Source organism: Microbulbifer maximicatervae (SeqCode) (assembly GCF_052467225.1).
In genome coordinates, this window is the sequence record NZ_CP174303.1 from 827,501 (window position 1) to 885,171 (window position 57,671).

Here is a 57,671-nt window from a genome sequence, read left to right on the forward strand (position 1 = left end):
AATCAACCGAGATTCCCTGAGTAGCGGCGAGCGAAAGGGGATTAGCCCTTAAGCTCTTTATGTTTTAGTGGAAGGTTCTGGAAAGTACCGCGATACAGGGTGATAGCCCCGTACACGAAAAGGCATTTAGAGTGAAATCGAGTAGGTCGGGACACGTGTTATCTTGACTGAATATGGGGGGACCATCCTCCAAGGCTAAATACTCCCAGCTGACCGATAGTGAACCAGTACCGTGAGGGAAAGGCGAAAAGAACCCCGGAGAGGGGAGTGAAATAGAACCTGAAACCGTATACGTACAAGCAGTAGGAGCCCTTCGGGGTGACTGCGTACCTTTTGTATAATGGGTCAGCGACTTATTGTCTGTAGCAAGGTTAACCGCTTAGGGGAGCCGTAGAGAAATCGAGTCTTAATAGGGCGTTTAGTTGCAGGCAATAGACCCGAAACCCGGCGATCTATCCATGGGCAGGTTGAAGGTTGAGTAACATCAACTGGAGGACCGAACCCACTAATGTTGAAAAATTAGGGGATGACCTGTGGATCGGAGTGAAAGGCTAATCAAGCCGGGAGATAGCTGGTTCTCCTCGAAAGCTATTTAGGTAGCGCCTCGCGTCTCACCCTCGGGGGTAGAGCACTGTTTGGGCTAGGGGGTCATCCCGACTTACCAACCCCATGCAAACTCCGAATACCGAGGAGTGCAATCGCGGGAGACACACGGCGGGTGCTAACGTCCGTCGTGGAAAGGGAAACAACCCAGACCGCCAGCTAAGGTCCCAAATATCAGTTAAGTGGGAAACGATGTGGGAAGGCCCAGACAGCTAGGAGGTTGGCTTAGAAGCAGCCATCCTTTAAAGAAAGCGTAATAGCTCACTAGTCGAGTCGGCCTGCGCGGAAGATATACCGGGGCTCAAACTGATAACCGAAGCTGCGGATGCTCTTAGGAGCATGGTAGAGGAGCGTTGTGTAAGCCGTTGAAGGTGGATCGGGAGGTCTGCTGGAGGTATCACAAGTGCGAATGCTGACATGAGTAACGATAAGGGAGGTGAAAAACCTCCCCGCCGGAAGACCAAGGGTTCCTGTCCAACGCTAATCGGGACAGGGTTAGTCGACCCCTAAGGCGAGGGCGAAAGCCGTAGTCGATGGGAAACAGGTTAATATTCCTGTACTCGCTATTACTGCGACGGAGTGACGGAGAAGGCTAGGCCAGCATGGCGATTGGTTGTCCATGTTTAAGGTTGTAGGCTGGGGACTTAGGCAAATCCGGGTCCCTAAGGCTGAGAACTGATGACGAAGCCCACTTAGTGGGTGAAGTGGTTGATGCCCTGCTTCCAGGAAAAACTTCTAAGCTTCAGGTAATAGTGAATCGTACTCTAAACCGACACAGGTGGTCAGGTAGAGAATACCAAGGCGCTTGAGAGAACTCTGGTGAAGGAACTAGGCAAAATGGTACCGTAACTTCGGGAGAAGGTACGCCGGTTTTGGTGATGGGACTTGCTCCCTAAGCTGAGGCCGGTCGAAGTGACCAGGTGGCTGCGACTGTTTATTAAAAACATAGCACTCTGCAAACTCGTAAGAGGACGTATAGGGTGTGACGCCTGCCCGGTGCCGGAAGGTTAATTGATGGGGTTAGCTTCGGCGAAGCTCTTGATCGAAGCCCCGGTAAACGGCGGCCGTAACTATAACGGTCCTAAGGTAGCGAAATTCCTTGTCGGGTAAGTTCCGACCTGCACGAATGGCGTAACGATGGCCACGCTGTCTCCACCAGAGACTCAGTGAAATTGAAATCGCTGTTAAGATGCAGTGTACCCGCGGCTAGACGGAAAGACCCCGTGAACCTTTACTACAGCTTTGCACTGAACTTTGAGCCTATTTGTGTAGGATAGGTGGGAGGCTTTGAAGCAGCGACGCTAGTTGTTGTGGAGCCGTCCTTGAAATACCACCCTGGTATGTTTGAGGTTCTAACTCTGGTCCGTTATCCGGATCGAGGACAGTGTATGGTGGGTAGTTTGACTGGGGCGGTCTCCTCCCAAAGAGTAACGGAGGAGTACGAAGGTGCACTCAGCATGGTCGGAAATCATGCAATGAGCATAATGGTATAAGTGCGCTTGACTGCGAGACAGACATGTCGAGCAGGTACGAAAGTAGGTCATAGTGATCCGGTGGTTCTGTATGGAAGGGCCATCGCTCAACGGATAAAAGGTACTCCGGGGATAACAGGCTGATACCGCCCAAGAGTTCACATCGACGGCGGTGTTTGGCACCTCGATGTCGGCTCATCACATCCTGGGGCTGAAGCCGGTCCCAAGGGTATGGCTGTTCGCCATTTAAAGTGGTACGCGAGCTGGGTTTAGAACGTCGTGAGACAGTTCGGTCCCTATCTGCCGTGGGCGTTGGAGATTTGAGAAGAGTTGCTCCTAGTACGAGAGGACCGGAGTGAACGAACCTCTGGTGTTCCGGTTGTCACGCCAGTGGCATTGCCGGGTAGCTATGTTCGGACGGGATAACCGCTGAAAGCATCTAAGCGGGAAGCCTCCTTCAAGATAAGATCTCCCTGAGGCCTTGAGCCTCCTGAAGGGCCGTGGAAGACTACCACGTTGATAGGCTGGGTGTGGAAGCGTTGTGAGGCGTTGAGCTAACCAGTACTAATTGCCCGTGCGGCTTGACCATACAACAGAGATGGTTACTAACGACTAGCTAAGCTAGCGGATTGTGAGTTAGAGACATACGATCGCTTGCGGTGTATTACTACAGATTGTTTTGCCGACTTATTTGGGGTTATCGCCGGTCAATAACATGACCGAGGCAAACAGCGATAACGCGGCAGGCCAAGCACTTTGCTTATAAGACCAACGCCAACCCAAGCCAGTTTGCCTGACGACAATAGAGTTGTGGAACCACCTGATCCCTTGCCGAACTCAGAAGTGAAACGCAACATCGCCGATGGTAGTGTGGGGCTTCCCCATGTGAGAGTAGGTCATCGTCAGGCTTCTAATCCGAAAAGGGCCACCCAATAGGGTGGCCCTTTTTTTATGACTGAAAAATATTTTAAAGAAGCAAAAAACAAAAAAACTAAGAAAGGGAAGGAAGAAAGGGGAAGCAGAAAGTACTTAGTAGAAATTAAAAATCACTTGAAAACTTTAGTGCTCAGCTTCTATTTAAAAAGTCAGTTAGTAAATAAAAAATAAAACCTAAGATTACCTGAGCACCTTAAAAGGCCTATAAAAATAGGCCTTTACCTACCTCCGTAGCAAACGCCTTTGCACTCACACAAAAAAAATAATCCAACAAAAATAACCCTCGTAAAAACTAGAAAAGTACCCATACCACTCCCGCCAAAAATTAAAATTAGCCGGTAAAAATATCGGTGATTTTTTAGTCTCTGCAGTAATCCCCTGTAACCACGGGGCCTGTAGCCCGTTTATTAAAGTTATGCACAACTCTATCCAGACTTTCTGTTAGTAACGTTCTGGTCTTACTTTTAGTGGATAACCTGACACTTTTTTCGTTGGTTTTTTAATCGAATTATTTCATTGCACGAAATTAAAGGCTTCCAGACCTCTATCCAAAAGTTATGCACAGCACTATCCAAGAATTCTGTTAGTAACATCCCTGTAATGAAGAAAATATCTAAAGAGTTCTATTTTTACGATCTATTATCCAGTGTTGCAGTGGATAACCAGGACTGACTTTTCAGTTCTAAAAAGCTCGCTGGGGTGTGCTGTTAAGGAAGCATTCTATTAGCGACAAATTCCTCCGAGAGGCTTCCTAATGAGAGTTCTACTTTTAATTTCCATGTCATTAGTACTTTTAGCTACTGGATCGCTAGGAGCGCAGACGTTGGTAGTAGGAAATAAATATGAAGGCACGGTGAGTTTTATTGACCTGGCTTCCGGCCAAGAGGTTAAGAAGCCCGAAACTGGAGGTTCGCCCCATGAATTAATAGTGTCGCCGGATAAATCTAAAGTAGTGGTAGTTTCTTACCTTGAAGATGGGTACGTGGGAGAAGAGCTGAATGTATTCGATATCGCGAGCGGTAAGCGCCTGAAAAGAATTGATATCAGTCCACACAAAGGCCCTCACGGCATCGCTTGGCTGGGCGACAGCAATAATGTGATTGTTACGACAGAAGAAACCAGCGATGTGATAAAGGTGGATGTGACTGAAGGAAAAGTACTGGGCGTTGCCCGTACTGATCAGGTAGGTAGCCATATGCTTGCACTATCACCTGATCTGAAGACCGCCTACGTTACTAGCCGGGGGTCGGATACGTTCAGTGTAATTGATACAGAAACTATGGAGTTGAAATCTACAATACCGGCTGGGGATGGGCCGGAGGCGGTGTGGGTAAGCCCCGATAATAGCGAGCTATGGATAGGAAATAATCAGTCAGAAAATATCTTTATTTTCGATACTGAAACGTTAAAGCAAAAAGAAACGATAGATGTTGGTTTTCTGCCTATCCGAATCAGGTTTCACCCTGATGGCGAAGTGGTAGCTGTAGCAGACTTAAATGGTAATCGTATACTCGTGTATGACGCCAAGACCCGTAAACAGTTACATGAGATTGATGTCGGCAGCGCAGGGGCCAGACAGCCAGCATCGCTATTTTTCTCTCCGGACGGAAAGTTTTTGTTTGCCGGTTCTCAGAGAGACGGAAAAGTTGTTGAAATAGATACCGCAACTTGGAAAGTTAAGCGTATATTTAATGCGGGACAAGGGTCAGATGGTATTGAGTGGAGCCCAGTAAGTATTCAGCAATAAATATTCCTGTACTCCACAGTTAAAATAATGAATCAGGTAGGAACTGTGTAGATTTTTAAGTCCTGAAATATTCCATCAATCGAATAATAATTTGGAATAGTTTCACTATGCACTCCACCTACGCGTTCTGCTACGGCTATGCTGGCACTGTTTTCAGATAAGCAGTGAATTTTCAACGCTTGAATATCGTGCAGATCTTTCAAGTAGCTAGATATTTTATTTATGATTCGAGTCACGATTCCATTGCCATGGCAGCTTTTACATAACCAATATCCTATTTCTGCATTTTGCTTTTTAAGGTTAACTTCCTTGATACCAAAGATTCCGACTACCTTGTCTGAATAGTGGATCTTGTACCAGGATGCTCCGAAACTATTGCTGAATACTCTGTCGGCAATATATTTTTTTGTGGTTGGGAGGTCGACAACAAGCTTTGCCCAATAGAGATATTTCTCTAGCAGTGGTCTGTTATTTTCAATTAAGGTAAAGATGATTTCTGTGTCACTATCCAAAAGTGGATCGAGTTTGATATCATTGTTTACTACAATAGGCTTTTTAGTCATCCTTTTGCCTCTCCATTTTTAGCGATATTTTTTAGTCGTTAGCAACCTAACCAACTGGTAGAGTTTTCCTGATTAGGTGAAATAACAGAAAGAGCCTGTGGAAGGTCTCTAGGTTTCCAGCATAAAAGTTACCGGGCCGTCATTGACTAGTGAAACCTGCATATCCGCTGCAAATATTCCAGTGGCCACTGGCGTAAATTGGGCTTTGGAACTTTTAACGAAATAGTTGTAGAGCTCCTCCGCGTATTCTGGTGATGCGCCGCGACTAAAGCTCGGGCGTAAACCTCTATCAGTTTCGGCAACTAGTGTGAACTGACTGACAATCAGGAGCCCACCTCCCGCCTTTTGGAGGTTGAGATTCATACGCCCTTTATCATCGGGAAAAATACGGTAATTCAGGACTTTGTGCAGCAGCTTATCTGCACTATTAATAGTGTCCTGGGCTTCGATACCTAGCAGCAGGAGGATACCTTTATCTATGGCCCCAACGGCCTCTCCCGCTACATTAACCTGGGCATGGCTTACTCTTTGGATCAATCCTTTCATCTCACTTCTCTCTGCTGCTCTGGAACCGATCGTCTAAATCGCCTAGATTAGCGGACTGTTCCCAGTAGAGAAACCGAGAATAACGGTATGAAGAGACAGCTAGTGGCACTGGTTGCCGGTGCACTTGCTGCGGTGAGTGTTCACGCAGCTGATAGCTATCCGGATAGTAAGCCGGGTACTCAAATTGATGAATATTTTGGTCAAAAGGTGGCTGACCCCTATCGCTGGATGGAAAAAATGTCCAGTGATGAGGTAAAGAGTTGGGTGGCCAAACAGAATGACCATTCATTACCGCGTTTGAAAGGCCTCCCCGGGTGGCAGAAAATCAATGACCGGCTTGCAGAACTATGGCGCTACGAGCGCTACGGTGTTCCGTACAAGAAGGGCGATAGCTATTACTACAGCTACAACACCGGTGATTGGGATCAGAATGTTTTCTATAAGGCCTCTAGCCTGTCTGCTGACGGCGATACGGCCTTAGACCCACGTACCCTAAGTGAAGATGGCACTATTGCTGCCAAGCGCCTCAAAGTCAGTCCAAAGGGCCGCTATCTGGCTTACGGTATCTCGGATGGTGGGACCGACTGGACCGACTATCGTATTCGCGATCTAAAGACAGGCAAGGACCTGAAGGAGCAACTGACCGGTATCAAGTTTAGTGATGCCAGTTGGGCGCCGGATGAGTCTGGTTTTTACTATAGCCGCTACCCGTTTAACAGAGATGGCACGGCGGATGATAGCAAACAGGTAGCCGTCTATTTTCACCGACTGGGAGATGCCCAGGAGAGTGATCAGCTGATTTATGAAATTACTGACCATCCCACTCGCAACCCCGGAGCGATAGTGAGTAACGATGGTAACTATCTAATCTTTGATATTTTTGATGGATATGACTCGAACGGCTTTTACTATCGCGATTTACGCGATGAAAGCGGTAAGGTAATTAAGCTTCTGGATGACTGGGATGGCCTGTACCAGTATCTCGGTAATAAAGGGAGCACCTTATACTTTAAGGCTAATGTGGGGGCGCCGTTGGGCCGTGTAATCGCTATTGATCTGGATAAGCCACAACGCAAACACTGGCGCGATCTGGTACCGGAGACGACTAGTGCCCTGCAGAGTGCCAGTTATATCGGCGATCGCTTTGTGCTTCACTATCTGGAGGATGCGAAATCGCGAGTGCTGGTGACCGATACTAATGGTAAGAAACAGTACGAGCTGAAGCTGCCGGGAGTGGGTTCAGTGAAGGGGTTTTATGGTGAGCCGAATGAAGTCGAGACCTTCTACGCTTTCTCTAATTTTATTACCCCGCCGAGTATCTACCACCTGAATGTACAGACTGGTGAAACCAAGCTGTTCAAGCAGCCAAAATATGCAGCAGACTTTTCCGATCTGACTGTGAGTCAGCATTTCTATAAGAGTAAGGATGGTACCCGGGTGCCCCTATTTCTCGTGTATAAGAAGGGAATGAAGCGAGATGGCTCCAACCCCACGCTGCTTTATGGATATGGTGGTTTTAACTCAGCTCAGTTACCGCGCTTCTACAACCGCTTTGTCGGTTGGTTGGATATGGGCGGCACCCTGGCACTGGCCAACTTGCGCGGTGGTAGCGAGTACGGCAATGCTTGGCACCAGGCGGGTACAAAGAAGCAAAAGCAAAATGTCTTCGATGATTTTATCGCTGCAGCTGAGTGGCTGATCGAGGAGAAAGTGACTTCTCCTGAAAAGCTTGCTATCAGTGGTCGCTCCAATGGTGGGCTATTGGCGGGGGCAACGCTGGTACAACGACCGGATTTGTTTGCGGCGGCATTACCGGTAGTCGGTGTCCTGGATATGCTGCGATATCATACCGCTTCCGCTAATGCCCGGCAGTGGTCGAGCGATTATGGGCTTAGTGAAAATCGCGATGAGTTCAAAGCGCTGCATGCCTATTCTCCGGTCCACAACACTCGTGAGGGCACCTGCTATCCGGCCACGCTGATCACCACTGCCGATCACGATGATCGAGTGGTTCCCTGGCACAGCTACAAATTTGCGGCAGCCCTACAAAAAGATCAGGGCTGTGACAAACCAGTCTGGCTTGCCGTGGAGACTCGGGCTGGGCACGGTGCAGGCAAGCCGGTATGGATGCAGGTGGAAGACTTCGCCAATCAGTGGAGCTTCCTTGCCTACCAGCTGGGCATGAAAATCGAGTAGCCTTTCCAACTAACCCAATAAAAGTAATAGCGGGATTAATCAATAAAACTCCCGGTAGGACGATTGCAAAGGGGTTTAGTTTTGGGGCGGTGTCACTAATGACGTTAGTGTGCCGCCCACTCTGTCGGAGTGGTCGTATCACCAACCGGTCTGCCCTTCCGGGAGGAGGTGGCTTCGATAGAGCTAATCACTGGGTATGAATAACGATAACAACTCATCCGGTGGATTTATGAAACATGCATTTGTAACCGGGGGAACCGGTTTTCTCGGCGCTAATTTGGTAGAGCAATTGGTTGGTGATGGATGGAAAGTTACCGCTATGCATCGGCGCACCTCCAATACCGATATGTTACGCTCTTTGGGCGTCAACCTGGTTGAAGCCTCTCTGAATGATCCTCAGTCCCTTCAAGCTGCAATCCCAGATAACGTCGATGCGCTTTTCCATATGGCGGCTAATACCAGTATGTGGCGCGGCGGTAATGCCCAGCAATGGAAAGATAATGTTGAGGGGGCAGCGAATATTGCCAAAGTTGCCAGGGAGAAAAATGTAGGGCGTATGGTGGTGACCAGCTCAATTTCTGCTTATGGCTACCATAAGGAAAGAATTACTGAAGAAAGTGATAAGCTGGCAGATGATCCTCACCATCACTATCTTTACACGAAAAAAAGAGAGGAAATTGCCGTTCGCAAAGAAATTGAGCAGGGCCTGGATGCGGTATTTCTTAACCCTTGCGCAATTGTGGGTAAATACGATACCACCAGTTGGGCGCAGACCTTTTTTCTGATTGATAAAAATCAATTACCAGGTGTTCCACCGGGCTGGGGTTCTTTTTGCCATGCCGGTGCAGTAGCACGAGCCCATATCGATGCGGTTGAAAAGGGGCGGTGTGGTGAAAATTATATCTTGGCCGGAACGGATGCCAGTTTTTTAGAATTCTTTGGAAAGATCGCTGAGTTATTGCATAAACCTGTACCAAAACGCACCACACCGGCATTCCTAATTCAATCTATCGCCTGGTTTTCCGATCTCTGGTCTCGTGTGAGTGGGCAAGAGCCGGTTATTACTCCTGAAAAGGCCACGTTGGTAACGCGGAGAGTCGTTGCTAGTAGTGCTAAGGCTGAACGTGAACTCGGTTATCAATCGGGGGTGGCTTTGGATACTATGTTATGCGAATGTCGCGATTGGTTAGTACAGAACAATTTGTTGGAGTCGAAGTGAATCGTAATAATATTATTTTTGGGTTAGTTGCCTTGCTTTTGGTTTTACAGCTTATTCAGTATTACTTTTTCTCTGGCGCAAGCTAGTCATAAAAAGGAAGTAATGATGGCGGAAAAGCGCTGTGACTGGTGCCTGTCTACACCACTTTATCAAAGTTACCACGATGAGGAGTGGGGTAGGCCGGTTACCGATGATCAAACCCTGTTTGAGTTTTTGTTGCTGGAGGGGGCCCAGGCGGGCTTATCCTGGATTACAGTGCTCAATAAGCGGGAGAATTACCGTAAACTATTTAATAATTTTGATGCTGAAAAAATTGCTCGCTACACGCCTAAAAAGGTAGAGAAATTACTTCTCAACCCGGGAATTATTCGCAACCGGCTCAAGGTTGAATCGGCCATCAAGAATGCACGGGCAACCCTCGAGTTGCGCGATCGCGGTATATCCTTAAAGGATTTTCTCTGGCAGTTCACCGGTGGAAGAGTGATTGTTAATCGCCCCCGCTCCATGAAGCAGGTGCCGGCCACAACAGCAGAATCTGATGCGATGAGTAAGGCGTTAAAGAAAGCGGGTTTTAGTTTTGTGGGATCAACCATTATGTATGCACATATGCAGGCAACTGGAATGGTCAATGATCACTTGGAAACGTGTCCGGCTCATCAGCGTTGTGTCGATGAGGCGCAGAATTTAGGTTTGGCTTGAATTTAAAATAGGGATTTATTTTCGGGGATCGATGAATATTAATAGCTTGCTCAACGAGTACTGGCCCCAAGTAACAGCATTATCCCTAAAGCTGGCGGCCGCACTACTGGTAGTTTTGGTGACGCTGTTTGTGGCCCATCTTGCTCGCCGAGCGGTTGATCGTCTGCCGGACCGGTTTGATATTACCTTGCGCCCGGTACTGCGCAGTATTTCGAGCTGGGCGGTTTATATTGTTGGCGCACTGCTGGTATTGGATGTCTTTGGTATTAACACTACCAGCTTAATTGCTCTACTCGGCGCTACTGGTGTGGCAGTAGCCTTAGCGTTGAAAGATACCCTGCAAAATATTGCTTCGGGGTTCCTATTGCTGGGATTGCGGCCGTTTCGCGTTGGGGATGTGATTCAGTTCGGTGCCATATTGGGCACTGTTCGCGAGGTAGGGCTGTTTACTACGGAGCTGGATACCACGGATGGGCTGCGTATTACCGCACCCAACAGTGCTATCTGGGGGCAAGTGCTCACCAATTTCAGTCGCAATAAGACTCGCCGTATCGAGATTGTGGCGAGTATTGCCTATGGCGATGACATTGATCGCGGTCTAACAGTATTACGTCGCTTGGTAGAACAGGAACCCCGTATTCTCGCTGAGCCAGAGCCAAGTTTCGCTGTTAAGGCGCTTGCTGACAGCGCGGTCAATTTACAGTTGCGGGCCTGGGCTGCCAATGATCAGTACTGGGATGTTTACTGGTCCCTGATGCAAAAGCTTAAGCCTGCAATGGAGGCAGAAGGCTTGACGGTACCCTTTCCCCAACGAGAGCTTCATATCGTGGATCGGGCTGCCACTATGCGTTAGCCCATTACTGCAGGGTCATTCGTGACAATATCCTGCTCCAGGTATTGGGTCCACCTAGTCCAAAATCTCCGATTTGTCTCAACTCAACGCAAACATATAGCGTTCTGAGGGGCATTAATCGACACCTCACCGAATTCGTGTCAAAGTTAGCGGCGTTTTTTTGTACAACTTTTGATCGAGATAGGAAGATGCCGATAAAGCTGAACAACCCACTGATCCCCAGTCTGCTGGCTGTCGCTATCCTTGCGGGCTGTCAGGGTGACAAGAGTGCCCAGACTGGAGCAAATGCAGATAAGCCCCAAAATGCGGTTGCCGAGGCCTCAGTTACTGTAGATGCGGTTGCGGAAACCAAGCGCCTGACTGAGTGGCTGGATGAGCGTTATGAGGAACAGCTGCAGTTCAGCCCGATTCAGCTGTCCTACCTGGGTCGCAAAGACCACTACGACCAAATTGACGATATGAGTGAGGCCGCAGAGGCTCGCCGCCTGGTTTGGCAAGAGAAAAGTGTTGAAGATCTCAAGAAGAATTTCGACTACAGCAAGCTGACCCAGGAAGGAAAAACGTCCTACGATATCTGGATTTATCAGTTTGAACAGGCCAAGGCCGCTGCGCCGTTTATCCGTCACGGCTACATCTTTGAGCAGATGGGAGGTGCACAATCGCAGTTGCCCAACTTCCTGCTGAACTTCCACAAGGTCGACAACGTTGAAGATATGCAGGCGTATATCACCCGTATCGGTGGTATCTCCCGCGCGATCAACCAGCTGCTTGACCGCGCCAAGCTGTCGTCCAAAGAAGGTATCCGCCCCCCGCGCTTTGCCTATGAAGGTGCGATTGATCAGTCCAGTAAATTGATTGAAGGCGCGCCGTTTACCGATGGTGAAGACGCACCTCTGTGGGCCGGTGCCAAAGGAAAGATCGCTGAGCTGCTCGAAGCCGGTACTATTGATCAGAAGCAGGCAGACAAGCTGACCGCGGAAGCGCGCAAGGCATTAGAGACTGAGTTCTTCCCCGCATATCAAGGGCTGGTTACCTGGCTCAAAGCGGATATGCAGAAGGCCTCAGCAGAGCCTCAAGGTGCTAGTAGCTTGCCCAATGGTATGGCTTACTACAATCAACGCCTGGCCAACACCACAACTACGGATCTGACTGCCGACCAGATCCACAATATCGGCCTGGAAGAAGTGGCGCGTATCCGTGGTGAGATGGAAACTATCAAGAAGCAGGTTGGTTTCGAAGGTAGCCTGCAGGACTTCTTCAAGTTTATTCGCGAAGATGGCCAATTCTACTACCCGAATACCGATGAAGGTCGCCAGGGCTACCTGGATGACTCAACTGCCTTCCTGGACAACATTACCAAGAAATTGCCGGAATACTTTGGCCTTCTGCCGAAAGCTGAGTTGGTAGTAAAGCGGGTTGAGTCTTTCCGCGAACAGGATGGCGGTGCCCAGCATTACTACCCCGGCACTCCCGACGGTTCCCGCCCGGGTATTTACTATGCGCACCTGTCCGATATGAGTGCCTATTCCACGACTGATATGGAAACTGTGGCCTACCACGAAGGCAACCCCGGTCACCATATGCAGATCTCAATTGCTCAGGAATTGGAAGGTATCCCGCAGTTCCGCACTCAAGCTCACTTTACTGTCTATGTAGAGGGCTGGGCGCTGTACTCTGAGAAGCTTGCTAAAGAAATGGGGGCCTTCGAAGATCCCTATAACCTGTTTGGCCACCTGACGGCTGAAATGTGGCGAGCCATTCGCCTTGTTGTTGATACCGGCCTGCATGCCAAAGGCTGGAGTGAAGAGCAAGCGGTGGAGTACTTCCTGCAAAACTCCGCAATCCCCGAGACTGCAGTTCGTTCCGAAGTACGTCGTTACCTGGCGTGGCCGGGCCAGGCGACCGCTTACAAGATCGGTATGCTGAAGATTCAGGAGCTGCGCAAGCAGGCTGAAGATCAGTTGGGTGATAAATTCGATATTCGCGGATTCCACGATACCGTGCTGGGTGGCGGTGCTTTGCCAGTGCCCGTATTGGAGAGCCGCGTAGCCTCTTGGGTGGAATCAGTGAAGCAATCATAAGCTTCTTAGCTGACTCTTTTAAAAAGCCGGGCATAGCCCGGCTTTTTTATTGGGCGTATTTCTGTGAATATCGTCTGTGTATAGAGGAAAGCTGGTTTTCCCTAAAATTCTTATTTATGGAAAAGTCCCAATGGATTCAAATATTTACTCTGCCCCAGAGGCTGAATTAGATACTGTTTCAGAGGATGAAGCGCAGTTTTATATAGTTTCACCAACCAAGTTCTGGGTAATGAGCTTAGGTACAGTGGGTATCTATTCAGTTTATTGGTTTTACCGTCATTGGGCAGAATATCAGCATGCTAGTGGAGAGAATATGTGGCCGGTTATGCGGGCAATATTCTCTATCTTTTTTACTCATTCCCTTTTTTCCAGGATTCAAAGCCGTATCGAGATTGATAAGGTGGATTACCGCTGGGTGCCGGCACTTTGGGCTACGTTATATGTAGTTTTTGCGATTGCCGGGGCTATTGTCGACAGGATTTCCTATTACTCCGATGTAATTTCATTGATCGATATAGTAAGCATACTTCTCTTACCCTTTACATTGTGGCCACTTTATGAGGGACAGAAAGCTGCCAATATGGTTAATGGAGATATTTCAGGACAGGCTAACTCGAGATTTACTCCCTGGAATTTTGTTTGGTTGGCTGTAGGGGCTGTATTTTGGGGAGTGGGTATTTTTGGGGCTTATTATCTGCTAGGCAATGTATAAGAGAGGAGTATCTATGAGACGTTCAGGATTTATTATCGTCGCTCTGCTATTACAACTGTTTCCTTCCGCTTTATGGGCGGAGCCAACACCCACTGAAATTACTGTGCGCGCCAAGGCCATGGATGCCAAGTTTATTGGCTCCTCCATCGGTGGTGCCATGGTTATTATTCGCGATGCAGATTCTGGGGCGATTCTTGCCAAGGGGCTTACCCAAGGGAGCACCGGTGACACCACCAGAATTATGAAAACGCCCCGAGAGCGGTTCCAATCTATCGCCGATGGCGCTGCGCATTTTACCGCTACACTGAATATCAGTGAGCCGGTGTTTCTGACGGTGGAAGTTCTTGCGCCGTATATCAAAAAGCAGGCCCGAGTGGTGGCGCAGACACAGACTTGGTTGGTTCCGGGCAAGTCTATTTCTGGTGATGGGCTGATTGTGGAAATTCCGGGAATGTTGGTAGATTTACTCAGCCCACAGACCCATCTCTATACAGGTGTGGACCAGAGTCCCTTTAAGATTCGCGCTAATGTGGTAATGATGTGCGGATGTTCACTTACTGATGGTGGGCTTTGGGACGGCAGTAAGATAGAAGTTGTGGCATTGGTTAAAAGAGATGGCAAATCATTTGCTCGAGTGCCGCTAGAGATACAGGAGACTATGAACACCTTTAGTGCGCCCTTTGCGACAGACTTGCCAGGTGTTTATGAAATTGTGCTATATGCCTATGATCCCAAGACTGGAAATACCGGTGTGGATCGGGGGAGCTTCATTGTGCGCTAGGCAAGTGCGGCAAGCCGTCTGAGATATGGATTCCTATGGATATTCGGCAGGCTATAAAGAGTGACCTCGAAGGCATGTGGAGCCTCTTTAGTGTTGTGCGAAACAGAGGGGATCTGCCTTTCTCGCATAAGATCAGTCGAGAAGTGTTTTCTGCTCAATGGCTTAATGACGACTTACAGACTTATGTTACCGAAGAGTTACCTCACCTGCTGGGGGTGTATAAATTAGGGGTTAATTTCCCTGGTATTCATAGCCATGTCGCGACAGCCAACTTTCTCGTGCACACGGATGTGCGCGATCGCGGTGTAGATCGTGCACTGGTCCAGCATGCAATCGCCAGGGCCCAGGACGCCGGCTATTTGGAAATGCAGTTCAACTACGTTCCCAGCGATAATGAGCCCGCAATTACCCTTTATACAGAGCTGGGCTTCACTATTATCAAAACGCTAGATAGAGCATTTACCGATCCTTTGGGAAGGTTGCAAGATGCTTATGTTATGCAGCGGTTTTTACAGTAGTTCGCTTGGTTATGGACCGGCAAAACCCAAAACACCAACAGGAAAGCCGGGAAGCGCTAATTGAGGAGCATCGACCGGAGCGTATTGAGGCGCGCTTGCGAAGTCGTCCACAGTCACAGTGGCTCTCTGATTTTGTTTTGGGAGCGATAGATGGCTGCGTAACTACCTTTGCCATTGTTGCGGGCGCTTTTGGTGCAGGCTTCTCCGAAGCGGTTGTGCTTGTGATGGGCTTTGCCAATCTTATCGCTGATGGTTTCAGCATGGCGGTAAGCAATTATGAAGCTGCCAGTGTGGAGCGTGAGCAACGAGCCGCGGCTATGCGTACAGAGCGTCAGCATATTGCTTTAATTCCCGAGGGAGAGCGGGAAGAGATCAGGCAGATTTTCTATCGAAAGGGATTTCGAGGTGAAGTTCTCAATAATATTATTGCCACTATCACCGCGAATCAAAAGCTGTGGATAGAGACAATGCTGGCGGAAGAGTACGGTATAAGCCGCTTAGAGCATAAGCCTCTGGGGGCGGCACTGATAACCTTCGCCGCTTTTTTGTGTGTAGGTGCTATTCCCCTGCTGCCCTACCTTTTCCACAGCCTTAATCCCGCCGAACAATTTTATGCGAGCGCCGTTCTGTCGGTCTGCGCTTTTTTTGCTATTGGCTTGTGCAAAGGACTGGTGTTTTCCCACCACCTGCTGGTGGCGGGCTTAAAAACTCTGTTTTTTGGCAGTAGTGCAGCGGCTCTGGCACTCTCCGTTGGCTATCTACTGCGCCACTTGGTGACTTAATATTTATGCGGCTACCACTTTGTTGCGCCCGCCATTCTTGGCTCGATACATACGTTTATCTGCTTCGGCCAATAGCTGATTGAGTGGCTTGCCATTGGTACTGCCTTCGACGACTCCGAGACTGATTGAGATTTTTACCGGGCGTGTATAGCGGCGACTGAGGGTGGATACTCTACGACGAAGTTTTTCTGCAAGGACACTGCCGCCTTTCAAGTCAGTATTCGGCAATAGCAATAAAAATTCTTCGCCGCCCCAGCGCGCCACAATATCCTCAGATCGGGTGTTACTTTTCAATATCTTGGCAACATCTTGTAATACGCGGTCGCCAAAGGAGTGCCCGTAGGTATCGTTGATCGTCTTGAAGTTATCTAAGTCTCCGATAAGGATGACATATTGATCTTTCAGCTCATCATTCCGGCGCTCTAATTCATGAATGGCGCGAAATGCTTCTCTGCGATTGGCTAATCCGGTCAATGTGTCCGTGGCAGCATAAGTCTCCAATTCACTTGTTAATCTTTGAAGGAGCTGCTGAGTTTGGTGGCGGCTACTGTCAAGTAATGCAGTTAAAGCAGTAAGCGCGCCAAATACTGCAATAAAACGCGCGCGATAGGCCGTATCATATTTGGCCGTGAGACCGGGGAAATCTGGGTAAAACAGGATTGTTGCCGTAGCAAGACCTATTCCGAGCAGTGCAGTGGTACCGGTTTTATAGCCGTAAAGGTTGATAAATCCGGGGACCAGCATAACTGCCCACATCAATCCGGTATTGTTTACACCACCAGTCATTAGTAAGTAGAAATACAGCGCCAATAAAAGAATTCCCACTAATAAGGGTGTTTTCTCGGTAGGACCGATGATATTGACAGTGATATACGCAAATAAAATAACCACCGCGACGATAAAAAGCGTCGATGCCTGCAGGATATTGGTTGCAGTAAGAGCGATGATCGCCATGGCCCCGGTGATAGCCATAGCGAATATCAGCATATAAGAGGAGGCCAATATCCGTCTGCGCAGATCTATGCGCTGCACTTCATCAATAGAGGTGGATATCGCGGGGTTTTGATTGTTATACCCTGAGCTCATAGTCATTCCCGTTGCTATACCGACTGCAACCTTCCGCTTGCTCGGGACCGCCCTGCATCATACAACTATGCTGGTAGCCACTGCCGGAGTGAAGCAATGCTGAGTATAGGGGGAATCTGTCACCGACCAAAGTAGCAAGCTACAGTATCAGTAACTCAAACTTTAGAACTGAGAAATCGTGACACAAATTCAACTGACTTCTGGCGATATTTTGACGATGCGTGGAGATGCGTTGGTGTGTCCGGCACACAAACACCTTATTCGGGGGCGGGGGCTTTCAGCGCAGATTTATGCCCATTGCGGGACTCAATTAACTCCCCAGTGTACCAAGCAAAGAGCCTGCCCAGTCGGTGAAGCTCGCTTGACTCGAGCCTATGATTTACCGGTCGAGTACTTATTGCATACTGTTACGCCCCAGTGGAGCAGTGGCGATCAATGGGGGAGCCAGGCCATAGTGCTGTTGAGGCACTGCTATGAAAGCGTTTTGGAGTTGGCGATAGAGCGCGGTTGCAAAACGATACTGTTTCCGGCACTGGGAGCTGGCACTAACCGCTTCCCTCACGAGATTGCAGCACATCAGGGATTGGCCGTTTTACGCGCTTATGCCTCAAGGTTCGAGAGACTCACAGTTTGTTTGCACTCACAAACTGCATTGGCGCAGTGGCAGAAAGTTGAGCAGCGCTTTTATGGCCATCATTGATGTGTCAGGGGTAATTGGATGGGATACAATCTACTTGTACTAATTATTTAGTAAAGCACTATTGATTCCATACAGTTACTGGTTACTTCAATAACCTAATATGACGTATATAAAGTAGTTCTGCTGTGCAGGCATATCGAGCCATGGAATGTCAGTCTAACAAGCAACAACTTACTAGGTTATCTTTTGATCTCATTAATTGAGAGTTATTCGGGTGCTATACAGCCTTTTCTAACTTTTCGCTGATTATTAAGTGCTATGCCTACATTTAATTATTTGGTTCTATCGTGCTAAATGTTGCTTTCGTTGGTCTTAACGAGACATCTATTCGATAAAGTTAGTTATTAATGATTTAATAAATACGTCCGGCTTCTATGCGTATTTTTTAAATCTAATAAATTTTTAGTAGCTATGAATTATTGTAAAGTCTGCATACAGGAACAAGAAATCTATGAAGATGTAGGACATAGATGTGCTTTGTGTCTAGGGTGGGAGTCTCCTAAAGTAAAAAAGAGATCCTCTTTTTTACAGTTCCCAATGCCGCTGCTGAATCGAAAGCGCGTTATTATTCGCTGCAACTGGGACTGGTTTGTCATCGTGCTTTCTCTTTTATTGGTGGCTATTATAGTTGTTTCTTACTTTAAGCTTTTAGTATATCGGCGAGTAGAGTCTTTAGCTGAGGGCGCCATCTTGGCAGACCTTACTAATGAGGGATATATTTTATTAATGCTGCCAGTAATGTTTATTTCTATAATATTATTTGCGACCTTCTCGAAGCTGATTTCATACTTAATCCCTACGGCAAGAGCAGAACTTGATAAGGAGCTCAGTCTAAGATATTTTGAGGGCTATGGGTTAAAGCAGTCAATTCGTAACAATTTTAGAATTCTCTCGTTTTTTTCGGCTTGTTTTATACCTTTGATGGTCTTGGGGCTAAATAGTTATTTTGTTGTCAGCTCCAATGGAGTGAAATTTAATTCATTATTTTCCCTTTTTCCTAAAGAGTATAATTGGAGCCAAATTCAGACGGTTGAAACAGCTACTGGTACTGGCGCGGCACGCAGCCGTTGGGTTCCAAAATACATTTTAAGAATGGATGATAATAATAAATTTAATTTAATTGATTATAAGTTACAGAGATTTATTGCCTCTTACCCCAGGCTCAGAATTTATCTGCGAGATCAAAAGCACATTAAGTACGAGCAAAATTTGACAGATAATGGTATTCGCTGGCTGAGATATAATTTGTCAAAGGATGACTTTGGTGAGGTGATGCATATTTTACAAGATACGCCGTAATAATTATTTTAAACGCGGACTAAATAATAAATAGAAAGGACCCGATAAGGGCCCTTTTATTAGAAGATACATTGAGCCGCCTTCCTTGAGAAGGCGGCCAAAGTGTATCCAGGTTACTGGCAGGAACTCGCTTCCCAGTACTGGGGGGCGTTAGCCGGGGACCACCAGTTGGGTCCAAAGGTAGACACGTAAACCTGGCCTTCAAAGGTTACTAGGTCGCCAACTTGATAGCCTTCGTCACCAGCATATGGCTGCTGGAATTCGGGGCAGGAAGTGGTTTCACCTGAACCTTGATTGCTGTCGGTGTTGTCATCGGAACCGTTATCGGCGTTGTCGTCAGAACCGCTATCGGAGCCATTGTCGTTGCTATCGCCAGAGCCGCTGTCGGAACCATTGTCAGAGCCTTCGCCCTCAGTTTGACAGGTGGTTTCGGTCCACAGCGATGGCGCGGAACCTGGAGACCACCAGTTTGGCTCGTGGGTGGACTCGTAGGCGACTCCTTCAAAGACAACAACGTCACCGACTGAATAACCTGGGTCGCCGGCATAGGGCTGCTCAAACGCGACGCAGGTGCTGCTTCCGCCATTATTATTGCCACCGCCACTTCCGGTGTCGCCAGTATCTCCGGTGTCTCCGGTGTCTCCGGTGTCTCCGGTGTCTCCGGTGTCTCCGGTGTCTCCGGTGTCGCTGGTGTCGCCAGTGTCGCCAGTGTCGCCAGTGTCGCCAGTGTCTCCGGTATCGCTATCACTGGAGCCACCCTGTCCGAAAACTTCGAGTGCGGCATCGAGTAGTGGATACTGGTATTCATTGTTCTCCAATAGCATTCCACCGCGTAGCTGCCAGATCATCACGCCACCAAGGCCCTGGTCGAGCACATATTGGGCGCGTGCGGCGATAGAAGTCGTATCTTCGAAAGAGATAAAACCGCCATCCTCAAACCAACCATAGTGGGTGACGGCCTCGGGATCGTAAGCCGTCTGGAATGAAGAGTCGCTCTGCATTTTCTCGACGATCTGGTAGTAGCGCGTCTCGGTGTCAGAGCCCCAGTGAGCGACGTCTTGTCCGGAGGCGGCTTCACCGATTGCGGTGGCGCCAGCCACGCTGCGGCCGTAGTGGGACATACCCAGGGTGATCTTCTCAGCAGGAATATTGCCCTCAGTCATCCACATATTGCGGCAGCTGTCTGCGTCGAAGCCTTCGTTGACCTGGCCTTCATAGGGGTACAGCGGCGAGGTATGCTGGGCTACGGTATCCCAGTCGCCACCAAAGTCATAAGTCATCAGGTTGACATAGTCGAGGACTTCGCCCACAGCAGCAAAATCATAACCCTCTTCTGCAATCGAGGGGCCACAGGCCACGGCAGCGGTCAGTTCCAGATTTTTGCCGGTCTCCGCTTCAACCTCATCGAAGCGCGCGCGCAGCTCTTGCAGCAGGGTGGTGAAGTTTTCTTTGTCGATCGAGCGTCCGCCGTTCGGTGCATAGCCGGGGTATTCGAAATCGAGATCGAGACCATCGAAATCCCAGTCAGTAAGCAGTGTCACTGCATTTTCGATAAAGGCTGCACGTGCGGTGTCGCTCTCCATCATCTCAGAGACTTTGTGGGAGAGGGTCCAGCCGCCCATAGACAGGATCGCCTTGGCACCGTCGTCATGTACCGATTTTACAAAACCTGATTCGTGGTCATTCCAGCCCTGGCAGACCGCGGGCTGAATACTGGAATCGTATTGGCTGTAGGGGTGCCAGAATTGCGGCGAGCATTTTACGGGACCATCACCGGCGCCGCCGGAAAATGATTGGGCGCCCAGGCCGTAGAAAACGTAGGGGTCTGTAAAGTAGATGTTGCCGTCTTCGTCATTCCAGGCAAAGGCGTACTGAACGTGAGTGAGCTTGGAGAAATCCACGTTGTCATGGGTGAAGGATGAGTCGGCCCAGTATTCCCAATCGGCCCAATAGGCAGATACACGTTTAGAGGTTTCTTGTGCGCTGACGTTTCCGCTGATGGCGATTGCTGCTGCGAGTGCCGCCGCAGCTTTTAATTTAAACCCAAATTTAGATCCGCGTTCACTGCGGCTGCCCACCAACATCCTTGTTCGATCCTGAGATTGCAGGAAAGAAAACATTAGATTGACCTCCCATAGGTCTTAATTATGTATAAAGAAATTTGTCGTTATATGTGGAAAAATTTGAATAAATGGAGAGGTAAAAGTTCCGCGAGGAAATGTGGAATAAATGTGCAAGCCACGGAGAGTAGTGGCTGAGTGGCTATATTTATTTCCGCTGTAGTTTTGTGATGGGGACAATAAAAAGTGCGTACATAAATTTAATTGCACCTTCCAGGAATAAATATTTGAGCAGGTCAACGATAAAAATGGTCGATTATTTAATATCAAAAGAAGATAAATTTTCTTTTTGGGGTAAGAGATCGGAAAAAAATACCGGATTCTGGCGAGCGATATTTACGGCCTCTTGCAGGCAGCCTCCCTGCAGTTTAGTGCAGCACGGCTTCTGTCGAGTTAATCAATCACCTCTTTACTATGAAATGTTGCTACGGAGAAGTTTTTGATTGTCCCTCTTCAGGGATTGAAGATGTCATGATATGGCAAAAACAAAAAAGGGCCCAGAGGGCCCTTTTTAAAGTTGAAGAAAATACTAATTATTTCTTCGCGCGCTTGCGCATATTTTCCTGCAAAATTTTCTTGCGCAGGCGGATAAAGTTAGGAGTCACTTCTACCAATTCATCGTCTTCGATAAATTCCAGAGCCTGCTCAAGGGTATGACGAATGGGTGGTGACAGAGTGAGTGCATCGTCGGTACCTGACGCGCGCACATTAGTGAGCTGTTTAGCCTTGGTGGGGTTTACCACCAGGTCGTTGCCACGGGAGTGAATACCGACGATTTGGCCTTCGTAGACCTCTTCGCCGTGGCCCAGGAACAGGCGACCACGATCTTGCAGTGCGAACAGACCATAGGCGAGGGTTTTGCCTTTGACCATGGAAACCAGTACACCGTTGATGCGCTTGGCCACTTCACCTTGCTTCACCGGACCGTAGTGGTCGAAGATACTGGTCATAATGCCAGAACCACTGGTGATGGTAAGGAATTGGGAGCGGAAGCCGATCATGCCGCGCGAGGGCACGATAAAGGTTAGGCGCACGCGACCTTTGCCATCGGGCTCCATATTGGTGAGATCGGCCTTGCGCAGGCCCAGCTCTTCCATAATGGGCCCCTGATGAGGTTCCTCAACATCGATAACCACTTCTTCATAAGGCTCGTGGATCTCTCCGTCGACCTCTCTCTGCACCACTTCGGGGCGGGAAACGCCCAGCTCGAAACCTTCTCGGCGCATGGATTCGATCAGGACAGACAAGTGCAATTCGCCACGGCCGGAAACCTTGAACTTATCAGGAGAGTCGCCTTGCTCTACACGCAGGGCCACGTTGTGAATCAGCTCCTGGTCAAGACGCTCTTTGATGTTGCGCGAGGTAACGAACTTGCCGTCCTGGCCAGCAAAGGGGGAGTCGTTGACCTGGAAGGTCATGCTTACGGTGGGCTCGTCCACGCTCAGGGCGGGCAGGGCTTCTGGAGTATCCAGATCGCACAGGGTATCGGAGATATTTAGCTCACCCACACCGGTGATACACACGATATCGCCAGCACTGGCTTGCTCCACTTCTACACGCTCCAGGCCGAGGTAACCCATAACCTGCAGGACCTTGGCTTTGCGCGAGTTGCCCTCGCGATCGAGAACTACCACTTGCTGGTTCGGCTTCAGGGTACCGCGAGTGATACGGCCAACGCCGATTACGCCTACGTAGCTGGAGTAGTCCAGAGCGGAAACCTGCATCTGGAAGGCGCCGGTGGGGTCAACCTTCGGGGGCTCAACCTTGTCCACAATCATCTGGAACAGCGGCGTCATATCGTCGGCCAGGTCGGTGTCGTCGAGACCGGCGATGCCGTTCAGGGCGGAGGCGTAGACAACCGGGAAGTCCAACTGCTCGTCGGTGGCGCCGAGGCTGTCGAACAGGTCGAATACCTGGTCCATCACCCAGTCGGGGCGAGCGCCGGGGCGGTCGATCTTGTTAATCACCACGATCGGGTTGAGGCCCTGCTCAAACGCCTTCTGGGTTACGAAGCGGGTCTGCGGCATGGGGCCATCTACTGCGTCTACGAGCAGCAGAACTGAATCCACCATGGACAGTACGCGCTCCACCTCGCCGCCGAAGTCGGCGTGCCCTGGGGTGTCGACAATATTGATGCGGTAGTCATTCCAGCGGATAGCGGTGTTTTTCGCCAGGATGGTGATGCCACGCTCACGCTCTTGATCGTTGGAGTCCATGACGCGCTCGGCGCCTTCGTCGCGGCGGTCGAGAGTGCCGGACTGGGACAACAGCTTGTCCACAAGGGTGGTTTTGCCATGGTCTACGTGGGCGATAATCGCAATATTGCGCAGATTCTCTATCACTGGGGGCCTCTGGGCGTTAAATCTTGGTAAGTCGGGGCGGGGGCCTGCGGGGTTTCTACAGCAGCATTCCGGCCAAAGGCGGCGATTATAGGGGGGCCGCATGACAATTGGGAGTGATTTTGAGTAAAAAATCACCGCCCCGGGGGGGTGATTGCATTAAAACCCGCGCGGGCGGTGGTTGCCCGCGCCTTGAGCAGAAGTTACTTCTTAATGGTTTCCGGTCTGTGGGGAATCAGCGGGCGCAGCACGCCCACATTGCGAAAACCTTCATCCAACAGGTGTGAGGCGTGCAGGCGGCTCATAACGCCTTTGGAGCAATACAGGAGGTACTCACGCTCCTGGTCCAGGTGGGCAAAGCTGTTGTTGAGACGGTAGAAAGGAATAGTCTGCACCTCACAGCCTAGCTCCAACGGGTCCAGCTCCTCTTCATCCGGGTGGCGGATATCGATAACCACTGCGCTGCCCGGCTCCTCGCGGATCTCCACATCCGGTGCTTCGCCATCGACTTCTTCGATCACCTGATCAATATTTTGCATCACCCGATTGCTGATAGCGCGATCGAGGACGGTGAAATCGAAGCGGTTTTCCTCGGACTCCACCTTTTCAATTTTGGCGCGGGTGGTGGGTTTAACCGAGATAACGCCGCAGTACTCCGGCATATTGGCGGCAAACTCTTCGGTGCCGATGGCCCGGGAGGTGCGGATAATATCGGTCTTGTCGGTGGTGATCAGTGGGCGCAAAACCAGGGTGTTGGTAACACTGTCGATCACCGACAGATTTTTCAGGGTCTGGCTAGAAACCTGGGCGATGGCTTCACCGGTGACTACGGCGTCCACCTCCAGCTCCTTGGCGATTACATCGGCAGCGCGCAGCATCATGCGTTTCAAAATAACGCCCATATGGGAATCGTCGACCCGCTCGAGAATCTCTGCCACTACTTCGTCAAACGGCACGGTGATAAAGCGCACCCGGTGGGAAGCGCCGTATTTGTTCCACAGATAGTAGGCGACTTCTTTCACGCCCAGCTCGTGCTGGCGTCCGCCCAGGTTGAAGAACAGGAAGTGGGTGCGGATACCGCGCTTCATGGTCATGTAACTGGCCACGGTAGAGTCGAAGCCACCGGAGACCAGTGACAAAACCGGGTCTTGCGTGCCCAGGGGGAAGCCGCCCAGGCCGGGATGCTGCTCTTCGATCACGTTGAGCTTGTCGTGGCGGATCTCCAGCTTAACGGTGATGTCGGGGTTTTTCAGTTTGACTCCGGATGCCTCGGTATTCTTGTTGAGGCCGCCACCCACATACTGTTCCACATCCAGAGACTGGAAGTCGTGTTTGCCGGTGCGTTTAACCCGTACACAGAAAGTCTTGTCTTTCAGGGCTGCGCCCCAAACCGACAGGGTTTTCTCGTACATGTCGTGCAGGTCACCCAGGGGGAACTGGCGCACGCGGGAGAAGTTGGCGATGCCGGGGGTGTGAGAGAGCACCTCTTCGATACGTCCACCCAGGTGGGACACAGCATCGGGCGCGATCACATCGATCTTTTCCCAATCCTTTCGCACCTGGATACGGTCGTCCAGCTGGCGCAGCAGGCGCTGCAGGTTGTCCTTGAGCTGGCGCGACATGCGCTTGCGCACAGGGTTGCTCTTGATGGTGATCTCTGGAAAAAACTTGACGACAAAGTGCATGGGAATCCGTGGGGTACCGCATGTTGATAGAAGGTGCGGCATTATAAACTAGCCAGAGCCAAGTTGGTTGTGCACTGTTTGCGGGCGAAGCGAGAACAAATATGTTCTATTTTGGTGCGTATTTATGTGGCTGCTCGGCCACAATACATCTATCCTGGCTGCGTCAGCACTTTGCTGGGGCTCGCACCGGCGCCAACCGGGACTATGAGGCGATTGCCCTAATTTGGCACACTCCTTGCTTTATTTCACGCCAGGTAGAGAGTGAATGCCGGCAGCGACAGCAAGGCATAGCGACCAATTACTTTTCAAGACCTGGAGGACTGCAATGTCAGCGAAAACGCTCGGTTTGATTAATGAAAGTGAAGCGAAATGGATAGACCTGCGCTTTACCGATACCAAGGGTAAAGAACAACACGTTTCCATCCCTGCGTCGGAAGTTGACGGTGAGTTCTTTGAAGAAGGCAAAATGTTCGATGGTTCTTCCATCGCCGGTTGGAAGGGCATCAACGAATCCGACATGATCCTGATGCCGGACGACGAGACCGCTTTCCTCGACCCCTTCACCGATGAGAGCACTGTTATCATTCGCTGTAACATCGTTGACCCAATTACCGGTCAGGGTTACGAGCGAGATCCTCGCTCCATCGCATTGCGCGCTGAGGAATACCTGAAGTCCACTGGTCTGGGTGACACCGCTCTGTTCGGTCCCGAGCCCGAGTTCTTCGTATTCGACGATATTACCTGGGGTGCTGAAATGGGCGGCGCCTTCTACAAGATCAACTCCGAAGAAGCAGCCTGGTCCTCTGGTCACAACTTTGCCGAAGGCAATATTGGTCACCGCCCCGGCGTTAAAGGCGGTTACTTCCCGGTTCCTCCGGTGGATTCCCTGCACGACGTTCGCGCCGCAATGTGTTCTGCGATGGAACAGATGGGCCTGCGCGTAGAAGTGCATCACCACGAAGTAGGTACTGCCGGCCAGTGTGAGATCGGCGTTGCCGCCAACACTCTGACCAAGAAAGCGGACGAAGTACAGATCCTCAAGTACGCTGTACACAACGTTGCCCACGCCTACGGCAAGACCGCGACCTTTATGCCCAAGCCGCTGGTTGGCGATAACGGTTCCGGTATGCACGTTCACCAGTCCTTTAGCAAGGATGGCGTAAACCAGTTTGCCGGTGACGCCTACGCTGGTCTGTCCGAAGCTGCTCTGTACTACATCGGCGGTATCGTTAAGCACGCTCGCGCCCTGAACGCGCTGTGTAACGCTTCCACCAACTCTTACAAGCGTCTGGTACCTGGCTTCGAAGCGCCGGTAATCCTGGCTTACTCTGCGCGCAACCGCTCTGCGTCTATCCGTATTCCTTTCGTGCCCTCCCCGAAAGGCAAGCGCATCGAGACTCGCTTCCCGGACCCGACCGCCAACCCATACCTGTCTTTCGCCGCACTGCTGATGGCGGGTCTCGATGGTATCAAGAACAAGATCCACCCTGGCGATGCTGCGGACAAGGATCTGTACGATCTGCCGCCGGAAGAGCTGGCTGAGTACCCGACTGTCGCTTCCAGCCTGGAAGGCGCCCTGGATGCTCTGGACCAGGATCGTGAGTTCCTGACAGCCGGTGGTGTATTCACTAACGATGCTATCGATGCCTACATCGAGCTGAAGCGTGAAGAAGTAGAGCGTCTGAACATGACCACTCACCCGGTCGAGTTCGATATGTACTACTCCGTGTAATGGCGACCGGCATCACGATGATGCCGTCGAACCGTTCTCGAAAAGCCCGCGCCACTCTGGTGCGGGCTTTTTTATTGCGGGTACACTGTCAGTGGAAGTGAATTGAGTGCCGCTGTGCGGAGGCTCAGGAATATCACATTGGCCCGATCTGGGAAGAAAGGAGCGTCCGCCCTGCGGTCGAAAACACTATGGCAAGGTTTTGGCAATTAAAGGCCCTGTTACTCGCAATGCCTCTGGCGGCAGTTGCGGCTTCTCAAGAGAATGAAGAGGCTGGCGCGATCTACAAAGTGGTTGGGCCCGATGGCCAGGTCAGTTTTAGCGATACACCACCGGCAAATGGCAACTCAGAGAAAGTGGATTTAGCCCCAATCAATATCCAGCCAATTGCGCTGCCCCGCCAGCTGCCCACAAGAAAGCTGTCTCCCAAAAGTGATGATCAAGAGTTGGGGCCGGTATCGATTCGAATTGTGAGTCCAATTAATGAGGCGACTATACCGCCAGGGCAGACGTTGATAGCGCTTCAGGTGGATGTGGCTCCCAAATATCCAGAGGGCGCTAGCTTTTATGCGGTTATCGATGGGCAGCGCTGGCAGGGAAGTTCGGCTGGTAACTCCCTGGATATCTCTGCCCTGGTCCGCGGTACCCATACGCTCAAGGCGGTTCTGCTAGGGCCCAAAGGGCAAGTATTGGCCCAGTCGCAAACGGTCACAATTCATGTAAAGCGCACCATAGCCCGGGGGTGAATGTTTGAGGGAGTGCAAAGCTCCCGAAACCCTTTGCTTCGCCCTAAATTCAGGCTGCCTGTTTTTTGACCTGTGCACCTTTATGGTGCATTCTCTCTGTGTTTGGCGGCATCCCATTTCTGAGACCGAAAACTCGCAATGCAGCTATTGCTAACTGCGCACTGATTGTGTCCGGTTGAAGCTGCTCCCGCCTACAAATGCCAGCTTATGCGCCATTTTGGTTTGCTTTTTGCACTGACTAGATACAGCGCTAGTTTGCTGGGGGTGACCAAAAGGAGTTTGGTCAGAGCCTCGGAATGAATCGGAAATTTTGTGAATGCTGAATGATCGCCAGTTGCGCCAATTACTCGATAGCCTGACTTCCGCAGTGTTGGTGCTGGATGAAAACTTATCGCTTTGCTATTTGAACAATGCTGCTGAGGACTTGTTTGCCGCCTCCAGTACCCGGGTTAAAGGCTCGAAGTTGGAGGAGGTGGTGCGAGAATCTCCCACTGCCTATGAGGCTATGCGGGAAGCATTGCGCAAAAATGAGAAGTATACAGTGCGCCGGGCCAGTTGGAGGTTGAACAATCTTGAAACCCGGACCGTGGATTACTCAGTCAGCCCGGTCCCCGAGTTTTCTGTGCTACTTGTGGAAGTGCAGCCGATGGATCGCCTGTTGCGAATTGCCAGGGAAGATGCGCTGCTCAGTGCCCAGGAAACGACACGAAACCTGGTTCGCGGTATGGCCCATGAGGTCAAGAACCCCCTCGGTGGTATCCGCGGGGCGGCACAACTATTGCAGCGCGAGTTGCCGGACCGGGAGTTAGACGAATATACACAGATTATCATCGAGGAAGTGGATCGCCTGCGCAATCTGGTTGACCGTTTATTGGGACCACGCCAGCCGGTAGTACTGGAGCCGGTTAATGTGCACGAGGTTCTGGAGCGGGTTGCCCAATTACTGGATGCAGAGTGTATCGGTGAGCTTCAAATTCGCAGGGACTACGATCCGTCTATTCCCGATGTTCCCGCCGATAGCGAACAATTGATTCAGGCGCTGCTTAATATTGCCCGCAACGCCATGCAAGCCATCGATGAAAGTATTGGCCTCAGTAGTGGGGAGATGGTATTGCGTACGCGTATCCAGCGCCAATTCACCATTGGCCGCCGCAACTGCCCATTGGTCTGCCGTATAGAAATTGAAGATAACGGCCCGGGCATACCGGAGGAAATTCGCGAGCGGATATTCTTCCCGATGATATCCGGCCGCGCCGAGGGTTCAGGTCTTGGACTTTCAATTTCCCAGAACATTATTAATCAGCACAAGGGGCTGATTAAGTGTGACAGCCAACCCGGCCGTAGCATTTTCCAAATTTATCTGCCCCTGACTACCGAATTAGCTAATACAGGAACCTAGAGAATGAGTAATCGCGTTTGGATTATTGACGACGACAGATCAATCCGCTGGGTGCTGGAGAGAGCGCTATCGCGTGAGGGAATTGATACCCAGTGTTACGAGAGTGGCGACCGCGCCCTGGATGATTTCTATAGCGATTCACCGGATGTAGTAATCAGTGATATCCGCATGCCGGGCTCCGATGGCTTTAAATTGTTGCAGCGTTTCCAGGCTGAACGACCGAGTCTGCCGATAATTATTATGACTGCGCACTCGGACCTGGATAGCGCGGTAGCTGCTTACCAAGGGGGAGCCTTTGAATACCTGCCTAAGCCATTTGATATTGATGAGGCCGTAGCGGTAACCCGGCGCGCATTGATGCACGCCAGTGAACAGAGTGCTGAAGAACGGGTTGAGCCGGAAAATGGTCAGGGTAATAAAGAAATTATTGGAGAAGCGCCGGCGATGCAGGAGGTCTTCCGTGCGATTGGCCGTTTGTCTCACTCCAATATCACCGTTTTAATCAACGGTGAATCCGGCACCGGTAAGGAGTTAGTGGCGCAGGCTCTGCACAATCACAGTCCGCGCAGGGATAAGCCATTTATTGCATTGAATATGGCGGCTATACCCAAGGACCTGATGGAGTCTGAATTATTTGGCCATGAAAAAGGGGCCTTTACCGGTGCCAGCTCCCAGCGTGCCGGACGTTTTGAACAGGCCAATGGTGGCACCCTGTTTCTAGATGAAATTGGTGATATGCCCGCAGATACGCAAACCCGGTTATTGCGCGTGTTGGCTGATGGTGAATTTTACCGTGTCGGTGGCCACACCCCGGTCAAAGTGGATGTGCGTATTATTGCGGCGACTCACCAGGATCTGGAAGAGTTGGTATGTCAGCATAAATTTCGCGAGGACCTGTTTCACCGCCTGAATGTTATTCGCATCCATATTCCAAGACTCGCGGATCGCCGTGAGGATATTCCGCGATTGGTGAGGCATTTCTTTAATGCTGCGGCAAAAGATCTGGGGGTGGAGTCAAAGATCCTAACCAAGGAAACTGAGGAGTACCTCTCTGGGCTGGATTGGCCTGGTAATGTACGACAACTGGAAAATACCTGCCGCTGGATTACCGTGATGGCCTCTGGGCGCGAGGTGCATATTGAAGATTTGCCACAGGAGTTGCATCAGCAGGGCGCGACGACAGAAACACCGGCAGACTGGCAAAAAGCACTGCGCTTGTGGGCTGACCAGGCCCTATCCTCTGGGCAGCGCGAAATTTTAAATGAGGCTGTTCCCGCATTTGAAAAAGCGTTAATAGAAATTGCGCTTAAGCATACTGCTGGGCGTAAACGCGATGCAGCTGATCTATTGGGATGGGGTAGAAATACCTTGACACGGAAGCTAAAAGAATTGGAGATCGGTGGGGAATAAAGAGAATTTGTGCTTGGGGAAAATTTTTCTCCAAGCACATTTTTCAATTAAAATAGATTGCAGCTGGTTTTAGATATCTACTTTTTTAAAGCGGCCAATGAAGCCGTTTTTATAATCTGTCTGGCCTTCTTCTAGTCTTGAAGAGAAGATTTCAAGGTAAGATTCAAGATAGTAGATATCCTCATCGGTATTGATAAGTCGTAATCGCCTTTTTTTCCATAGTATGCAGTCTTCAGATTGTCCCTCGCAAGATGGCAGGTAAGCAGCAGTGGAATTCTCCTCCGTTTCCAGATTTGGATCATAGTAGTGGTTCGAAACTATTGAGCCGTCTGCTGCTATCTCCCACGAGCCTTTGCGTTCATCCGTCATCCAGTCATAGTCAGAAAATGGATTGAATGGATCGAGAGGGTAGGTAAATTCTTGTTGAATAGTTCCATTATCGGAATAAACGACTGCCCAAATATTGGGAGTTGGAAATGAAGTGTGAGTCTCCACTCTTAATGGAGGAGCCTCAAGTGGTGTGTCATCTTCTTCAACCAAAAAACTAGAAAATATATCTGTTGTGCCATCGCTACCTGTGCTAACGGCAATGACCCTGGTCGCATTTCCGAATGTACTCGTGGGAATGTAACGTGTTTGTTGGCCACTTTCGTAGTTTATGACTAATTCATTAGTTAGAACTGCTGAAAATGTTTCTTCTTCTTTTAGGTCCGGCCCAAATTTCTCTTTACCAGTATTCTCAGAGTCCATGCTGAACTTTCCAGAGAAGTATTTGCAGTTGCAGTTTTGGTAGAAATTTGGATGGTAAGTTTTAGTTGAAAAGTGACTGGGAATTGATTCCCAGGAGGCGGAATAACTTGTATTTATGGTGTTTAAGTATCTTTTTTCGCTGTATTCATATTGCTCCCCGCTCTGGCTTGTACAAGTGCTATTGAGGTTGATCTCCAGTACCTGGCTATATGGCGTCGAATAAATATGCCTTGTATTAAAGTTGCTGTTTCGAATATCTATACAGTTATGAAGGCTGAACCTGCCCCAGCTTACTCCGTCAGCTATTTGTCCATTAATGTCACCGTCCTCATCCAGTGACAGAGTGAACTCTCCAATTCCAATAAAATTAGCTGTGCCGGAATTTTGTAATTCTTCCTTGAGTTGTATGACCCCGGGTATTAAATTGTCGCTGCCTGAGCTTCCAGTCAAAAAGATTGTTTCTAAGGATTCATTCAGCCTGTAATTCTGTTGGTGAGAGTAATTATTGTCTAGGATTTTCAGTAGAAGCTCATCTGCATACTCTTGATTTGATTGAATTATGTCTTCTACATAGGCTTTTGAGAATGAATAATCTCTGATGAAGTCTGTCGTATTTGAATATCTATCTTCGAGAAAGAAAAAGTTCGTGTTGTCTGAGAACTCTTCATTAATTGCACCTTTTAGGAATATAGCTAAATTAATAGCATCCTCCATAGGCACTTCGAAAATATGTTTTTTTAGGTCTTCAGTGGTTGTGATTTCACTGTTGTTGTTTGATATCTCTGCAAGGTTGGAGATCGACGCTGATAAGCTGTTTAACACTAAACCCGGGTTATTGTTGAGGTAGCTTACTTCATTATTTATTGCTTGGCTCGAAAGTTCACTAAATGACCCAGCATAGGATTTAAAACTATAACTCCAGTCATCTGAGACCGCACCCTGCGCAATTATGGTTACTAGCTCGTCGCTATGTCCGCCTTCTATTTCAACCGTGAATTCATTGTTGTTTGTTTGCTCGGCAGTATAATGGCTTTCGCCAATGCTGACTGTTATTTCTGGAAACTCAGAGAAGCTTTCGTCAAAGACTCCATGTAGGGTAATTGATGGTACTTCTGGTGTCGGCTCTGGGCTAGATGAATTGCTTCCACCTCCGCTACATGCACTAACAAGAATCAATGATGCTGCCAGTATTGTTAGGTGTCTGGTCAGTTCCTTCATAACCTCTCTCTATATTCAATATTAATTATTGGCCGTATGATACCTTTGTGAAGTTAAATTGCACGGCATAATAGTGGTACGCATGCATTAAGTTATATAGCGAAGTTTTCCTTTTATTTTTTTATGAGCTTATGGGGTCGATTAACTCAGCTATTATTATTTTTATTAAATGCTTTATGTGAGCAATCCACAGGTGTTATATGACTCGAGATGAATTGAAAGTCGTTGATGACGTTCCATTCTTGTTTTGGGTAAAAGATAAAAGTGAGAAATATATTTGGGGTAACCAAAGGATATGCGAATTGGCTGGAGAGGATGTGGTTGGTAAAACTGATGTCCAATTGGCCTGGGCAGAGAATGCCAAAGCGTTACGTGAGGCTGATCAGCGTGTATTTTCCTCAGGGGAGCCCGATTACCTTCTCGAACATGTCGTTCAATCTAGCCTGGGTGAAGTTAACCTAAGTGTGTGTAAGTGGCTGGCAGATTTTGAAGGAGAGCAATGTTGTTTTGGAATTTCTTTTTCTATTAAAAAGTGATTTTGCAATACAAATAGCCCAAAATTTGAGCTATTTGATATTTATAGTAATTGATCTGGATTACCCTTCAGGTTGAAACTTTTTTAGTTCCCAATTCACCAAGCGTTCGCGCTATATCCTCTGCGCTGGTTGCCGGTTTAATATCCTTGTCAATTTTTTTAATTCGTCCATCTTTACCAATATAAATGGTAACGCGACGGGCGATATTCATTACAGGAATAAGTACATCGTACGCTTTAGCCGTTTCACCGGTGGGGTCACTGAGTAACGGGAAGTCCGCTTCGCTCTCTTCAGCAAATCGGGTGTTATCGTCAAGATCATCTGTACTGGCCATAAAGTAGGTGACTTCATAATCTTTGATCAAGTGACCGTTTTGGGCGAGCGATTTACACTCTATGGTACAGCCACGGGTGAATGCCTTGGGAAACCAGGCGATCACAACAGCGCTTTTGCCCTGGAGGTCCGCCAATGTGTGGGTTTGGCCATCAGACCCCTGTAGAGTGAAATTTGGCGCCATTTCACCAACTTCCAGAGCGAGGGTGGGAAGGCTGATAAACGCCGTAATTAAGAAAGTCAGCAGATATTTCACGAATATTTCCCTTGTAGTTTACCGATACGCCTATGCTACTGCCCTAAGGTCTAACTGGCCAATAGCTCAGCTATAACTGCTATGCTTTATGCGCCAAAGTAAGAATATTGGTGCGTCAATGCACCGTTATGGACTTGCCGTTTTGCAGGGGCTTAAATGCGCTTTGACAGCCTTTTCTATACTCTGCCACTTTGGGCCTAGTCGCATTCGTTTTGGCATTTACCTAAGGAACCTCTGAATAACTCCGTAATGCCTCTGCGGGTCTTGAAGGCTGCAGATGTTAGGCGCAGCTCGCCGCGAATGGCTCAGTCCTTTGCAAGAGCTGCAACGCAGCAGCTGTGGCCTTCAAGGCCCGCCTTCGGGGCTTGCAGAGCGATTCACACTCCGCGTTGCGACTTCTTGAAAGGTCTGGACATTCCTGCGAAGCCGCGCCTTGATTGAGAACCGCTCTGCATGCCAGAGGTATCACGGAGTTATTCAGAGATTCCTTGATATGACAGCCGACCGATTTAATGAGCGCAAGGCATTGCTGTTGCAGGAGGTCAATACCATCCAGGCCGCATATTTAAATGCGAGCTTTTTGCAATTTGATAAGCAGGATAAGGCGCGAGACCTAATAGCTGAATATGCAAATCTCAGGGATATTGACCCATCAATCGCCGTCACTCCGGAAGATGTAGCTCGCAGTGAGGAAATTCACCAGGCTCTTTGGCGTTTGATCGAGGCGCATATCGCACAGGATTACAATGCCGATTATTTACGCCAGTTTGCCGAGCAGGTTAACGGGATGGTAGATCTGCACCGTGCCAGGGTTGTGGTTGGGCTGCAATACCGTATACCGGGTCCACTCTGGCTCTCCCAGTACTTTATGACCATTTTGGCGATGCTGGCAATTGGATACCAGTTGGGGATAAGTCGCGGGGGATCTGCCCAGGTAGTTATAGCTTTGGCCCTGACTTTCTCAACAGTGATTTTACTGGTGGCGGATTTGGATCGGGCAAATGAGGGAGCACTGTTGGTTGATCAGTCGCCGATGAGCGATCTCAATTTGCAGCTGAAAGAGCTACAGGAGGCTGCCCACTGAGCTGTTGTGCGAGCTGACTTTGCATATTAATTGGGTGGGGCGGAATTAAGGCTTTTCCGCCCCGGGGAACAGGTTAAAGATCTTCAGGTTTTTGTGGCATTAAGACATCTTCGGGATGCACAAACTCACGCATAAAAATTTCCCAGAAGGCGAGGAATAGTGCAGCGAGAAGAGGGCCTATCGCAAAGCCACTGATTCCAAACATAAACAGACCGCCGACAGTGGAGAAAAGCACTAAATAGTCGGGGAGTTTTGTGTCTCGACCCACCAATATTGGGCGCAACAGGTTATCTACCAGGCTGATCACGGTGAAACCATAGGCGAGTAAAATCGTTGCCTTCATGGGTTCGCCAATAGCATAGAGGTAAATAGAAGCGGGGAACCAGATCAATGCGGCACCGACGGCGGGCAATAATGACAACAGGGTCATTAATACACCCCAAAGGACCGGTGCCGGTAGGCCCAGCACCCAGAAAATAATTCCGCCCAAGCCGCCCTGGGTAATAGCGACTACCAGATTTCCTTTGATGGTTGCGCGAGTGACTTCAGCAAACTTTGCCAGCAAAAGGTGCTCGCGCTCATCACCCAGTGGTAGGGCATGGATAATCAGGTTTACCAGCCTTTCGCCATCGCGAATCAGGAAGAAGGTGAGGTAAAGCATTAAACCCAACATAACGAAAAAGTTAACAGTATTCTGTCCGACCTCAATCGCATTTTTTGCGACGAAGCTACCGGCATTCATCACTCCACCCATCAGGCGCTGCTTGGCCTCCTCGACATCCACGCCAATACTTTCGAGCGTGCTGTTAACCCTGGGGAAAGCACTGCGAATCTGCTCAAAGGATTTAGAAACATCAATTTGTCCTTCCTGGATCCGGTGATACAGAGTTACCGCTTCATTAATAAAAGAGGTGGCCACTACCAATACGGGTATCACCAATAGAACGATACACATAAACAGGGTTAGCAGAGCCATTAAATTAGGCGAATTGGGAAAGCGCTGCATCAGCAGACGGTACACGGGGTAGAAAATCAGTGCGGTGGCACAAGCCCAAAAAATAGGGGTAAAGAAGGGTTTTATTAGGAGTAAAAAAGCTACGCTGACCAATAATAAGGTCAATATAAATGAGCGCCTTTCCAGTTTTTCTTGCACTGCGACTTCCTCTGCTTCTCTTTCGGCAGCCCAGTGGTAGGGCGCCTAATTTTTGCTCTATCTAAGCAGATGCAGTGGGGTTTTACCAGCGCCTATATCCGCACGTATCCACGTGAAATCGAATGCCCCGATAGATTCCGAGGCCCATTTGCCACTCGCGGCCGTTGCGCTTGTGGATATCCCTCAGTACGGGCACCAATTGCTCTCGGGAGAACTTCTTTTTCGGAACTATATCCAGCCCGCAGAAATGCAGATGTTTACTTCCCTTGGAACCCCCGGCCTTACGGTTGTAATCCACTGTGCGCCACCCGGAGACCACTGTTACCGGGCCGACGCGGGGCACTATTTCCCGCTCGATTACCCGCAGAGTATTTACGATGCCCCACCAGAGCTCCTTGGGAGGGATGGCGAATGCGGGTTCGTCCAAATCCTGCCAGTCACTGCCCTGACGCAATAGCTCATAGGGTTGCACAACCTGTTCAACCCGGTTGGAGCGCAGGAATTTTTTGAGTTGAGTAAAGCGTGCATGGTTATTGCCTTTGCTCAGGAAGCGGCTGAATGCCCTCTCGGAAGCTGCCGGATAGCCCTGGATATCGTAAACCTCCGGGATCATTAGCAGCGGGAGGATATCGATAGGGGATTTCACCCGGTCATCAGCCTCGCGCGCTCGTTCGTAAGTAAAAACAAATAGACCGGTGAGAATCGCCAGTGCGATTGCCCCAATGATGATGATCCGCCGGCGCAGTTGACGCTGGCCGATTTCTACGCATTCTTTGTTACTTTGCATAACCATCGGGCAGCTCCCTCAATTACCAGGTGCGATAGCCACAGGTATCGACATGAAACAGGACATCGTCAATCAGGCCCATCCCGACATTGCTATCGGGACCGAGGCGTGCGTGCAGTGTGCTTAGCTCTTCAGCGAGTTCGTTTTTACCGATATTGGAATTCGGAATTAAGTCCAGCCCGCAAAAGTCACGGTGGCGGGGCTGGTCTTCGGTCGCAAGTTTTCGGTTGTAGGCATCAGTGCGGTAAGCGGAAACCACAGTGACAGGGCCAATTAGCGGTATTACCTGGTCTCGTACCAGGGTGAGGGTTTTCACAATATTGGACCACTGGTCCCTGGGTGGTATGGCGAATGGGGGTTCCCCCAGTTCCAGCCAGTCCCCCCCCTGTCGCAGAAGATCACGAATAGGAAAAACCTCGGCGACACCCCGGTCCCGAAGCAATTGATTGAGTGCTTGTACGCTGGAGCGGTTACTGCCCTCTCGCAGGAATTTGTTAAAGGTCTCCTCGTTGGCGAGGCGATAGCCACGCTGTTCGACATAGGACTTCTCTTGCGAGGAGAGGAATAGATAGAGCCAGAGGGTAAACAGGATGGCACTGAGTATTAAAGTGAGGGCACTGACGACCACCCGATTGACTCTTTGCCCGGGCGGCTTGTGTGGGAACAGAGTTTCGAAGCGAGTAAACGAGTTACCTGCGGACATAGTGCTCGCGATTGCTGCTGAGAGAGTTTTTCCTCCGACGCTAAAATCGTCGGCGCCTGTTTACTCACTATAGCCGCAAAAATCGACGGGCTGCGGGCTTGGGATCAGCCACAAAAAAAGCCGCTGCTCCTGGGGGAGCAGCGGCTTTTGGGTCACGGACAGCGCACTGTGCCCGACAACCTCTACTTAGGCTTTAGGGCCTGCATTTTTAACGTCTTCGCCGACATTGAACTTCTCAATGTTCTCGGCGAACAGCTTGGCCAGCTTGCCTGCCTGATCGTCGTAAGCAGCTTTGTCAGCCCAGGCTTCACGAGGGTTCAGGTAAGACTTGTCCACGCCGGGCACTTCCATCGGGATATCCAGGTTCAGGGCATCCAGGTGCTCAGTGGCAACGCCTTCCAGGGCGCCGCTCTGGATAGCGGCAACGACCGCGCGGGTGACCGGGATCGGGAAGCGCTTGCCGTTGTCGCCGGAGCCGCCGGTCCAGCCAGTATTTACCAGATAGACCTTGGAGCCGAACTCTTCGATGCGCTTCATCAGCAGGTCTGCGTATTCGCGCGGTGCACGCGGCATAAACGGCGCGCCAAAGCAGGTGGAGAAAGTCGGGTGGATACCGGCCTCTGCGCCCAGTTCGGTGGAGCCTACGCGGGCGGTGTAGCCAGACAGGAAGTGGTAAGCCGCAGCCTCTTTGGAGAGGATGGATACCGGTGGCAGTACGCCGGATACATCGCAAGTCAGGAAGATAACGTTCTTCGGCTCGCCAGCGCGGTTTTCCAGCTGACGCATTTCGACGTGTTCCAGCGGGTAGGAGCAGCGGCCGTTTTCAGTCAGGCTGGTGTCGCAGTAGTCAGCAGTGCCGTGATCGTTGGTTACCACGTTTTCAACGATGGCACCGAAACGGATGGCATCCCAGATTACCGGCTCATTTTTCTGGCTCAGGTCGATGGTTTTCGCGTAGCAGCCACCTTCCATATTGAAGACGGCACCCTTGGTCCAGCCGTGCTCATCGTCACCGATCAGGTAGCGCTCGGGATCCGCGGACAGGGTGGTCTTGCCGGTACCGGACAGGCCGAAGAACAGGCAGGTATCGCCATCTTCGCCGACGTTAGCCGCGCAGTGCATTGGCATTACGTCTTTTTCTGGCAGCAGGAAGTTCTGTACGGAGAACATGGCCTTCTTCATTTCGCCGGCGTAACGCATGCCGGCCAGCAGTACTTTGCGCTGGCCGAAGTTGATAATTACGCAGCCTTCGGAGTTGGTGCCATCGCGCTCGGGCTCACAGACAAAGTGAGGAGCGTGGAGGATTTGCCACTCTTCCTTGGACTTGGGGTTGTACTTTTCGGCGCGGATAAACATGTTGCGGCCGAACAGGTTGTGCCATGCAGTTTGGGTGGTCACTACCACTGGCAAGTAGTGGTCTTCATCCTGGCCCACATGCAGGTGCTGAACAAAAGTATCGTGACCAGCAACAAAAGCCTCTACACGATCCCACAGGGCGTCAAACTTATCCTGCGGGAAAGGACGGTTGACGTTGCCCCAGGCGATGCTGTCGGCAGTGGAGGGCTCTTCTACAACAAAGCGGTCAGCCGGGGAGCGACCGGTGCGTGCGCCGGTTTCAGTCACCAGAGCGCCTGTATCTGACAGCTTGCCCTCGCCGCGCGTCAGAGCCTGCTCTACCAATTGTGCCGGTGATAGGTTCTTGAAGACCATCGCGGAGTCGTCGATCTGTGCCATTCGTGGAATACCCGTGAAAGTTGGACAGTAAATAAAATGGGGCTGCCCAAGGTTTAGGCAGCCGTAGAAAATTTTGGGGGCGCATTATTGCAAAATTCAAAATATGCGGATACCAACTATGGCTATTTTGTAGTCAATGACAGCGCTGTCATGGAAAATAATGTCGACCTAAATTCACACCATTTATGGCTACACCCCTAATTATTCTTTTTTTTGAATTTAATGGAGGGGTTAGGGGTGTCAGGTGGTAGGGCTGCGCTGAGGATTCGGCGGTTGCGCAGCCCTTCGAGGATCAGTGAAGAGTGTGGGGGGGAGCGTTGAGGAGCGACTCAATTTGGTCCCGGTCAAAGCGGTACTGGGTGTTACAGAATTGGCAGTCCGCGATAATCTCACCCTGCTGCTCTTCCAGCAGGCGGTAGACATCCTCTGCACCCAGGGAAACCAGCGCGCGGGCGCTGCGCTCTCTCGAGCAGCTGCACTTGAAGCGAATAGTGTCGGTACCCAGGGTTGCCGGCTCCAATTGGTGGAATAGGCGGTGAATCAGCTCTGGGTGGGGAACGGTAAATAACTCCTCGTCAGTTACGGTCTCCGCCAAGTGAATCGCTGTTTCCCAGGCGTCCTGATTTTCTTCTTCCGTGGCGGCATTATTGCCTGGCAGAATCTGTAACATAAGACCGGCGACGGTATTGTCACTGCTTTCCAGCCATACACGGGTAGCCAGCTGTTCCGATTGCTTAAAGTAGTCTTCCAGGCAGCCGGCCAGGTTGTCCTGCTCCATGGGAACCACACCTTGATAGCGCTCACCGCGCTTTGGCTCAAGGGTAATGGCCAGGGCTCCACGGGGGCCGATCATATCGCGCAGGGTGGCGTTTTCGTCGATTTGTGCACCCTCAGCAACTCGGGCGATGCCGCGCAGGTCGCTGTGGTGAGTGCACTCCGCCATAATCATCGGCACATCGCCTTCGCCACGGGCCTGGAGGCTCAGGACACCTTCGAATTTCAGTGTGGTTGAAAGCAGGCTGGCTGCGGTGAGGAATTCCCCCAGCAGGCGGGCCACTGGCGTAGGCAGCGGGTTGTGTTCCAGTACATCGCGGTAGGAATCAGTAAGTGTCACCACCTGTCCGCGAATATCGTGTTTGGAGAAAATAAAGCGTTCCAGCTGATCGGACATAGGTCGGGGGCTCTCGGTATTAAAACCGCAGGATTTTAGAGGTGGATATGCCTAAATGGTAGCTGTCGCTGATCATTGCTGGTGCAGTAGAGGAAGAATGTAGAGCGCTACCCCTTTATCACAATGGGTCAGCGCTCAAGTAGGAAAGTAACTAGCCGCAATAGTATTTAATTTCCCGCTGGAGCTTTTCAGCTATTTGCTGTCTCTCCCGCTCGGTGCGACGCACTTCTTTGCCGTTATTGTCGAGAAACACAACCCGCCCTTGAATGGCCTCAAGGTCACTGCGGGCCTTGTCGCAGGCTTTCTTCATCTTTTGCTGCTTTTCCTGTTTCTCGCGCAATTGGCGCTCGCGGTATTCATCATCAACCTTTTGAGAAACTCTCGATCTCGTTGCGGTTGTTAAAATAGGCCGCCGACTGCCATTGGAGCCAATAGAATTGATCGGGGCCAGATCCCCCGAAACATCCTCGGCTTTGGCGTCAGTCGGGGGGCGATCGCCAAAGTGTACCCGGCCATTTTCATCGACCCAGCGGTACATCTCTGCGCTGCTTGCGGTTGCACTAGCGGCCAGTATAAGGCCGCCTATTACGGAACGTAGACACAGTAATTTCACGGCTACTCCATGCCTTTCTATATTTCTATTCTTCTTTATTGGCCAGCTGGCTGAATAACCCCTGCGAATGACGCTGGGGGATGTGGTAGGTCTGCAGTATCAGAGGCTGCTGTTCCTGGGCCTCTGCCGAATCCAAGACCATCCGGTATCCAGAGCGGTCGCGCAAATCTACAAAGTCCTGCTTGTTGCCTTCCATCAATTGAGCGAACTCGTCGAAGTCCTTGATGCTGTGGCCATTTACTGAGTCGATGATCCAGTTCTTCCAGTCGTGGTAACCGAGGTTCACATTGGCAGGCAGTACTTTCAGGGCGACGACCAGCTCGCGGCGTTCCTCGTCACTCCATTGATTGCGGGCATAGAGGTAGTCAATAGGCGCCTTGGAGTGCCAGTTTTTGCCCCAGCGTTTGATCAGGTTCATATTCAGGGGCACAAAGACAACACCGCCGTAGATATAGTAGCGGGGCTGGCGGTCAAATTGCTCTCCCAGCACCATAGCGCGTGAGGGAGGTGTTGCGGCCAGCGTGACCTCAGCGGTCTGCTCTTTACCATCGCGGGAGAAGCGCACCGGTAAACGTTCACCGACATGGTGGCGGTCCACGGCGTAGTGGTAGTTGGTGCGCTGGTTTTCCCTCCACTCCACAGTCCGGTCCGCCGCTACTTTAAAGCCATCGACTTCGAGCAGGACATCGCCGGGTTTGAACACTTCGGCTGCGGGGGAGTTGTCGAATACTTTAACGACCATGGCACCATCCTGGTCTTCCTCGAGACCGGCGGCCTTTTTCATCGATGGGCTTTCCAGGCTCTGGGTTACCAGTCCCAGTTCGGGGAACCCTTGGTGCACATTGTCCTTGGCATCTTCTAAGACATGAGCGATCACGCTGGGGGGGACAAAGTAACCCAGGTTTTCAGCGCTCTGGTTGGTTTGCATGGCCACGCCGACGATGCGGCCATTGGAGATAACCGGACCGCCGCTGTTGCCCGGGTTGATGGCCGCATCTATCTGGCCCGCCATCAGGTAACTTTCCGCATGGGCATAATATTGGTGCTCCACGCGGGAGAGTACTCCGCGGGTAATCGAAAGGGATTTGCCACCAATTGGGTAGCCGTAGACGGTGACCTCTTCCTGCAGGTCGGGTAATTTTCCGAGGGCCAAAGGGCGGGTATCGTTGAAAAAGCTTTCGTCATCGACGGTCAGCAGGGCGAGGTCGGCATCGTGGGAGACAAATTTCACTCGGGCGCGGAATTTCTTTGCATCGCCGTGGCGCTGTACCTGGATAAAGCTGCCGTTGGCCACTACGTGTGCGTTGGTCAGGATTTGCTGGTTGCGGATGACGGCACCGGAACCGGACAGCTGCTTGGGGTTGAGCAGGGCCCAGGGATTGAAATAATCCGGGGCGGCGGCGGTGGTGTAAATCTTGATGATTGAGCGCTTGAGCTGCTCGTGTTCTCGGCTGTCTGCTAGGGCGGTTTGGGTACCGAGCAAAACCAGCAGGGAAATGGCGATCAGTCGTTTCAACATGGCTGTTTTCTATCCGGTTAAGTGGGGGCAGTTTAGCAGCTAAAGTGGGAAATGGCGGAAATTTCACCACTTTTGTCTGCTGAGTCTACTCTTGTTCCCGCAGGAAGCGGTGTATCTGGCGGCGTTGCTTTTTATTGGGCCGCTCCTGTTGTATCCCGGCATTGGCTGCCTGTCGCTCGGTTTTCTCTTTTTCCCGACGGGCGATACTGTCTTCGGTCTCGCGGTATAAGGTGCGCGCAATCTCGGCGCCGCGCCGCTGATCCGATAGAGCGATTACTTCAACTTCCAGTAAATCCCAGCCCTGGCGGATGCTCAGTTTGACACCGGTAGTGACTTCCTTGCTGGCTTTGACCCGCTGGCCATCGGCGTGGACTTTTCCACCTTCGATCGCCTGCTTGGCAATGCTGCGAGTCTTAAAGAAGCGTGCGGCCCAGAGCCACTTATCGATACGTACTTTTTCCATGGTTTCCTTGTGAAATCAGGCGGACCCGGTGTCCAGTCTGCTGCGGTTAAAAGCCATGATCTCATCAAAATGATGGATCGCCGGGAAGTTGGTGATTTCCCGTTTGGGCCCGCGGCTATCCGGTTGGCGAATACACAATAGGTGGGCGATACCGTAGTCCTGGGCCGCGCTCAGAACAGATTGGTTATCGTCGACAAACAGGGTGTTCTCCGGGTCAAATTCCAGGTTATCTCGCAGAGAGTCCCAGAAATTGGCACTCTCCTTGGCATGTCCATAATCATGGGAGGAGATGATGCCGTCAAACCAGCGGTCAATACCGGTGATCTCCAGCTTGTGATCCAGCCCGTGACGGTGCGCATTGGTCACGAGGTAGGTGGGCTTTTGCAGTTGTTGCAGGCCGCTCAGAAACGCCTCAGTGTGAGGGCGCAGGGCGATGCGGGTCTCAATCTCGCGCAATATGCTGAGGATATCCAGCTCCAGTTTTTCCGCCCAGAAGTCCAGGCAGTACCACTCCAACGTACCGCGGCGAGCATTGATCTCAGCCTCGAGCTTTTGCTGGGCTTCCTGTGGGTCAAAGCCGTGGACTTCAGCGTAGCGCTTGGGCAGGTGCGTGAGCCAAAAATGATTGTCGTAATGCAAATCCAGCAGGGTGCCGTCCATGTCCAGCAATACGGTATCGATACTTCGCCAATCGAGCATGGGAGCTATGTACCTCTTTGAAATGGGGCGGGAAGACAAGTTTAGTTGGCTTGCCACTGCCTTCCCGGATCGTTTGCATTATGCCTGGGCGCGGCGGATTCCGTACAGGATACATAGTTGCGCACTGTAGTAGGTGAGCATAATGGCGGCATCGGCTAGCGGTAGAGGGGTGATGAACTTGTTAATAGCAATCAATGTATCTGAAGCCATAAAGATGACCGCCCCGGCAAATAGCAGGGTGGCGTCACCCTTGTGCATTGCGGCGGCGACTGCCATGGCGAGGATAGCCAGCAGATACGCTAATACCGCCGGGGCTAAATCCCCAGCAGCAGGGAGGATAATTTGAGCCAAAAGCAGTGCGGCAATCACTATAGGCAGTGTCCGAATAAGGTTGCGCCGATTGGGGGGCTCCGCAAAACGCAGGAAGCCCAGCGCGTAGATTAGCTGGGCAATAAGAAAAGCACCCAGTCCAAACACAAAGTGTTGGGGGAATTGCATTTCGAGGAGTACATCCCCGATGGCGGAGGAACTGAGGGCTAGAAAAGTGAAAAGCAGGGTTTTGCCCCGCAGCTCCAGTCTGGCAATCATCATTAGGCACAGTATCGGCAGCGCTTTTAGCGCGGGCATCCACAAGTTATCTAGCTTCCAGGTATCCAGAAAGATGAATAAAGTGGCACTGGCCAGGAACATCGGTACCAGGTAATTGCGAAAGTTGTGCTGGGGTACGGAATTTTCTACGGACATAGGTACTTACCTTATTTTTATTTTGTATACCTCCCCATCAATTTAACGCTTTTCCTCCGCATCATCGATAGCTTGTACTCTCTAATTCCAATTGAGTTTTCTCCAGTGCCGGCCGCGGGACATTTCTGGGGTAATATGGAACATCGAAAATACATGCCCGGCAGTTGTTTGCCTTGAGCACTAGTCATGGAGAGCCTCACCGATGAAAGCGGCCAATATTCTGGAAACAATCGGCAATACCCCTCACGTAAGAATCAATCACCTCTTCCGCCCCGATATAGAAGTTTGGATGAAGGTAGAGCGCTTTAATCCGGGCAGCAGTATTAAGGACCGAATTGCCTTGGCGATGATTGAGGATGCTGAGCGTCGTGGAGCCCTGCAGCCCGGTGGGGTAATAATCGAACCGACCTCTGGTAATACGGGTATTGGACTGGCGATGGTTGCTGCCGTGAAGGGTTATCGCCTGATCCTGACCATGCCGGAGTCTATGTCGGTAGAGCGTCGCCAGGTCATGAAAGCAATGGGCGCAGAATTGGTCCTTACACCTAAAGAGCGCGGTATGGGCGGCGCTATTGCTAAGGCGGAGGAGTTATTGGCCTCACATGCGAATAGCTGGATGCCCCAACAATTTAATAACCGCGCCAATGCCCAGGTGCACCGGGATGTTACCTCCAAGGAAATCTTGGCAGACTTTCCTGAGGGGCTGGATTATATGATTACCGGTGTGGGTACTGGCGGGCATATCACAGGCTGTGGTGAAGTATTAAAAGAGCACTTTCCAAAATTACAGGTCTATGCGGTAGAGCCGGAGAAATCACCGGTGATTAGCGGTGGAGAAAAAGGCCTGCATCGTTTGCAGGGTATCGGCGCCGGCTTTGTACCCCAGGTACTCAATACGGAAGTACTCGACGGTACTGTATTGGTGAGTGAGGAAGACAGTTTTGAAATGGCGCGTCGTTGCGCATTAAAAGAGGGAATTTTTGTGGGTATCTCCTCCGGTGCCAGCCTTGCGGCCCTGAAAAAGCGCGAGGGGGAGATGGATGCGGGCAGCCGGGTACTGGTGTTCAGCTATGACACTGGTGAGCGCTATCTGTCCGTTCAGGACCTTTTCTCCGCCTAAGATTTTATAATGGTGAATTCAAAGAGTATGGAGTTGTAATGGATAAAGCACTTTTGGAGCAGGTGATAGAGATCTGCAAACGCGCGGGAGAGGCGATTCTCGAGGTTTATCACAGCAGCGCTGAGTTGGAAGTCGAGACAAAGAAAGATGATTCCCCAGTAACTGCCGCAGATCTGGCCGCTCACAAAGTACTGGAACCGGCGTTGGCACAGCTTATCGAGGGAGTACCGGTTTTATCAGAAGAGCAGGAAATGCCCTCGTTCGAAGAGCGCAGTCAGTGGCAGCGTTACTGGATTGTCGATCCGCTCGATGGCACCAAAGAATTTATCCGACGCAACGGTGAATTTACCGTAAATGTCGCGTTAATCGAAAATGGCGAGCCCGTTTTGGGGGTGGTTTACGTACCGGTACTGAATATCACTTATGCCGGCTGCAAGGGCGAAGGAGCCTTTAAGCGCGATGCCAATGGCGAAACTGAAATTCGGGTGCGTCCACTGAGGCCGCGCCTGGATAATAGTGAAGTTGTTGAGCTTGTGGCCAGCCGCAGCCATGGAACCGGCACCGTCGACCAGTTGGTACAACGTATCGAGTCTGAACTGGGTGCTGTCGAGTGCAAAAATATGGGCTCGTCGCTGAAATTATGCCTGGTTGCTGAGGGTGCAGCAGATTTGTATCCGCGTCTCGCTCCTACTTGCGAGTGGGATACTGCGGCAGCTCAGGCTGTAGTTGAAGCAGCAGGTGGTATTGTTGTGGACGAAGAGTTTAATTTGTTGCGCTACAACACCAAAGACTCTCTGCTGAATCCCTTTTTCTATGTAATTGGCGATTCTTCTTTTGATTGGCAATCCCTACTGCTGGATAAGTCCGCTGCTTAGGGTGTGACGCCAGTAAACATATAGAGAGTATATTTGTGCCTCCACCACCACTGGTGGAGGCTTTAAAGGGGATCTGGATATTTCCAAATTCAGGAGGCTCACAGATGTCTGGACCCGATCTGCGCTTTAACCAGGATAAAGGTGAAATTCGCTGTTTGCGTCGGGAACTGGAGGAGGAAATAAACTGGTTGCAGCGGCATTTTGAAGCCCTCTCCAATGCAGTCGATGCAAATGATATTGCGCTGCGGCGCACCTATAACAGCATGCTATTTTCCCGCCGGGCCCTATTAGGTAGAATGCCCCGTTAACTAAATTCCAAATATTTTCTTGTGTGAAAAACTGTAGTGCTGCAGGTTTTAATTTGAATACGGCAGTTCTTCCTGCTAAGTGCTGTCACTTATAGTGTTGAATCTGTGCCCGCGCGAAATATTATTTCCCAGCTAATTAGCTAATTTCCTTGCCAAATTCCCCCGTAAAATGTAAAGCAGTCTACGCTTTGGAAAGCTAATACATAAGAGTATTTTTCAATGCGCTACCCGGTTGTGGTGCACAATATTGAATATGCCGGATTTGGTGCCATTGCACCGGATCTGCCGCATTGCCACTGCTATGCCGATACCCTTGAGGGGACCCTGCAAAAAATGGCTGAAACGATTTTTCAGCGGTTGGAAGAGCTCCGTCAGGCTGGACAGCCAATGCCGCAAGCAGGTGATGTAGACAACCTGAAGAAAAACCCGGCTTTTGTAGGAGGCGTCTGGGCCATTATTGATGTAGAAACAACTTGAAATAATTCACTGAGCTTGAACTTGATGACTGGCTTTTTGATGTGAGTGGCGATGATAAAGCTATCCGTCTACCTGCTTTCCTTTTTTATAGCTGCGTCCAGTTATGGATTCGAGGCGAATAATCCTTTTGATGGTGTAGCCACGGGAGAGTACCGGATTATCGGTACCGTTGGTTTTGGGAGTGGCGAGCAGCAGTTAAATAAGCAGCGGGATTCTTTTGGCTATGTCAGCCTTGGAATTACGCCGGCGGTAGGAGTCTGGCAAGTTGAGCTGCGGGCGTCACATTTTGATGACAATCATGTCACAGTAGATCAGGTAGGTTTAAATTTTAAAATTGATTTTACCCTGAATTGTCACGTTCAATGTCTCTATTGGATGGTGGGATATAATTATGCCGATGTGGATTTGAACAATGTTATAAGAAGAGGCTATTGGTATCGAGAATACCCACCATTTTATCCGGATGATCGATATATCTATGTTATTGATGCCAGTGGCAGTGATACCTTTTGGAACGCCGGAGTGGGTTACCGAATTATGTGGACTCAGGATTTCGATACTTCATTAGAGTATAACTACAATAATATTGGCAAAATAGAACGTGTTAACCTCGGGCATCTGCGTACCCTGAGTTTGAATTTTTCCTACCGCTTTTAGTATGCCCTCCGCCTTTTAACCTATTTTTCTCAATAATTTATTCGTAGAAATTTCTTAATTAAATACTGATTTTTTTATAGAATGGAAAAGGGGCCCTGGGGCCCCAATAGCTTTTAAATTCGATAAATGGCTTTCAGCCAGAAGGTGCGTCCCGGTTCGTTAACCCGGGTCAACTGATCGAAACCAATAATATTGGCTCCAGAGCGACTGATATGTTCAGCGTAAGTCTCATCGAATAGGTTATCGATACCGGTAGTTACCAGTACACTTTTACTGGGTTTCCAGCCGGCATTGATGGAAACGACGTTGGCAGAGTCGGTTGCACCAATATCCTGACCAACAATATTGCCTTTGCCGATATCCACCCGGTCCTGGCTTGCGATAGCGCGCCATAAAACACCTGCTGACCACTGGGCCTGTTCATAGTAGAGTCCCAGGCGGCCCTCCAGAGGCGGCAGTTGTGCCAAGGTAGTGCCATCGGTTTCGTTGGCACCGCGAACAGATGTTACGGTGAATTCAGTGCGCCACTGCTCGTTGAGCTGATATGAGGAGTCAAACTCCAAACCCCAGGAGCGCGCCTGGATGTTTCTGACAATGGAGGTAGTGCGAATATCGGAGGAGTCCATAGTATCCATATTCATACTACCCATAGAGTCCATGCTACTCATTACTGCCGCTTTTTCGTAATCCTTCTCAATCATCAGGTAGTCATCAATCTGATTGACGAATCCGGAGACACTGGCAGAGAGTTTTTCTCCGCGATAGATATAGCCGATATCCAGCTGGGTGGTCTTTTCTGATTCGATATCCAGTGCGCTGTAGGAGTCTGCTGTCTCGTAGGAGAAAATTTCCCAATAATCGGGGAAGCGCTCAGTGTAGCCGAGCCCGGCAAAGAGTGTGGCAGAACTATTGGGGCCGCTTTCGAGACCATATTCATAGCGCAGGAAGCCGCTGCTCAATAGCTCTGAGCGAGTTTCTCCCGCAGTGGGGTTATCCACTGAGGACATCATGGATAGAGCAACTTCATCGCGAAGGTCTTTTACTTCCCAATCATCCACTCGTGCACCGGCGATCCAGCGTTGATTGGCTGCGACTTGCCAGCTGGCCTCAGAAAATAACCCCAGCTGGCTAAATTCGGCATCGGCCTCTCGCTTCATATCCCGGTAGTCCATGGTGGACTGGTTCATGGTCGAGCGGCCGGTGTGGCGATTTTCCCGGGCATCAATTCCACTGGTCAATTCCACATCGTCCATAGGCGTAAACACCAGAGCCACCTTGAAACCTGTGGTCTCACTATCGAGATTCATGACCATGGGGGTAGCGGTGCTGGATAGCTCGCGCAGGCTGTAGTTATCCATGATGTGGTCGATATAGTTGTAGTAGGCCTGGAGCTCAATTGAGTCGAGCCAGCTACTGATATTGCTGCGGACATATTTCGCTTTGTGGCTCTCACGGGCAAACTTGGAACCGTCGACTCCCCGATCTGCATAGGCAGCTTCACCATCGCTAAATGCAGTATCAAACTCGACCCGTGTATCGTCGCTGGGTGTCCAGGCCAAATTGACCTGGCTGCTCCAGCGCTCATAACTGGAATTTACCTCATTGCCATCCCCGTCTTCGTAGTCGTCCGCAGATGCCGAGGTCGAGGAGCTGCGGATAGAAAACTGCGGCGAACTATAGGAGATATCGAATAGACCATCGCGACGCTCGGCACTGGCGCCGAGCAGGCTCGCATGCATATTCCAGTCGCTTTCAGTGGGGCGCTCCTGCTGCTGATTAAATACAACTACGCCGGCGGAATTTCCCGGGCCATAGAGGACGCTCTGTGGCCCTTTAATAACTTCAATTTCGTCCATTGCCTCGGGAAAAATATAGGCTGTAGGTGGGTCCATTCGGCTGGGACAACCACCCGCCATTGTTTCTCCATCCACTACCATTCCCAGGCGCGAGCCCCCCATTCCGCGAAGCATCGGATCGCCACTGGTACCGCCTTTACGCACTACGGAAAATCCCGGAATTGTTTTCAGGTAGTCGGCGCCGTCATTGGCAGGTAATGGCTGACGGGGTTTTTTCGGGTCGGTTACCAGATTGAGGGGGAGTTCAGTCTTTACCCCAGTAACCACCATTTGTTCCATTTCACTATCTTTTAATGGTTCTGACTCTTCGGATTCTTCCGCTGCGAGATGTGCTGAAAAGGTACAGCAGGCAGCAAGTGCCAGGCTGAGAGGTTTTTTCAGAAAAATTTTTGCGTTGATGCTCTGATGCATGGTTTTCAATCCTTTTCGCTGGCGTTTCGAACACGCAGCAGTGAGCGCGCAGGCCTGAGTAATATTTGGCGCACGCGACATATCCCCACCTGAAAAAGTGGTCGTATTTTGGCAAGGCTCAAAGCGCTGAAAATGTTAAGACAGCAATGAGACTTGCGGTCCACAGCGAACTGCGGAGTGATGATGTTGGAATAAAAAAGGAATTAAACCGGGGGGGCGCGAATTAGTGGGCGGCTGTAAGCGTTAGAGATAACGCGGAAAAAAGCCGGATAAGAGGGCGGTTGAGTAAAACCGGGTAGGACTATTTCCAGTTCTGTAGTTGGTGCGCTGGCAATACTGGCAGCGGCGGAAAAATTACAATGGTTATCGGCAAATGAGTGAGCGGTAAGCGTATCGTGGTTGTGGCTTGAAGAGTGGTCGCCGTGATGATCGCTGTGAGAGTTCGCTTTGAGGGCATTGAGCAATAAAGCGCTGCGGCTATCGCCATGGCAGAGCCCATAGGGCGTTCCCGCTGCAAAATCTGCCGGCATAAAACCTGCAGGAACCAGGCCTCGCGCGCTGAGAAATACCAGCAATAGCAATAGCGCCTGCCACTGGGACAGACGGGAACAGTATTGGATGGTGCGCTTACCGCTCATAAATAAGAAGGTCTGTACTTTTCCCGGGCCCATTTTAAATACCCGGAGATGAGTAACAAGAGGTTAACGGGTGATACAGCAAAGTGCCACTGCCCCAAGTTAACTTTTGCGAACTAATACGAGGTAAATTGAGCTTTATCAGGTTTTGTCGGAATTTAATTTCTTTTCTTCAGCGCATTCTAAAAATAAATCTAACTTTGCTGGAAGCTAAAGGTTCCAGGAGGTAGCGCGCTCAATAAGAGATTCCCGGGATTGGGGAGAGTTCCCGGACAGCCCTGGATTATTGCGGGTAGTGGGAAGGTTATAGAGAAGGTTTAAATAGTGGGGGCTCGGAGAGTCCCCACTCGGTGAATTTGACGATTCAGATTCTGCCGCTGCGCTTTAGGCGCCAATAGGCCTCTACCAGAGACTGGTGCAAAAGCTCCGGCCTCGAGTCAACCACTATGACATTGTGTGCCTGCAAATGCTGAAGTAATTGCTCTCGGCGGCGCAGGAAGTCCCTCGCTGCTGCACTGTTTATTGCACTATCAAAGCTCTGAATCGGCTGTTGCAGCAATTTGTCCACAGAAGTCTCCCGCAGACTGGCAATCATCACCAGGTGATTGCGCGACAGCAATTTGACTGCGGCTAGGAGTTCATCACTATCTTCATCGCGCAAGTTGGTAATCAGGATTACCAGGGCACGGCGCTTGTGATGGGCCATCAGCTGTTGTGCGGCGCTAGTGTAATCTGCGCTACTGGTGCCAGAGTGGAGGTCGTAGACATTATTCAACAGTAGGTTGATTGCACTTTCGCCTTTTACTGGAGGCAGCTGTCCACCACTGCTCTCCTGTGCCGCAGCAAATGCCTGCAAGCCGACCGCGTCCCCCTGTTTGATGGCGACATAAGCTGAAAGCAGCAAGCCATTGAGTGCGTGGTCAAAGTGACTCAGCTCGCCGTCTTTAGCGCGCATTCGGCGGCCGCAATCCAGCATATAAATAATTTCCTGGTCGCGCTCGTCCTGGTATTCACGGCTGATCAGTTTGCGCAGCCGTGAACTTGCGCGCCAATCCACTTGTCGCTGGCTGTCTCCCTGGCGGTATTCCCGCAGCTGGCGGAAGTCCATGCCCTCACCGCGACGCTGCTGCTGGTGCAATCCCATCAGGCGCAGGCTCTGTTCGGTGGAGAGAGACTGCAGCGAGGAGATACCGAGAAAATTGGGGTAGACCTTGACGGTCTGCTCCTGTCCCAACCATACCCTTGTCTGCCAGAGTCCCCAGGGGGAGTTGGCCAGTACCTCGATTCGCCCAAAAGAGGCGCTGCCGCGGCGACGGGGTACCAGGTCGTACTCGATGGTGATTTCCTGGTCCGGGTTAAGTTGTGCGGAGCGCGGCAGCCCTGTCGATCCCAGTTGCTGTGGGATTGAGTCGGAAACCTGGAGTAATAGTGGGCGTGGGCCGGTATTGTGAAGTTTTAGCCGCGCAGTATTGCGTACGCCCAGGGCCAGGTTGCCGGGCAATCGCCGCAGCCCCTGCAGACCGGTTACACGGTAACCGGTGAGATAGTCCAGCAGGGTGGCGCTGATTAACAGGGCACTCGCTCCCCACCAAAGGTTGCCGATAAATGAGCTGGCTTGCGGAAACCAAATTCGCGCTGCTGTAATTGCCAGAGCCGCCAGGCACCAGTAGCCGAGCAGTTTGACCAGGCGCGGACTCGGGCCGGTGCGACCGCTTTGCGCTGGTGCTGCCTGTTGCTCTGTTGCAGCTACAGTCTGTGTCACAGTCGCGGCGCCTCAACACTGTCGATAATCATTGCCAGCGCCGTGTCAGCAGTTTCACCGTCAATTTCCATATCTGGAGATAGGCCGATACGGTGGCGCATTACCGGGATGGCCATGGCCTTGATATCATCCGGCAGTACAAATTCCCGTCCCTGTAACAGCGCATTGGCGCGGGCTGCCTGCAGCAGGCCGATACTGGCGCGCGGGCCGGCGGGGCTGCGCAGCTGCGGTGATTGGCGGGTGGCGCGCACCAGCCGCACGGCGTAATTCAATACCTGTTCGTCCAATCCGACCTGGGGCACCAGGGCCTGAAGTTGTTGCAATCCCTCGACAGTAATTTCCCCGGCCAGCTTTTCCTGCAGGCTGCGCTCAATTCGGCCACTGCTGGCGGCGGCGGCCAATTTCAGTTCCGCTTCGAGGCTGGGGTAATCGATGAGGACTTTCAGCAGGAATCGGTCCAGTTCCGCCTCTGGCAGCGGGTAGGTACCTTCCTGCTCGATGGGGTTTTGAGTGGCGAGTACCATAAATGGACTGGGTACTTTCAGTGCCTGGCCGTCGATAGTGACCTGCTTCTCCTGCATCACCTCCAGCAGGGCGGCCTGGGTTTTGGCGGGGGCGCGGTTGATTTCATCCGCCAGCAGCAGGTTGGTAAATACCGGCCCGCGACGCACCTCAAAGCGGCTCTCTCCCATGTTGTACATGGCGTGGCCGGTAACGTCGGCGGGCATCAAATCCGGGGTAAACTGGATGCGGCGGAAATTGCCGCCAAAGCAGTTGGCCAGGGTGCGCACCAGAAGGGTTTTGCCGAGTCCGGGTACACCTTCGAGCAGTACGTGGCCAGAAGCCAGCAGAGCTACGAGTACCTGGTCAACCACCTGCTCCTGGCCAATCAGCAACCGGTTGATATTGTTGCGCAGTATCTGAAGTTTGGCGGACGCAGCCTGCCAGTCAGGTGACGGGCCCGTGGTTTGTTGTTCTGGTTGAAGGGTGGTCTCGTTCATAGGACTGCCTCAATTCGCTGCAGATTACGCATGTGTTCAGTAAATGTTTCTTCGGTTGTTGGGGGCTTGCCCCACAAGGTTTCAACTATTAGCCGTTCATCCATACCGGTGGAGGCACAGAGCTTGTCGCACAGTTTGCGTTTTTTAGTGGCGTTGATATGGGTGGCGCCAAGACGACGTAGAAGTTCTTCCCGATGGCCGCGCAGCAGGGTTTCCCCCTGGTCGTCCTGCCAGTAGTAATGGCCGCAGGCGGATATATGTTCTAGCAGAGAACGGCGGGACACTTCTGGCTCCGGCTGCAAGGGGCCGAAGCGGCGCCCGTGTAGTAATAGCCAAGCGAGTAAGGCCAGTGCGCCGGCGAGAAAAAACTCTGCAGCGTATTGACGAGCAACCTTAGAAAGGGTTTCAAAGCGGGGGCGGGTGAGAAAGACAAACTCTCCTTCGCCGGCCAGCAATTGTAAGAAATAGGCGTGATCGAAGTGGCCAATACGCTGGGACTGCCACAGGGTGCTGTCAGTCATCAGGGTAATCACACCATTGCCGCGCTCGAACTGCATAAACGGTACGCCGACATCGCCGCGTCGTACTTTTGCCCAGAAGACAGGTCCATCGGTGATAGTCTCGTCATTAAACGAAGGGTGGTAGAGCAGGTGGCTGGCATCGAGGTATAGCTGTATTTCGCTGCCGCCCTCAACAGGCAGGGTTACCAGATCCTCTTCTGACACATCGGGGTTGCGAGGTTCCTCTTGTTCCTTCGGCTCATCTTCCGTTTCGCCTTCGTCCAGTTTGCGATTGTGCTCCCGCATGGCATCAGCGGGGCTCTGCTCAGGCTCGAGTACGGCATCCTCCCCGAGCAGTTGCTCCAGGGTTTCTTGCAGTTCGAACTTACTGTGTCCCTCTTGGATAGAGACGTCCATGGACTCAAGTAGCCAATCGCGGTTTTCACTGCGCCCGGAGTCGCTGTCGAAGTTGCCGGTATAGGCTACAACGATGGCGTGGCCACCGCGCTCGACCCACTCTAGAAGTTCTTGGGCCTTGGTGGGGTTATAGACCTGGCTGGAGCTGTTGATAAACAGGGTGGCATCGGAGGAAAGGCCTTGGAGTACAGATATATTATCTGCCTGATGCGGCGCCAGTTGGATATCGGTGAGGTATCTTTCTGCTGCCAGGTAGGGATTTCGTCTGGCTTCCATGCTCCAGCCGCTGTCGATCTCCTTGGAGTAGCGCTCGTAGAAAGTGAGGAATAGCCATACAAGTGCCACGCCACTTATGACCAGGGCTGCCAACAGAATTCTCTTAGCGGTCATTGCCAAATTCCTCCTGCCATTGGCTACAAAGTGAGCTTACCTGAGCCTCTTTTGGCGGCCGGTGGGCATAGGCAAGCTGCTGCCAGTTTGCAGTAAGCTCTTGTACAAATTGACTCAGGGCGGGACTTACTGGGCGCTGTACTTCATTCGGCTCCTGTTGCCTTACTTGTACCAGCTGTGCGCATTCACTTTCGGTAAGGTGATCGCCAAAATAAAACTCGAAGTCTTCAATCAGGTGAGAGAGGGTGGCGCGGTACAATAGTCCCAAACTGGCTCGCTTGTCTCCCTCTGTCCACAGGCGCATGACCTCCGCGCAAACGTCATCGGGCAGACTCGATTGGCGTACATCCAGGCCGAATAGGGTTTCGGGGACGGGCTGCTTTTTCTTTGGCTTAGGCTGCCATTTCAAGCTCTGAAGAATTTTATCGTGATGTCTCCAAAGCAGATAGCCCAGGCCGAATACCAAGCCAATCCAAAGCAGCAGCTCCAGGATTTTCGCAATTGTTGGGCCCCATTTAACTTCATCGTCAACTTCAGGCGTATCTTTAGAGTTCTCAAAAAGCCATTCGATAAAGTTAATTAACCACTCGGGGAACTTTTCTTTGACGGCTTCTGTTTCAGATTTGTCTTTTTTGCGCCAACCACTGATCTCTTTCATTTGATGAAATTCATCGCCAGCGAGGATTTCGTCAATATGCTCTTGGGCCTGCTGCGGGGTTTCCAAAGATGCGGCGCTGGCGGGGGGCGCTGGAATTAATGAGCCAAAGGTGAGCCCGCAGATCAGGATTAGCGCAGCAGTGCTTGGTTTTCTTCTGCGGTGGGACTCCTGTTCACGCTGCTGGCGTTCCAGCAGGTCCCGAAACTGGATTTCTATATCCCAGCCTTCCAACTCAATACGACGGCCAATATAAAGGCAAAATCCGCTAACGATATAGAAGGGGGCTACTGCTGCCATAACAAACAGGTAGAGTCCGTTATATATCCATTCCAGCCATTGAGTATCCCCTTGGAGCAGAGGGATCCAATCGATCCCATCGGAATACTGTTCAGGGATAAACAGAAATGCCATCACACTTAATGCGGCAAGTAGAAATATCTCAATATGGTAAAGCGTTAGTGTTAGCCAGGTGGCGGCCCCAGAGTGTTTGCGGTGCAGTACCCCAAGGCGCGAGGTACGGGCCTTACCTGTGGATTGCTCCAGCACGGTGACTGGCATATCGAAAGAGCGTGTGGGGCTCAGCCGACGGAGGGTAAGCCACATAAACCAGTCGCGACGATTCTGGCTAAAGAAATGCTTCAATGCCTCACCAATGGATACCGGTGAGCCAAATAATGCGCGGCTGATCATAAACAGGGGCAGCCGATCAAATACGGGTTTCAGCCACCAAATAAATAAGATGGAGAGCGTTGGTGACTCTGGAAACAGCCAATAACACAAAGCAAATAGCGGTGCTGCAGGCAACAGGTAGACTATAAAAAGTTGCCACCAGTACTTTCGTGCCAGGGCGATACCGAGATCGACAGACTCCCAGGGAGAGCGCAAGCGGGCTCGCACGGCCAGATTCTTAATTTGCATGAGTTGCGCCCTCCCTGCGTCCCGCCAGGATAAAGTACGCAAAGACCAGTACCCAAAACAGGGCGCCTACCCCGAGCTTGATCGCAATCGGTGTGCTGGCACTGGAGGACCAGAAGGCTTCAAGGAAAGCGGCAATCACCAGCATCAGGAAAGTGCCGTACATAATCTTCATTGCTTCGACAGCGGCCAGGCGCAGTGCGACCGTGCGTCGGTGTTGGCCCGGATCCACTAGAGAGCGTCCCAATATCAGGCCCGCTGCTCCCGTCAGTACTATGGCGGTCAACTCAAAGGCGCCGTGGCCAATCACAAATGGGTAGAAGGTGGAGACAAAGCCCACCCGGGTGATATGCCCAAACGCTGCGCCAATATAGATGCCGTTAAACACCAGGAAGAAAATTGAGCCCAGGCCAAACAGTACACCGCCGGCAAAGGTGCGAAAGGCGATGCCAATATTGTTTTTGATATAAAAACCGAACATGAACAGGTCGGTATCAGAGCCGCGCTCGCGGCCCAGTACCCGGTTGCCCGGATCATACATGGATTCAAAACCCATAACCTGTTCCGGTGACATTACTGCGTACACCAGGGCATCGTTGTTGTAAGTGCCGACTCCCAGGATCAGGCCAGGTATTAAAAACAAAGCGGATGCCAGCAGTACTGCGCGGCTATTAGCGCGCACGGCTTGGGGAAAACCTGCCAACAAATAGTGCAACCATCCCTTGCGGCGCAAGGTTTCCTGGCGGTAGACACGGTGATGTGCCGCCATAACCAGCTGGTTGAGGTGGTCTATCAGGCGGTTGGTATATTGCCGCTCCTTAGCCATTGCCAGCTGCTGGCAAAGGTTGCGGTAGGCGACGGGTAGGTCCAGGGCCGCAACTTCGGACTTGTTCCGATCCGCTTTCAGCCAGGCTTCTAATTGCTCCCAGCTGTCGCGGTAGCGATTCTCAAAGTCTCTCTGCTTCATAGGTACCTCTGCCTATCCCCTGCCACCGAGTAGCCAACTGCCCACGGAGCGCAGGTAGCTCAAGGCATCGCTGTCCCTTTTCCGAGTAATCGGTTCGAGCAGATTGGCGAGCTCTTGCTGACGCGCTTCGCTTAAATCCTGGTGGCGCTCCAAAAGGCTAACCAGTGCCTGTTGGTCTTGCTGGCGAAGGTTTTGTGGTGGTGGGAGCGGGGTTGTATCCGGCAGGGCAACAGGTGCCTTTTCCTCTTCGCGATAGACCACCAGGGTGGCTGCTGCCAGGTCGCCAAGGCGCTGGAAGTGACGCCCCAGTGTCATGCTTATTACGCCAGTGGCGTAGGCAAATGGCATAAAATCCGCAAAGCGTAGCAGGTTGCGAACGATGGATGCTCCCCAGGATACCGGCGTAAGGTTGTCGTTGACCACCATTAGGCCAAAGGCCTTTTTGCCCGGTGTCTGGCCGTTCCGCAAAACTTCAAAAAACACCGGGTAAAACCACTCGAGAAGAAAGGCGCAGACGAGCCAGATACCCGCACCGGCAAAGCCGGCAAATAGCAACGCAAAGCCGATCGCAGCCAATATCAATGATCGATAAAACACATCCACTGCATACGCAAGGATACGTGGCACGGGTCCAGCGGCCCGCGCGCGCAAATCAATCCCCTCGGGTGTTTCGACGTTATAGGTGGTATCCAGCAAGCCACCGCTCCTGTTTGGTAGAACCGATTATGTGTTTTGAGT

51 protein-coding genes and 2 rRNA genes (2 of these 53 running past the window's edge) are annotated in these 57,671 nt (G+C 51.0%); 26 read left to right on the forward strand and 27 right to left on the reverse strand.

Translation table 11 applies throughout. The features are described 5' to 3' along the window. From ACJJIZ_RS03600 to ACJJIZ_RS03615, 4 genes are all read left to right on the forward strand, one after another. Window positions 1-2,664 (forward strand): 23S ribosomal RNA (locus tag ACJJIZ_RS03600) (it extends 218 nt beyond the left edge of the window). A 203-nt stretch (window positions 2,665-2,867) separates the two neighbouring features. Further along, window positions 2,868-2,983: ribosomal RNA gene (gene rrf, locus ACJJIZ_RS03605) — 5S ribosomal RNA — on the forward strand. Window positions 2,984-3,026: 43 nt separating this feature from the next. Next, a complete protein-coding gene (locus tag ACJJIZ_RS03610) occupies window positions 3,027-3,182 on the forward strand; it encodes a hypothetical protein (RefSeq protein ID WP_444915224.1) in 156 nt (51 codons plus the stop codon). Window positions 3,183-3,765: 583 nt separating this feature from the next. Further along, window positions 3,766-4,758 carry a YncE family protein gene (locus ACJJIZ_RS03615; protein WP_444915225.1) on the forward strand — a complete coding sequence of 331 codons (993 nt, stop codon included), beginning with the start codon at window positions 3,766-3,768 and terminating at the stop codon, window positions 4,756-4,758. Window positions 4,759-4,790: 32 nt separating this feature from the next. Here the strand turns inward: ACJJIZ_RS03615 and ACJJIZ_RS03620 are convergent, their stop codons facing one another. Beyond that, entirely contained in the window at window positions 4,791-5,321 is a 531-nt protein-coding gene (locus ACJJIZ_RS03620) for a GNAT family N-acetyltransferase (RefSeq protein WP_444915226.1), read from the reverse strand. Window positions 5,322-5,429: 108 nt separating this feature from the next. Next, on the reverse strand, window positions 5,430-5,867 hold the full coding sequence (gene dtd, locus ACJJIZ_RS03625) for a D-aminoacyl-tRNA deacylase (RefSeq protein ID WP_444915227.1): 438 nt from the start codon (window positions 5,865-5,867) through the stop codon (window positions 5,430-5,432). A gap of 87 nt (window positions 5,868-5,954) precedes the next feature. Between dtd and ACJJIZ_RS03630 the strand changes: the two genes are divergently transcribed. The 9 genes from ACJJIZ_RS03630 (at window position 5,955) to ACJJIZ_RS03670 (ending at window position 15,708) form a co-directional block, all read left to right on the forward strand. After that, window positions 5,955-8,063: a prolyl oligopeptidase family serine peptidase gene (locus tag ACJJIZ_RS03630; RefSeq protein WP_444915228.1), complete on the forward strand. Its 2,109-nt coding sequence runs from the start codon at window positions 5,955-5,957 to the stop codon at window positions 8,061-8,063. Window positions 8,064-8,292: 229 nt separating this feature from the next. Continuing rightward, complete coding sequence (locus ACJJIZ_RS03635) at window positions 8,293-9,282, forward strand: SDR family oxidoreductase (RefSeq protein ID WP_444911749.1); 990 nt, start codon at window positions 8,293-8,295, stop codon at window positions 9,280-9,282. Window positions 9,283-9,387: 105 nt separating this feature from the next. Beyond that, entirely contained in the window at window positions 9,388-9,981 is a 594-nt protein-coding gene (locus ACJJIZ_RS03640; protein ID WP_444908394.1) for a DNA-3-methyladenine glycosylase I, read from the forward strand. 31 nt (window positions 9,982-10,012) lie between these two features. Beyond that, window positions 10,013-10,834 (forward strand): mechanosensitive ion channel family protein, encoded by an 822-nt coding sequence (locus tag ACJJIZ_RS03645; protein WP_444906932.1) that lies wholly within the window; start codon window positions 10,013-10,015, stop codon window positions 10,832-10,834. A 188-nt stretch (window positions 10,835-11,022) separates the two neighbouring features. After that, on the forward strand, window positions 11,023-12,915 hold the full coding sequence (locus ACJJIZ_RS03650; RefSeq protein ID WP_444915229.1) for a DUF885 domain-containing protein: 1,893 nt from the start codon (window positions 11,023-11,025) through the stop codon (window positions 12,913-12,915). Between the two features lie 130 nt (window positions 12,916-13,045). Beyond that, window positions 13,046-13,627, forward strand: coding sequence for a hypothetical protein (locus ACJJIZ_RS03655; protein WP_444915230.1), 582 nt, complete (start codon window positions 13,046-13,048; stop codon window positions 13,625-13,627). A 13-nt stretch (window positions 13,628-13,640) separates the two neighbouring features. Then, window positions 13,641-14,408 (forward strand): hypothetical protein, encoded by a 768-nt coding sequence (locus tag ACJJIZ_RS03660; protein WP_444915231.1) that lies wholly within the window; start codon window positions 13,641-13,643, stop codon window positions 14,406-14,408. A gap of 35 nt (window positions 14,409-14,443) precedes the next feature. Next, window positions 14,444-14,926, forward strand: a complete 483-nt coding sequence (locus ACJJIZ_RS03665; RefSeq protein WP_444915232.1) for a GNAT family N-acetyltransferase — start codon at window positions 14,444-14,446, stop codon at window positions 14,924-14,926. A gap of 11 nt (window positions 14,927-14,937) precedes the next feature. Continuing rightward, window positions 14,938-15,708, forward strand: a complete 771-nt coding sequence (locus ACJJIZ_RS03670; RefSeq protein ID WP_444915233.1) for a VIT1/CCC1 transporter family protein — start codon at window positions 14,938-14,940, stop codon at window positions 15,706-15,708. Window positions 15,709-15,711: 3 nt separating this feature from the next. Here the strand turns inward: ACJJIZ_RS03670 and ACJJIZ_RS03675 are convergent, their stop codons facing one another. Continuing rightward, window positions 15,712-16,794, reverse strand: a complete 1,083-nt coding sequence (locus ACJJIZ_RS03675) for a GGDEF domain-containing protein (RefSeq protein WP_444915234.1) — start codon at window positions 16,792-16,794, stop codon at window positions 15,712-15,714. 178 nt (window positions 16,795-16,972) lie between these two features. Here ACJJIZ_RS03675 and ACJJIZ_RS03680 point away from each other — a divergent pair, with 178 nt between their 5' ends. After that, entirely contained in the window at window positions 16,973-17,494 is a 522-nt protein-coding gene (locus ACJJIZ_RS03680; protein WP_444915235.1) for a macro domain-containing protein, read from the forward strand. A gap of 537 nt (window positions 17,495-18,031) precedes the next feature. Beyond that, a complete protein-coding gene (locus ACJJIZ_RS03685) occupies window positions 18,032-18,793 on the forward strand; it encodes a hypothetical protein (RefSeq protein ID WP_444915236.1) in 762 nt (253 codons plus the stop codon). A gap of 113 nt (window positions 18,794-18,906) precedes the next feature. Here the strand turns inward: ACJJIZ_RS03685 and ACJJIZ_RS03690 are convergent, their stop codons facing one another. From ACJJIZ_RS03690 to thiI, 3 genes are all read right to left on the reverse strand, one after another. Beyond that, complete coding sequence (locus tag ACJJIZ_RS03690; protein ID WP_444915237.1) at window positions 18,907-20,913, reverse strand: glycosyl hydrolase family 18 protein; 2,007 nt, start codon at window positions 20,911-20,913, stop codon at window positions 18,907-18,909. A 533-nt stretch (window positions 20,914-21,446) separates the two neighbouring features. Then, entirely contained in the window at window positions 21,447-23,255 is a 1,809-nt protein-coding gene (typA, locus tag ACJJIZ_RS03695) for a translational GTPase TypA (protein WP_282930811.1), read from the reverse strand. Window positions 23,256-23,455: 200 nt separating this feature from the next. Next, on the reverse strand, window positions 23,456-24,937 hold the full coding sequence (gene thiI, locus ACJJIZ_RS03700; protein WP_282930812.1) for a tRNA uracil 4-sulfurtransferase ThiI: 1,482 nt from the start codon (window positions 24,935-24,937) through the stop codon (window positions 23,456-23,458). A 325-nt stretch (window positions 24,938-25,262) separates the two neighbouring features. On the opposite strand from thiI, the gene glnA reads away from it, so the two are divergent. The 4 genes from glnA (at window position 25,263) to ntrC (ending at window position 30,221) form a co-directional block, all read left to right on the forward strand. After that, a complete protein-coding gene (gene glnA / locus ACJJIZ_RS03705; protein ID WP_108734896.1) occupies window positions 25,263-26,669 on the forward strand; it encodes a glutamate--ammonia ligase in 1,407 nt (468 codons plus the stop codon). A 188-nt stretch (window positions 26,670-26,857) separates the two neighbouring features. Beyond that, the gene (locus ACJJIZ_RS03710; RefSeq protein WP_444915238.1) at window positions 26,858-27,412 is read left to right on the forward strand and encodes a DUF4124 domain-containing protein; all 555 of its coding nucleotides are present in this window, start codon (window positions 26,858-26,860) and stop codon (window positions 27,410-27,412) included. A 316-nt stretch (window positions 27,413-27,728) separates the two neighbouring features. Continuing rightward, complete coding sequence (gene glnL / locus ACJJIZ_RS03715) at window positions 27,729-28,811, forward strand: nitrogen regulation protein NR(II) (RefSeq protein WP_444906938.1); 1,083 nt, start codon at window positions 27,729-27,731, stop codon at window positions 28,809-28,811. A gap of 3 nt (window positions 28,812-28,814) precedes the next feature. Continuing rightward, window positions 28,815-30,221 (forward strand): nitrogen regulation protein NR(I), encoded by a 1,407-nt coding sequence (ntrC, locus tag ACJJIZ_RS03720; protein WP_444906939.1) that lies wholly within the window; start codon window positions 28,815-28,817, stop codon window positions 30,219-30,221. Window positions 30,222-30,290: 69 nt separating this feature from the next. Here ntrC and ACJJIZ_RS03725 read toward each other — a convergent pair whose 3' ends face one another. Beyond that, window positions 30,291-32,189, reverse strand: coding sequence for a hypothetical protein (locus ACJJIZ_RS03725; protein ID WP_444915239.1), 1,899 nt, complete (start codon window positions 32,187-32,189; stop codon window positions 30,291-30,293). 200 nt (window positions 32,190-32,389) lie between these two features. Here ACJJIZ_RS03725 and ACJJIZ_RS03730 point away from each other — a divergent pair, with 200 nt between their 5' ends. After that, window positions 32,390-32,725, forward strand: coding sequence for a PAS domain-containing protein (locus ACJJIZ_RS03730; RefSeq protein ID WP_444906941.1), 336 nt, complete (start codon window positions 32,390-32,392; stop codon window positions 32,723-32,725). Between the two features lie 67 nt (window positions 32,726-32,792). Here ACJJIZ_RS03730 and ACJJIZ_RS03735 read toward each other — a convergent pair whose 3' ends face one another. Next, window positions 32,793-33,314 carry a peroxiredoxin family protein gene (locus ACJJIZ_RS03735; protein WP_444915240.1) on the reverse strand — a complete coding sequence of 174 codons (522 nt, stop codon included), beginning with the start codon at window positions 33,312-33,314 and terminating at the stop codon, window positions 32,793-32,795. Between the two features lie 493 nt (window positions 33,315-33,807). On the opposite strand from ACJJIZ_RS03735, the gene ACJJIZ_RS03740 reads away from it, so the two are divergent. Further along, a complete protein-coding gene (locus ACJJIZ_RS03740) occupies window positions 33,808-34,398 on the forward strand; it encodes a bestrophin-like domain (protein ID WP_444915241.1) in 591 nt (196 codons plus the stop codon). Between the two features lie 73 nt (window positions 34,399-34,471). Here the strand turns inward: ACJJIZ_RS03740 and ACJJIZ_RS03745 are convergent, their stop codons facing one another. The 10 genes from ACJJIZ_RS03745 to ACJJIZ_RS03790 form a co-directional block, all read right to left on the reverse strand. Further along, on the reverse strand, window positions 34,472-35,551 hold the full coding sequence (locus tag ACJJIZ_RS03745; protein ID WP_413663709.1) for an AI-2E family transporter: 1,080 nt from the start codon (window positions 35,549-35,551) through the stop codon (window positions 34,472-34,474). Between the two features lie 82 nt (window positions 35,552-35,633). Further along, complete coding sequence (locus ACJJIZ_RS03750; RefSeq protein ID WP_444895775.1) at window positions 35,634-36,344, reverse strand: D-Ala-D-Ala carboxypeptidase family metallohydrolase; 711 nt, start codon at window positions 36,342-36,344, stop codon at window positions 35,634-35,636. A gap of 16 nt (window positions 36,345-36,360) precedes the next feature. After that, window positions 36,361-37,041, reverse strand: coding sequence for a hypothetical protein (locus ACJJIZ_RS03755; RefSeq protein WP_444915242.1), 681 nt, complete (start codon window positions 37,039-37,041; stop codon window positions 36,361-36,363). A gap of 186 nt (window positions 37,042-37,227) precedes the next feature. Next, window positions 37,228-38,775 carry a phosphoenolpyruvate carboxykinase gene (locus ACJJIZ_RS03760; protein WP_444915243.1) on the reverse strand — a complete coding sequence of 516 codons (1,548 nt, stop codon included), beginning with the start codon at window positions 38,773-38,775 and terminating at the stop codon, window positions 37,228-37,230. Between the two features lie 292 nt (window positions 38,776-39,067). Next, window positions 39,068-39,946 (reverse strand): Hsp33 family molecular chaperone HslO, encoded by an 879-nt coding sequence (gene hslO, locus ACJJIZ_RS03765; RefSeq protein ID WP_282930825.1) that lies wholly within the window; start codon window positions 39,944-39,946, stop codon window positions 39,068-39,070. Window positions 39,947-40,097: 151 nt separating this feature from the next. Next, window positions 40,098-40,559: a DUF4124 domain-containing protein gene (locus tag ACJJIZ_RS03770; RefSeq protein WP_444915244.1), complete on the reverse strand. Its 462-nt coding sequence runs from the start codon at window positions 40,557-40,559 to the stop codon at window positions 40,098-40,100. Window positions 40,560-40,584: 25 nt separating this feature from the next. After that, window positions 40,585-42,078 carry a S1C family serine protease gene (locus ACJJIZ_RS03775; RefSeq protein WP_444915245.1) on the reverse strand — a complete coding sequence of 498 codons (1,494 nt, stop codon included), beginning with the start codon at window positions 42,076-42,078 and terminating at the stop codon, window positions 40,585-40,587. 85 nt (window positions 42,079-42,163) lie between these two features. Next, entirely contained in the window at window positions 42,164-42,541 is a 378-nt protein-coding gene (locus ACJJIZ_RS03780) for an Hsp15 family ribosome-associated heat shock protein (RefSeq protein ID WP_444915246.1), read from the reverse strand. Window positions 42,542-42,556: 15 nt separating this feature from the next. After that, window positions 42,557-43,240 carry a GMP/IMP nucleotidase gene (gene yrfG, locus ACJJIZ_RS03785; protein ID WP_444915247.1) on the reverse strand — a complete coding sequence of 228 codons (684 nt, stop codon included), beginning with the start codon at window positions 43,238-43,240 and terminating at the stop codon, window positions 42,557-42,559. 78 nt (window positions 43,241-43,318) lie between these two features. After that, a complete protein-coding gene (locus ACJJIZ_RS03790) occupies window positions 43,319-43,984 on the reverse strand; it encodes a lysoplasmalogenase (protein ID WP_444915248.1) in 666 nt (221 codons plus the stop codon). Window positions 43,985-44,186: 202 nt separating this feature from the next. Between ACJJIZ_RS03790 and cysK the strand changes: the two genes are divergently transcribed. The 5 genes from cysK (at window position 44,187) to ACJJIZ_RS03815 (ending at window position 47,421) form a co-directional block, all read left to right on the forward strand. Continuing rightward, entirely contained in the window at window positions 44,187-45,104 is a 918-nt protein-coding gene (gene cysK, locus ACJJIZ_RS03795; RefSeq protein WP_413663701.1) for a cysteine synthase A, read from the forward strand. Window positions 45,105-45,142: 38 nt separating this feature from the next. Further along, window positions 45,143-45,979 carry a 3'(2'),5'-bisphosphate nucleotidase CysQ gene (gene cysQ / locus ACJJIZ_RS03800; protein WP_444915249.1) on the forward strand — a complete coding sequence of 279 codons (837 nt, stop codon included), beginning with the start codon at window positions 45,143-45,145 and terminating at the stop codon, window positions 45,977-45,979. Window positions 45,980-46,083: 104 nt separating this feature from the next. Then, complete coding sequence (locus tag ACJJIZ_RS03805; RefSeq protein WP_108734878.1) at window positions 46,084-46,287, forward strand: hypothetical protein; 204 nt, start codon at window positions 46,084-46,086, stop codon at window positions 46,285-46,287. A gap of 219 nt (window positions 46,288-46,506) precedes the next feature. Continuing rightward, window positions 46,507-46,764 carry a type II toxin-antitoxin system HicB family antitoxin gene (locus tag ACJJIZ_RS03810; RefSeq protein WP_108734877.1) on the forward strand — a complete coding sequence of 86 codons (258 nt, stop codon included), beginning with the start codon at window positions 46,507-46,509 and terminating at the stop codon, window positions 46,762-46,764. Between the two features lie 51 nt (window positions 46,765-46,815). Then, window positions 46,816-47,421 carry an outer membrane beta-barrel protein gene (locus ACJJIZ_RS03815; protein WP_444915250.1) on the forward strand — a complete coding sequence of 202 codons (606 nt, stop codon included), beginning with the start codon at window positions 46,816-46,818 and terminating at the stop codon, window positions 47,419-47,421. 113 nt (window positions 47,422-47,534) lie between these two features. Here ACJJIZ_RS03815 and ACJJIZ_RS03820 read toward each other — a convergent pair whose 3' ends face one another. From ACJJIZ_RS03820 to ACJJIZ_RS03860, 9 genes are all read right to left on the reverse strand, one after another. Further along, entirely contained in the window at window positions 47,535-49,769 is a 2,235-nt protein-coding gene (locus tag ACJJIZ_RS03820) for a TonB-dependent copper receptor (RefSeq protein WP_444915251.1), read from the reverse strand. Between the two features lie 122 nt (window positions 49,770-49,891). Beyond that, a complete protein-coding gene (locus ACJJIZ_RS03825; protein ID WP_444906953.1) occupies window positions 49,892-50,359 on the reverse strand; it encodes a hypothetical protein in 468 nt (155 codons plus the stop codon). Between the two features lie 328 nt (window positions 50,360-50,687). Next, on the reverse strand, window positions 50,688-52,085 hold the full coding sequence (locus ACJJIZ_RS03830) for a DUF58 domain-containing protein (RefSeq protein WP_444915252.1): 1,398 nt from the start codon (window positions 52,083-52,085) through the stop codon (window positions 50,688-50,690). Beyond that, window positions 52,082-53,086 (reverse strand): AAA family ATPase, encoded by a 1,005-nt coding sequence (locus ACJJIZ_RS03835; protein ID WP_444895787.1) that lies wholly within the window; start codon window positions 53,084-53,086, stop codon window positions 52,082-52,084. Before ACJJIZ_RS03835 ends, ACJJIZ_RS03830 begins: the two co-directional genes overlap by 4 nt. Beyond that, window positions 53,083-54,393 (reverse strand): DUF4350 domain-containing protein, encoded by a 1,311-nt coding sequence (locus tag ACJJIZ_RS03840; RefSeq protein ID WP_444915253.1) that lies wholly within the window; start codon window positions 54,391-54,393, stop codon window positions 53,083-53,085. The genes ACJJIZ_RS03835 and ACJJIZ_RS03840 overlap by 4 nt, the downstream gene beginning before the upstream one ends. Next, the gene (locus tag ACJJIZ_RS03845; RefSeq protein ID WP_444906956.1) at window positions 54,383-55,969 is read right to left on the reverse strand and encodes a DUF4129 domain-containing protein; all 1,587 of its coding nucleotides are present in this window, start codon (window positions 55,967-55,969) and stop codon (window positions 54,383-54,385) included. The genes ACJJIZ_RS03840 and ACJJIZ_RS03845 overlap by 11 nt, the downstream gene beginning before the upstream one ends. Beyond that, a complete protein-coding gene (locus ACJJIZ_RS03850; RefSeq protein ID WP_444915254.1) occupies window positions 55,959-56,933 on the reverse strand; it encodes a stage II sporulation protein M in 975 nt (324 codons plus the stop codon). The genes ACJJIZ_RS03845 and ACJJIZ_RS03850 overlap by 11 nt, the downstream gene beginning before the upstream one ends. A gap of 12 nt (window positions 56,934-56,945) precedes the next feature. Then, complete coding sequence (locus ACJJIZ_RS03855) at window positions 56,946-57,629, reverse strand: RDD family protein (RefSeq protein ID WP_444895790.1); 684 nt, start codon at window positions 57,627-57,629, stop codon at window positions 56,946-56,948. A 27-nt stretch (window positions 57,630-57,656) separates the two neighbouring features. Beyond that, window positions 57,657-57,671: the end of a DUF2189 domain-containing protein gene (locus ACJJIZ_RS03860; RefSeq protein WP_444915255.1), read on the reverse strand. It continues 681 nt past the right edge of the window; the window shows 15 of its 696 coding nt (coding positions 682-696); its start codon lies beyond the right edge, outside the window; the stop codon is at window positions 57,657-57,659.

Coding starts and splice junctions, on each gene's coding strand:
- ACJJIZ_RS03610 (WP_444915224.1), top strand. CDS start 3,027: ATGACTGAAAAATATTTTAAAGAAGCAAAAAACAAAAAAACTAAGAAA.
- ACJJIZ_RS03615 (WP_444915225.1), top strand. CDS start 3,766: ATGAGAGTTCTACTTTTAATTTCCATGTCATTAGTACTTTTAGCTACT.
- ACJJIZ_RS03620 (WP_444915226.1), bottom strand. CDS start 5,321: ATGACTAAAAAGCCTATTGTAGTAAACAATGATATCAAACTCGATCCA.
- dtd (WP_444915227.1), bottom strand. CDS start 5,867: ATGAAAGGATTGATCCAAAGAGTAAGCCATGCCCAGGTTAATGTAGCG.
- ACJJIZ_RS03630 (WP_444915228.1), top strand. CDS start 5,955: ATGAAGAGACAGCTAGTGGCACTGGTTGCCGGTGCACTTGCTGCGGTG.
- ACJJIZ_RS03635 (WP_444911749.1), top strand. CDS start 8,293: ATGAAACATGCATTTGTAACCGGGGGAACCGGTTTTCTCGGCGCTAAT.
- ACJJIZ_RS03640 (WP_444908394.1), top strand. CDS start 9,388: ATGGCGGAAAAGCGCTGTGACTGGTGCCTGTCTACACCACTTTATCAA.
- ACJJIZ_RS03645 (WP_444906932.1), top strand. CDS start 10,013: ATGAATATTAATAGCTTGCTCAACGAGTACTGGCCCCAAGTAACAGCA.
- ACJJIZ_RS03650 (WP_444915229.1), top strand. CDS start 11,023: ATGCCGATAAAGCTGAACAACCCACTGATCCCCAGTCTGCTGGCTGTC.
- ACJJIZ_RS03655 (WP_444915230.1), top strand. CDS start 13,046: ATGGATTCAAATATTTACTCTGCCCCAGAGGCTGAATTAGATACTGTT.
- ACJJIZ_RS03660 (WP_444915231.1), top strand. CDS start 13,641: ATGAGACGTTCAGGATTTATTATCGTCGCTCTGCTATTACAACTGTTT.
- ACJJIZ_RS03665 (WP_444915232.1), top strand. CDS start 14,444: ATGGATATTCGGCAGGCTATAAAGAGTGACCTCGAAGGCATGTGGAGC.
- ACJJIZ_RS03670 (WP_444915233.1), top strand. CDS start 14,938: ATGGACCGGCAAAACCCAAAACACCAACAGGAAAGCCGGGAAGCGCTA.
- ACJJIZ_RS03675 (WP_444915234.1), bottom strand. CDS start 16,794: ATGAGCTCAGGGTATAACAATCAAAACCCCGCGATATCCACCTCTATT.
- ACJJIZ_RS03685 (WP_444915236.1), top strand. CDS start 18,032: ATGCCGCTGCTGAATCGAAAGCGCGTTATTATTCGCTGCAACTGGGAC.
- ACJJIZ_RS03690 (WP_444915237.1), bottom strand. CDS start 20,913: ATGTTTTCTTTCCTGCAATCTCAGGATCGAACAAGGATGTTGGTGGGC.
- thiI (WP_282930812.1), bottom strand. CDS start 24,937: ATGCACTTTGTCGTCAAGTTTTTTCCAGAGATCACCATCAAGAGCAAC.
- glnA (WP_108734896.1), top strand. CDS start 25,263: ATGTCAGCGAAAACGCTCGGTTTGATTAATGAAAGTGAAGCGAAATGG.
- ACJJIZ_RS03710 (WP_444915238.1), top strand. CDS start 26,858: ATGGCAAGGTTTTGGCAATTAAAGGCCCTGTTACTCGCAATGCCTCTG.
- glnL (WP_444906938.1), top strand. CDS start 27,729: ATGCTGAATGATCGCCAGTTGCGCCAATTACTCGATAGCCTGACTTCC.
- ntrC (WP_444906939.1), top strand. CDS start 28,815: ATGAGTAATCGCGTTTGGATTATTGACGACGACAGATCAATCCGCTGG.
- ACJJIZ_RS03725 (WP_444915239.1), bottom strand. CDS start 32,189: ATGAAGGAACTGACCAGACACCTAACAATACTGGCAGCATCATTGATT.
- ACJJIZ_RS03730 (WP_444906941.1), top strand. CDS start 32,390: ATGACTCGAGATGAATTGAAAGTCGTTGATGACGTTCCATTCTTGTTT.
- ACJJIZ_RS03740 (WP_444915241.1), top strand. CDS start 33,808: ATGACAGCCGACCGATTTAATGAGCGCAAGGCATTGCTGTTGCAGGAG.
- ACJJIZ_RS03750 (WP_444895775.1), bottom strand. CDS start 36,344: ATGGTTATGCAAAGTAACAAAGAATGCGTAGAAATCGGCCAGCGTCAA.
- ACJJIZ_RS03755 (WP_444915242.1), bottom strand. CDS start 37,041: ATGTCCGCAGGTAACTCGTTTACTCGCTTCGAAACTCTGTTCCCACAC.
- ACJJIZ_RS03760 (WP_444915243.1), bottom strand. CDS start 38,775: ATGGCACAGATCGACGACTCCGCGATGGTCTTCAAGAACCTATCACCG.
- hslO (WP_282930825.1), bottom strand. CDS start 39,946: ATGTCCGATCAGCTGGAACGCTTTATTTTCTCCAAACACGATATTCGC.
- ACJJIZ_RS03775 (WP_444915245.1), bottom strand. CDS start 42,078: ATGTTGAAACGACTGATCGCCATTTCCCTGCTGGTTTTGCTCGGTACC.
- ACJJIZ_RS03780 (WP_444915246.1), bottom strand. CDS start 42,541: ATGGAAAAAGTACGTATCGATAAGTGGCTCTGGGCCGCACGCTTCTTT.
- yrfG (WP_444915247.1), bottom strand. CDS start 43,240: ATGCTCGATTGGCGAAGTATCGATACCGTATTGCTGGACATGGACGGC.
- ACJJIZ_RS03790 (WP_444915248.1), bottom strand. CDS start 43,984: ATGTCCGTAGAAAATTCCGTACCCCAGCACAACTTTCGCAATTACCTG.
- cysK (WP_413663701.1), top strand. CDS start 44,187: ATGAAAGCGGCCAATATTCTGGAAACAATCGGCAATACCCCTCACGTA.
- cysQ (WP_444915249.1), top strand. CDS start 45,143: ATGGATAAAGCACTTTTGGAGCAGGTGATAGAGATCTGCAAACGCGCG.
- ACJJIZ_RS03805 (WP_108734878.1), top strand. CDS start 46,084: ATGTCTGGACCCGATCTGCGCTTTAACCAGGATAAAGGTGAAATTCGC.
- ACJJIZ_RS03810 (WP_108734877.1), top strand. CDS start 46,507: ATGCGCTACCCGGTTGTGGTGCACAATATTGAATATGCCGGATTTGGT.
- ACJJIZ_RS03815 (WP_444915250.1), top strand. CDS start 46,816: ATGATAAAGCTATCCGTCTACCTGCTTTCCTTTTTTATAGCTGCGTCC.
- ACJJIZ_RS03820 (WP_444915251.1), bottom strand. CDS start 49,769: ATGTCGCGTGCGCCAAATATTACTCAGGCCTGCGCGCTCACTGCTGCG.
- ACJJIZ_RS03825 (WP_444906953.1), bottom strand. CDS start 50,359: ATGGGCCCGGGAAAAGTACAGACCTTCTTATTTATGAGCGGTAAGCGC.
- ACJJIZ_RS03835 (WP_444895787.1), bottom strand. CDS start 53,086: ATGAACGAGACCACCCTTCAACCAGAACAACAAACCACGGGCCCGTCA.
- ACJJIZ_RS03840 (WP_444915253.1), bottom strand. CDS start 54,393: ATGACCGCTAAGAGAATTCTGTTGGCAGCCCTGGTCATAAGTGGCGTG.
- ACJJIZ_RS03845 (WP_444906956.1), bottom strand. CDS start 55,969: ATGCAAATTAAGAATCTGGCCGTGCGAGCCCGCTTGCGCTCTCCCTGG.
- ACJJIZ_RS03850 (WP_444915254.1), bottom strand. CDS start 56,933: ATGAAGCAGAGAGACTTTGAGAATCGCTACCGCGACAGCTGGGAGCAA.